The 57,671-nt window shown below is 48.2% G+C and carries 35 protein-coding genes and 2 pseudogenes (1 of these 37 running past the window's edge); 17 read left to right on the forward strand and 20 right to left on the reverse strand.

Going from position 1 to position 57,671, the window contains the following annotated elements; all coding sequences use genetic code 11:
• The 3 genes and pseudogenes from M1B78_RS18830 to M1B78_RS00010 form a co-directional block, all read right to left on the reverse strand.
• Positions 1-105 (reverse strand): annotated as a pseudogene (locus tag M1B78_RS18830) (IS982 family transposase); the annotation flags it as partial.
• A gap of 124 nt (positions 106-229) precedes the next feature.
• Positions 230-898: a zinc ribbon domain-containing protein gene (locus tag M1B78_RS00005; protein ID WP_257939540.1), complete on the reverse strand. Its 669-nt coding sequence runs from the start codon at positions 896-898 to the stop codon at positions 230-232.
• Positions 899-909: 11 nt separating this feature from the next.
• Positions 910-2,163, reverse strand: a complete 1,254-nt coding sequence (locus M1B78_RS00010) for an SH3 domain-containing protein (protein ID WP_257939541.1) — start codon at positions 2,161-2,163, stop codon at positions 910-912.
• A gap of 971 nt (positions 2,164-3,134) precedes the next feature.
• Here M1B78_RS00010 and mutS point away from each other — a divergent pair.
• Positions 3,135-5,750, forward strand: coding sequence for a DNA mismatch repair protein MutS (gene mutS, locus M1B78_RS00015; protein WP_257939542.1), 2,616 nt, complete (start codon positions 3,135-3,137; stop codon positions 5,748-5,750).
• A gap of 207 nt (positions 5,751-5,957) precedes the next feature.
• Here the strand turns inward: mutS and M1B78_RS00020 are convergent, their stop codons facing one another.
• Together M1B78_RS00020 and M1B78_RS00025 are read right to left on the reverse strand one after the other, a co-directional pair.
• Entirely contained in the window at positions 5,958-10,025 is a 4,068-nt protein-coding gene (locus M1B78_RS00020) for a hybrid sensor histidine kinase/response regulator transcription factor (RefSeq protein WP_257939543.1), read from the reverse strand.
• A gap of 161 nt (positions 10,026-10,186) precedes the next feature.
• Entirely contained in the window at positions 10,187-12,136 is a 1,950-nt protein-coding gene (locus M1B78_RS00025) for a glycoside hydrolase family 97 protein (RefSeq protein ID WP_257939544.1), read from the reverse strand.
• A gap of 413 nt (positions 12,137-12,549) precedes the next feature.
• Between M1B78_RS00025 and M1B78_RS00030 the strand changes: the two genes are divergently transcribed.
• The 9 genes from M1B78_RS00030 (at position 12,550) to M1B78_RS00070 (ending at position 31,416) form a co-directional block, all read left to right on the forward strand.
• Complete coding sequence (locus M1B78_RS00030) at positions 12,550-16,182, forward strand: glycoside hydrolase family 38 C-terminal domain-containing protein (protein WP_257939545.1); 3,633 nt, start codon at positions 12,550-12,552, stop codon at positions 16,180-16,182.
• Between the two features lie 264 nt (positions 16,183-16,446).
• Positions 16,447-17,676, forward strand: a complete 1,230-nt coding sequence (locus M1B78_RS00035) for a glycoside hydrolase family 76 protein (protein WP_136008786.1) — start codon at positions 16,447-16,449, stop codon at positions 17,674-17,676.
• 22 nt (positions 17,677-17,698) lie between these two features.
• Positions 17,699-19,162 carry a glycoside hydrolase family 125 protein gene (locus M1B78_RS00040; protein WP_136008785.1) on the forward strand — a complete coding sequence of 488 codons (1,464 nt, stop codon included), beginning with the start codon at positions 17,699-17,701 and terminating at the stop codon, positions 19,160-19,162.
• A gap of 134 nt (positions 19,163-19,296) precedes the next feature.
• On the forward strand, positions 19,297-22,473 hold the full coding sequence (locus tag M1B78_RS00045; RefSeq protein WP_176468841.1) for a SusC/RagA family TonB-linked outer membrane protein: 3,177 nt from the start codon (positions 19,297-19,299) through the stop codon (positions 22,471-22,473).
• A gap of 15 nt (positions 22,474-22,488) precedes the next feature.
• Complete coding sequence (locus M1B78_RS00050) at positions 22,489-24,099, forward strand: RagB/SusD family nutrient uptake outer membrane protein (RefSeq protein WP_257939547.1); 1,611 nt, start codon at positions 22,489-22,491, stop codon at positions 24,097-24,099.
• A gap of 33 nt (positions 24,100-24,132) precedes the next feature.
• Positions 24,133-25,281 carry a SusE domain-containing protein gene (locus tag M1B78_RS00055; protein ID WP_257930466.1) on the forward strand — a complete coding sequence of 383 codons (1,149 nt, stop codon included), beginning with the start codon at positions 24,133-24,135 and terminating at the stop codon, positions 25,279-25,281.
• 14 nt (positions 25,282-25,295) lie between these two features.
• Complete coding sequence (locus M1B78_RS00060) at positions 25,296-26,429, forward strand: glycoside hydrolase family 76 protein (RefSeq protein ID WP_257939548.1); 1,134 nt, start codon at positions 25,296-25,298, stop codon at positions 26,427-26,429.
• Between the two features lie 193 nt (positions 26,430-26,622).
• Entirely contained in the window at positions 26,623-28,773 is a 2,151-nt protein-coding gene (locus M1B78_RS00065) for a GH92 family glycosyl hydrolase (RefSeq protein WP_257939550.1), read from the forward strand.
• 15 nt (positions 28,774-28,788) lie between these two features.
• Complete coding sequence (locus tag M1B78_RS00070) at positions 28,789-31,416, forward strand: glycoside hydrolase family 78 protein (RefSeq protein ID WP_257939551.1); 2,628 nt, start codon at positions 28,789-28,791, stop codon at positions 31,414-31,416.
• A gap of 205 nt (positions 31,417-31,621) precedes the next feature.
• On the opposite strand, the gene lgt is transcribed toward M1B78_RS00070, so the two are convergent.
• The 5 genes from lgt to M1B78_RS00095 all read right to left on the reverse strand — a co-directional run bounded on the left by lgt (position 31,622) and on the right by M1B78_RS00095 (position 37,191).
• Positions 31,622-32,524 carry a prolipoprotein diacylglyceryl transferase gene (gene lgt / locus M1B78_RS00075; protein ID WP_257939552.1) on the reverse strand — a complete coding sequence of 301 codons (903 nt, stop codon included), beginning with the start codon at positions 32,522-32,524 and terminating at the stop codon, positions 31,622-31,624.
• 87 nt (positions 32,525-32,611) lie between these two features.
• Positions 32,612-33,532, reverse strand: coding sequence for a ketopantoate reductase family protein (locus M1B78_RS00080; RefSeq protein WP_136008778.1), 921 nt, complete (start codon positions 33,530-33,532; stop codon positions 32,612-32,614).
• Positions 33,533-33,547: 15 nt separating this feature from the next.
• Positions 33,548-34,651 carry a redox-regulated ATPase YchF gene (ychF, locus tag M1B78_RS00085; protein WP_257930472.1) on the reverse strand — a complete coding sequence of 368 codons (1,104 nt, stop codon included), beginning with the start codon at positions 34,649-34,651 and terminating at the stop codon, positions 33,548-33,550.
• 131 nt (positions 34,652-34,782) lie between these two features.
• A complete protein-coding gene (locus M1B78_RS00090) occupies positions 34,783-35,850 on the reverse strand; it encodes a sensor histidine kinase (protein ID WP_257939553.1) in 1,068 nt (355 codons plus the stop codon).
• Positions 35,851-35,856: 6 nt separating this feature from the next.
• Positions 35,857-37,191: a sigma-54-dependent transcriptional regulator gene (locus M1B78_RS00095; RefSeq protein WP_257930474.1), complete on the reverse strand. Its 1,335-nt coding sequence runs from the start codon at positions 37,189-37,191 to the stop codon at positions 35,857-35,859.
• 475 nt (positions 37,192-37,666) lie between these two features.
• On the opposite strand from M1B78_RS00095, the gene M1B78_RS00100 reads away from it, so the two are divergent.
• The 4 genes from M1B78_RS00100 (at position 37,667) to M1B78_RS00115 (ending at position 43,476) form a co-directional block, all read left to right on the forward strand.
• Positions 37,667-39,022: a TolC family protein gene (locus M1B78_RS00100; RefSeq protein WP_257939554.1), complete on the forward strand. Its 1,356-nt coding sequence runs from the start codon at positions 37,667-37,669 to the stop codon at positions 39,020-39,022.
• Positions 39,023-39,146: 124 nt separating this feature from the next.
• Positions 39,147-40,385 (forward strand): efflux RND transporter periplasmic adaptor subunit, encoded by a 1,239-nt coding sequence (locus M1B78_RS00105; protein WP_257939624.1) that lies wholly within the window; start codon positions 39,147-39,149, stop codon positions 40,383-40,385.
• A complete protein-coding gene (locus M1B78_RS00110; protein ID WP_257930476.1) occupies positions 40,385-42,790 on the forward strand; it encodes an ABC transporter permease in 2,406 nt (801 codons plus the stop codon). The genes M1B78_RS00105 and M1B78_RS00110 overlap by 1 nt, the downstream gene beginning before the upstream one ends.
• 17 nt (positions 42,791-42,807) lie before the next feature.
• The gene (locus M1B78_RS00115) at positions 42,808-43,476 is read left to right on the forward strand and encodes an ABC transporter ATP-binding protein (protein ID WP_257939555.1); all 669 of its coding nucleotides are present in this window, start codon (positions 42,808-42,810) and stop codon (positions 43,474-43,476) included.
• A gap of 11 nt (positions 43,477-43,487) precedes the next feature.
• On the opposite strand, the pseudogene M1B78_RS18725 reads toward M1B78_RS00115, so the two are convergent.
• Positions 43,488-43,688 (reverse strand): annotated as a pseudogene (locus tag M1B78_RS18725) (phosphohydrolase); the annotation flags it as partial.
• A gap of 177 nt (positions 43,689-43,865) precedes the next feature.
• On the opposite strand from M1B78_RS18725, the gene M1B78_RS00120 reads away from it, so the two are divergent.
• On the forward strand, positions 43,866-45,446 hold the full coding sequence (locus M1B78_RS00120; RefSeq protein WP_257939556.1) for a sulfatase family protein: 1,581 nt from the start codon (positions 43,866-43,868) through the stop codon (positions 45,444-45,446).
• 131 nt (positions 45,447-45,577) lie between these two features.
• Here M1B78_RS00120 and M1B78_RS00125 read toward each other — a convergent pair whose 3' ends face one another.
• Together M1B78_RS00125 and polA are read right to left on the reverse strand one after the other, a co-directional pair.
• Positions 45,578-45,970, reverse strand: a complete 393-nt coding sequence (locus M1B78_RS00125) for a DUF3836 domain-containing protein (protein ID WP_136008769.1) — start codon at positions 45,968-45,970, stop codon at positions 45,578-45,580.
• A 278-nt stretch (positions 45,971-46,248) separates the two neighbouring features.
• Positions 46,249-49,104 carry a DNA polymerase I gene (polA, locus tag M1B78_RS00130; protein WP_257939557.1) on the reverse strand — a complete coding sequence of 952 codons (2,856 nt, stop codon included), beginning with the start codon at positions 49,102-49,104 and terminating at the stop codon, positions 46,249-46,251.
• An 87-nt stretch (positions 49,105-49,191) separates the two neighbouring features.
• Between polA and M1B78_RS00135 the strand changes: the two genes are divergently transcribed.
• A complete protein-coding gene (locus M1B78_RS00135; protein ID WP_176468635.1) occupies positions 49,192-50,166 on the forward strand; it encodes a polyprenyl synthetase family protein in 975 nt (324 codons plus the stop codon).
• 86 nt (positions 50,167-50,252) lie between these two features.
• Here the strand turns inward: M1B78_RS00135 and deoC are convergent, their stop codons facing one another.
• The 7 genes from deoC to M1B78_RS00170 all read right to left on the reverse strand — a co-directional run bounded on the left by deoC (position 50,253) and on the right by M1B78_RS00170 (position 57,192).
• A complete protein-coding gene (deoC, locus tag M1B78_RS00140; RefSeq protein WP_136008766.1) occupies positions 50,253-51,155 on the reverse strand; it encodes a deoxyribose-phosphate aldolase in 903 nt (300 codons plus the stop codon).
• Entirely contained in the window at positions 51,142-51,480 is a 339-nt protein-coding gene (locus M1B78_RS00145) for a nucleotide pyrophosphohydrolase (RefSeq protein ID WP_257939558.1), read from the reverse strand. Before M1B78_RS00145 ends, deoC begins: the two co-directional genes overlap by 14 nt.
• A complete protein-coding gene (gene dtd, locus M1B78_RS00150) occupies positions 51,480-51,932 on the reverse strand; it encodes a D-aminoacyl-tRNA deacylase (protein ID WP_136008764.1) in 453 nt (150 codons plus the stop codon). The genes M1B78_RS00145 and dtd overlap by 1 nt, the downstream gene beginning before the upstream one ends.
• 403 nt (positions 51,933-52,335) lie before the next feature.
• Entirely contained in the window at positions 52,336-54,165 is a 1,830-nt protein-coding gene (uvrC, locus tag M1B78_RS00155; protein WP_136008763.1) for an excinuclease ABC subunit UvrC, read from the reverse strand.
• 123 nt (positions 54,166-54,288) lie between these two features.
• Positions 54,289-54,813, reverse strand: coding sequence for an adenine phosphoribosyltransferase (locus tag M1B78_RS00160; RefSeq protein WP_257939559.1), 525 nt, complete (start codon positions 54,811-54,813; stop codon positions 54,289-54,291).
• A 56-nt stretch (positions 54,814-54,869) separates the two neighbouring features.
• Positions 54,870-56,744: a tRNA uridine-5-carboxymethylaminomethyl(34) synthesis enzyme MnmG gene (gene mnmG / locus M1B78_RS00165; RefSeq protein ID WP_257939560.1), complete on the reverse strand. Its 1,875-nt coding sequence runs from the start codon at positions 56,742-56,744 to the stop codon at positions 54,870-54,872.
• A 262-nt stretch (positions 56,745-57,006) separates the two neighbouring features.
• Entirely contained in the window at positions 57,007-57,192 is a 186-nt protein-coding gene (locus M1B78_RS00170; protein WP_257939561.1) for a hypothetical protein, read from the reverse strand.
• Positions 57,193-57,582: 390 nt separating this feature from the next.
• Between M1B78_RS00170 and M1B78_RS00175 the strand changes: the two genes are divergently transcribed.
• Positions 57,583-57,671 carry the start of a glycoside hydrolase family 2 protein gene (locus tag M1B78_RS00175; protein ID WP_257939562.1) on the forward strand. Its footprint extends 1,729 nt past the window's final position, so 89 of the gene's 1,818 nt are visible here — the first part of the coding sequence; the start codon lies at positions 57,583-57,585; its stop codon lies beyond the right edge, outside the window.

A 57,671-nucleotide genomic window follows, 5' to 3' on the forward strand; every position in this document is an offset into this window, starting at 1 on the left:
GTCTGTTGTGGACGGAAGGGCGTTTTTTGCCATCTCAACCTCAAATTCCTTGCAGAAATCATCGGCAATACAAAAAAAATCTGTAACTTTACTTTCGGTAATCATGATATAGTATTTATTGTTTGGTACCTCTAAATTACTAAATATCAATGATGCTACCAAAAGAATCGGCAACTTTTTCAAGCTGCCGATTCAACTGTTTCATGGCGTTCCTTATCCCGAACTCACGTTAAAAGTCTCCTATGTCTCCTAGATAAGGAAACCGTTCACCTTTCTCCGGGTGGCGGTTAGTTCCGTCAGCCCACTTGTATGTTTCTGCATCCGGCGATGGTGCATACCGTAAACGTAGGTTGACACCATCAATCACTACTTGCTGCGAAGTACCTACGATAGATTCCAATGTGGTGGTCTTATCCTTAAAATAATCGGTCGTATAATAAAATATACCGAAACTTACTAACAGCACCAATACAATACCACCAATAAACCAATATAAAGCTCTGCTCCTTGGGGGAAGGGAAAGTTCCTGCTCTTCAACCTCTATAGGAGATGTTGTCTGTGTAATGGATACCGGAGGGATGGGTGAAACGGCAATCGGTGCAGCTGGTACAACGGGACATCCGCATTGCGGACAAACGTGTACGCAATCAGCCAGTTCAGCGCCACATTCATGGCAATGGCGATTTTTCGTGGCAGATATGGGGCACCCGCATGTGGGGCACGATGTTGCACCGTTAGGAATTTCAGTTCCACATTCACTACAGACAATAAACTGTTCTTCTTCTGCACAACGTTCACTGGTGTTGCCACACTTCGGACAGAAACATTCTTTTTGATAAGCATCATGTTCAAATATGTATTGGCATGAAGTACACTTGAATTTCATTTTCGTACTCATAATAGTTATTTTTAGTTGTTGAAATACTTAAGGGATTGTGTCTCGATACGTTCCGGCTCTGTTTTGATAGAGAATGACTCACCATTCTCCTTATACTCCTTCACCTGATTGGTGCGGATTACTTTCCGCTTTAACCAATTCCCGTGTTCGTCCGCTTCCAGATACTCATACCTGTCTGTGGTAAGATAATCTCCGGTTTCATCGTAATCGTGTACACTTTTACTATCAGGAAGAAGGTTCGCTCCGGTGTAAGTAAATTTTTCTGTGAGGTAAATCATTTTCACCTGACTTTTACGTTCTATGATTCTGTCCTGCTCGTCAAAAAGATATTCTACAGAACCTTCCATATCAGATTCATCTGAACTCATATCGCTCCGCTTATGGTCACTGTATGTAATGATATAAGAACCCCAGTTGCTTCTGTTATATTTTGTACGTTCGGCATTATAACTGTAAGTTGTAGAAGATTCATTCCCTTCACTGATTTCCAATATATTTCCTACTTTATCAAACCGAATAAATTTCCCTTCACTATCAGCCACACTTTCTACATTCCCATATATACAGAGACCTTTGCGTGCCGACAAAGGATGAGGAACTCCAGTATCTTCATTAACTGAAATCGTATTCAAGTCTTCATCCAAATCTACAGCCTTGAACAGTGCTCCTTCAAAAATGAATCCTCTTTCTACGGGTGAATAATACGCAGTGTAAGGCTCTATTTCCTCCAGCTCCGATGGAGCAAGGGAGTCCAAAGTCAAATCAAAGCGTGACAAGCTACGTGTGAAGACCAGTCGGTTTCCTTCTATCTTTCCATAATAGATTGTTGCTCCTTGGTAAACCGATTTCCAAAGGTCTCCATCTTCTGGCACGGAATTGTAGGCCCTCGCCATAAATACATTATTTCCATCTACCCTGAAGGACAGGTCGCCATACTGAACTCTAGGCTCTGCCAAAGGGCAATACGATTCAAAAGCCTCCTTCGGAATAGAATCGTGGGATAGCACTTTGGAGAATTCGCTGTTGACATAGCCCTTTTCACCTGTACGTAGCCGCACTTTATACCATCCGTTGACCGAATCTACCAGTTCGCATATTTCTCCACGTTCAATGAACCCTACCAGCTTGCCTTCCACCGGTTCTTTTTTGACACTAATGTCCGATTTTATTGCAATTACATACGAGTGGTTTGGATTCTTTGAGAAAGAGGGAGACTTTTGCTTGGGAGAGTCTTTGCAGGCCATGAATAACAAAAACGTCCGCATAAAATCAATAGGTAACGCACATTCATAATATTTCGAATAAATTTACCTCTCTCAGCCTCTCCGGGGGCCATTCAACATAAAAGCGTGAGACTGCATGCCACGTTCTGGTTGGAGGTCCTAGGAAAACCTTGTACACGGATATGGGTATAGCAGCCCACGCTATATGCGTGAGAACCACTATGCTATCCTTGTGTACAATTGTGAATTTCCTAGGTTCCCAACCACAAGATAAGCATAACGCTTCTTCAAATTCTAAAATGTCTTGGAGGGAGCTTCCTCTCTCCAAATGCAAAAATATGAAAAATGTAGGAAGTGCAATAACATTTCCTGCATTTTTTATGTTGGCACATAAGTATTTATAATCATTACAGTTTGAATTCCTTGTTTTTTCGTTGTGGTTGTTGTATTGTTGGAGCAGCCTCTCGAACTGCTTCCTAAACCAGTCGAGGATGTTCTTCCCGTTGATGCGCAGGACGAAGCATTTCCTTTTCCTGTTTTTTTGATGTAGTCGGTCTGCACCGTGGTCGCGGTAATGCTGGGCGGTGGAAAATGCCGGCTACCGTGCCATCAAGACAGCATAAATACTACGAATATGTTTGGTATATAGGGCAAAAGAAACAGTAATCCTGAACCGTTTATAGAAGCCATCATCAATGATGCTGAGTATAGGCATAAAAAAAGGAGTACCGCTGTACTCCAACCTTTGTTAACCTTAAATCTAATACTATGAAAAACACATTGCAAAGGTACGGACTTTTTGCTTATCTCCAAATAAAGCAAATAAAAAAGGCTGTTTTATAACATGTTTTAGGAAAATGCGTCTCTTTGTTAAGGCTTGCTAAGGTTTTGAAGCCTCTCCGTGAGTGTTTTCTAAAAAAGAATTATCTTTGTCACATTAAGTTTTGGGCTTTACTTGGCGGTCTTCTGTTCTCTTGGCTCAAAGCTTTGGAAATTAAAAACTAAAGACCCGTATGCACGAAGATATTGTCCTTACCCCGATGATGAAACAGTTCCTTGACTTGAAGGCAAAGCATCCCGATGCTGTCATGCTGTTTCGTTGTGGTGACTTCTATGAAACCTATTCCACCGATGCTGTCGTTGCGTCCGAAATTCTCGGTATTACCTTGACCAAACGTGCCAACGGCAAGGGGAAGACCATCGAGATGGCGGGTTTCCCACATCATGCGCTCGATACTTATCTGCCTAAACTGATACGTGCCGGTAAGCGTGTGGCTATTTGCGACCAACTGGAAGACCCGAAGCTGACGAAGAAGCTGGTGAAGCGCGGCATCACGGAACTGGTGACGCCGGGAGTATCCATCAACGACAATGTGCTGAACTACCGGGAAAACAACTTCCTGGCTGCCGTCCATTTCGGCAAAGGAGCTTGCGGAGTGGCTTTTCTGGATATATCTACGGGCGAATTTCTGACGGCTGAGGGACTGTTCGACTATGTGGACAAGCTGCTGAACAATTTTGCCCCGAAAGAAGTGCTTTTCGAGCGTGGCAAGCGCTTGATGTTCGAGGGAAACTTCGGCAGCAAGTTCTTCACTTTCGAGTTGGACGACTGGGTGTTTACCGAGACCTCGGCCCGGGAGAAGCTGCTGAAGCATTTCGAGGTGAAGAACCTGAAAGGCTTCGGTGTAGAGCATCTCAAGAACGGCATCATAGCTTCGGGAGCCATCCTGCAATACCTCATCATGACGCAGCATACGCAGATTGGGCATGTTACTTCGCTGGCACGCATCGAGGAGGATAAGTATGTCCGCCTGGATAAGTTCACAGTGCGCAGCCTGGAGCTGATGGGCAGCATGAACGATGGCGGCAGCAGTCTGCTGAACGTGATAGACAAGACCATCAGCCCGATGGGTGCCCGCTTGCTGAAACGTTGGCTGGTATTCCCGTTGAAAGACGTGCAGCCGATTAACGAGCGGCTGAATGTGGTGGAATACTTCTTCCGCCAGCCCGATCTCAAGGAACTGATAGAGGAACAGTTGCATTTGATAGGCGACTTGGAACGTATCATCTCCAAAGTGGCGGTAGGCCGTGTCTCTCCGCGTGAGGTGGTGGCGCTGAAGGTGGCTTTGCAGGCCATTGAACCCATCAAGGCGGCTTGTATGGAGGCCGACAATGCCAGTCTGAATCATATAGGCGAACAGTTGAACATCTGCCAGTCCATCCGCGACCGCATCGACAGGGAGATAGACAATGACCCGCCGTTGCTGATTAATAAAGGAGGTGTCATCAAGTCCGGTGTCAGTGCCGAACTGGACGAGTTGCGCCGGATTGCTTACTCCGGTAAGGATTATTTGTTGCAGATACAGCAGCGCGAGAGCGAGCTGACGGAAATTCCCAGCTTGAAGATAGGCTACAATAATGTCTTTGGCTACTACATCGAGGTGCGCAACACGCATAAAGACAAAGTGCCGGCAGAGTGGATACGCAAGCAGACCCTTGCCAATGCCGAACGCTACATTACCCAGGAATTGAAGGAGTACGAAGAGAAAATTCTCGGCGCGGAGGACAAGATACTGGTGCTGGAAACACAACTCTATGCAGAGCTGGTGCAATCTCTGAGCGAGTTCATTCCTGCCATTCAGATTAATGCGAACCAGATAGCGCGTCTGGACTGCCTACTCTCCTTTGCCACGGCAGCACGCGAGAACAACTATATACGTCCCGTCGTTGCCGACGACGATGTGCTGGAAATCCGCCAGGGACGGCATCCGGTGATTGAGAAACAGCTTCCCATCGGCGAGAAGTATATTGCCAACGATGTGATGCTGGATAGCCAGACCCAGCAGATTATTATCATAACAGGTCCCAATATGGCGGGTAAGTCCGCTTTGCTGAGGCAGACGGCATTGATTACGTTGCTGGCTCAAATCGGCAGTTTCGTACCTGCGGAGAATGCCCATATCGGGTTGGTGGATAAGATATTCACCCGTGTGGGGGCCAGCGATAATATTTCCGTGGGCGAGTCTACCTTTATGGTAGAGATGAACGAGGCGGCAGACATCCTGAACAACCTTTCTCCGCGTAGCCTGGTACTGTTCGACGAGCTGGGACGCGGCACTTCCACGTATGACGGTATTTCCATCGCCTGGGCAATCGTGGAGCACATCCATGAGCATCCGAAAGCGAAAGCGCGCACGCTCTTTGCCACGCACTACCATGAACTGAACGAGATGGAGAAAAGTTTCCGGCGCATCAAGAATTACAATGTGTCGGTCAAGGAGATAGATAACAAGGTCATTTTCCTGCGTAAGCTGGAGCGGGGTGGCAGTGAGCACTCCTTCGGTATTCATGTGGCAAAGATGGCAGGTATGCCGAAAAGCATTGTAAAGCGTGCCAACGACATTCTGAAACAACTTGAAACGGACAACCGCCAGCAGGGAATTTCCGGCAAGCCGATGCCGGAAGTGGGAGAGACGCGCGGCGGCATGCAACTCAGCTTCTTCCAGCTCGACGATCCGGTGCTGTGCCAGATACGCGACGAGATACTGAATCTGGATGTGAATAACCTTACGCCGCTGGAGGCGCTGAACAAGCTGAATGATATAAAGAGGATAGTGAAGGGGAAATGATTCCACCCTCTTTCAAGTAAGGGGCCAGGTTGAATTGGGCATTGAGATAGCTGTTTGGCATGCCTTGTTCACGCCCGAAATATTCTGGTCATTTCATTTGGGTTGTTCGTGAGTTCGTGTTGTTGCGGCTGCGGTAGCAAGCCGCCCGGTGACTGCGATACTCAAAAAAATAGCTTCTTCTTAATAAATGCAGATGGTATAAGATGATTAGGCATTAGTAATTTCCTGCCCTTCTTTCACGTTCTTTCTTTGCTGTTCGCTGTATTGACGGGGCGGCATTCCGTAACGTTGTGAAAAAGCTTTATAAAAAGTGCTTCGGTTGGTGAATCCCGTGCGGTCCATCAGCTCTTCGATGGTGAAGTTGCTGGAGACTAACAAGCGTTCTGCCGTGGAGAGGCGGTATTCTTTGATGATGTCGGCAGGCGATTTGTCGGTAAGTGGTTTCAGCTTACGGTAGAACTGTCGGCTACTGTAGCCCATTTCTTTACTCAAGAGTTCTACTTGCAGGTCGGGATTGGCCAAGTTCTTTTCAATGACTTCTGTCATTTTTTCTAAGAATTCCTGTTCTTCTTTGTGCAGGCAGCTTCCTTCTTTCCAGGTAAAGGTGCTGAGTGCCGAACTATAATATTCCTTCAGGTTTTCTTCGCGGCGGATGAGATGATAGACCATCTTTTCCAAGTATTTCACGTTGAAAGGCTTGGTGACATAGGCATCCGCTCCAGATTCCAGTCCTTTTACTTGGTCGTCTTCGTGATGCAGTGCCGAGAGCAGGATGAGGGGGATATGGCTCCACAGCTTATGTTGCTTGATAGCGGAGGTGAAGGATAGCCCGTCTATATCGGGCATCATCACGTCTGAGATGATGAGGTCTGGCTGTCGCTGCTCCAAGCTGTTTAATGCCTTTTGGGCATTATTGAAGGAGAGTACGTTGTATTTCTCCGTGAATATTTCGGATACGAACCATAGCATGGAAGGGTCATCATCTATCACCATGACCGTCTGCTTGTTTGTGTCGAATTCTCGGGTGTATTTTTCGGGCAGTTCTTGCGCTTCTTTGGTGAGAATGCTTGGAGAAGCCGTTTCGTATGCGGTTTGTGGTACCTCTTGTCCGTTGGGAGATAGCGAGGGCAGGCTTACAGTGAAGGTGGTCAGTTCGCCCGGTATGCTTTCGATGTTTATCTCCCCTTCCAGCAGCGTCACCATGCTTTTGCAGATGGCCAGTCCCAGTCCGTTTCTTGAGTTTTTGCCGTTCATCTCCACGGAATCGAGAATCTTATAGCGGTCGAATATCTTTCCGAGATTTTCGGGTGTGATGCCTTTGCCGGTATTGGCTATCTTCAAAATGAGACGTTCGTTTTTTGCATACAATGTTATGCAGATGTTCCCCTTGTCGGGTGTGTACTTGAAAGCATTGGATATGAGGTTTCCGGCTATTTTGTTGAAGCAGCTCAGGTCGGTGTTCCATATCAGTTCGGGGGCGATGTCGAGGCGGTAGTTCATTTCTCTGTTTTCTGCCATGTCGCCAAAGGATTCGGCGATGTCCCTTAACTTTTCGGAAACAGGCTGTGGCTGTATGGAGAGCATTTTGTTTTCGGTTTCCAGTCTTCTGAATTCCAGCAGCTCCACAATGAGTCCGTTCAGCTTTTCCACATTTTGCTGAATCATCTTGGCGTAGCGGTGCGTGTAGATGTCTGTCTCCTTGTGGGTGAGTATCTTTTCGCACGGTCCCTGAATCAGGGTGAGGGGGGTGCAAAACTCGTGGGTAATGTTGGTGAAGAAGCGTAGTTTTGATTCATAGATTTCCTCTTTTTTCTGTCGTTCCATTTTCTTCATCATGTGCTGCCGCTTCAGGCGGTAGGTATGGAATGCATAGGCAACTATGCCTGCACATAGTAGTAATCCTAACAAAAAGTAGCCCACATAGGCCCAGGAACTGAGATACCAAGGCGGAGCGATGTAAATAGTGAAGGCTTGCGGATGGCTTTCTTTACCGTTGATGTTATTGCGGTATTTCACAAACAGAGTATATTCTCCGGGGGAAAGGTTGGAGAAGATGGCATTGGGTGAAACTCCGTTTTCTATCCATTGGTCGCTTGCTTCCTTTAGTTTATAGGAGTAGAAATAGTCGTTTCCGTTAATGTAGTCTGTTATCCGGAAGTTCAGCTGGAAGAAGTTGTGTTTATAGTCCAGTTGTAGCACGGGTTTTCCGTTTTTGTTATGTAGAAAGTCATGTAGGTTATATTCTTTACCAAAGATGGAAAGTCCTTTCAGGCTGATGTCGGGCATATAGTCTGTGGTAATGTAAGAATCGGGCCTCACGGTGACGAAGCCGTTTACACCTCCAAAGAAAAGAATTCCCGTGGCATTGTCTTTGTAGAAGGCTCCATCACTAAATTCGGTCACGGCCAGTCCGTTTCCGTTGTTGTAGGTTTGCTTGGTCTGTTCTTGGGGGTTGAGTCTCATTAATCCTTGATTGGTGCTTACCCAGAGATTGCTCCGGTTGTCCTCCAAGATACCATGTACGGTGCTGTTGGTGTAGAGCTTTGCACTGATGCTGTCTGGGTTTCCGCCTTCGTTCGGGTGGAAGCGGAGAAGCCCCGATCCGGTGCCCAGCCAGTAGCCTTGCTCGTTTTTGTGTATGGCGAACACATCGTTGGCGGTTTGGCTGTTTACCAAGTTGTTGAAGCGGAACTGTGCCATCTCTCCGGTATGCACGTCAATACGGTAGGCCCCGAGCCCTCTGTTCCCGAACCACAGCGCAGAGCTGCTTTCGCGGTAGGAGGTGAAAAAGTAGTTTGATGCCATGTGTCCGTTGCTCACCAAAGTCCGTGTGGCATGCTTCACAGTAGGATCCTTTCTCTGATTTTCTAGTGTCACCTTTACGATTCCTTCGCCCACGGTGGAAATCCACAGTGTACTGTCATTGGTTTGGTCGATGGAGTGCACATATTTCACTTTAGTCCCATTGGCTTGTACCGCCAGTTCTTTCAGTTGATGGGTAGAATAAGAGTAATAATTGATACCGTTTTCCGTGCCTATCCAAAGTCGGTCTTTTCCACCGGGTGCAAAGCAGTAGACGGAGTTGTCGGTCAATGTACTGTTACCAGTGATGAGACGATCATGTTTTTCGGGGGTACTGTCGACAAGATAGTTCGGTATGCGCAATATGCCGCTTCCCTTGGTTCCTATCCATAGGGTTTGCTGTGGGTCGAGGTAGAGGCTGCGTACCGGGTTGTTCACTTGATATGCGGGAGTATTGAGCAGAGTGTTGGTCATGGTGAACGTGTCATTGTAAAGCATGTATAGTCCTTCTCCGTCGGTAGCTACCCATACGATGTCTTGGAATTTGTCTTTCATCAGGCAGAAGATACCCGACTGTATTTCGGTGTACTCTATACGGTATTTAATCTTTTGGTTCGCTTCATATTTCAGTACTATCAAGCCGCTGCTTTTGAAACCGATGCAGAAGTCATTTTCTCGTTTGATGATGGAAGATACTTCACCCCGTTTTTCTATTTCGTCCTTCAGGTCGGCAATGTAGTAACACTGTCGGTTACTGAAACTATATTCGTAGAGGGCATAGGTTTCATCAATGAAGTAGGCTGAATCTTTTCCGATAAAGGCATGCTTCAGGCCGTGATGTCCAAATGGTTTTTCCGGAATCAGAGTCACGCTTTTTCCCGTGTGATTCAGCCGATAGCAACGAGTGTTGTTTCCGGTTGCGAATATCCAAAGCAAGTTGTTGGAATCGATAGTCATGGACAGTACTTTATTGAAATCCATGGAAGAGGTGTTCAGCTGTAAAAATCTCTGGTTCTCTTGTTGGTAGTGATACAGATTCCCGTCATCTTTCAGCACTAACATGCACTTGTTGTTGCTTCGTGCCAAGAAGATGTTGTCCTTGAATTCGGTAAAGGTTCGGCAGGTTTGTCGGTATGTATCCAATCTGTCCAACCCGTAGTTGGTTTGTAACCACAGTATGCCTGGCTCTGATTCTACGATTTGGCTGATGATATTGCCTGACAATAGGTTACGTGACACATCAACTGGTGTATATAGGTGAATATTGTTGCCGTCAAACACGTTCAGTCCGTCGCATGTTCCTATCCAGAGTACACCTTGGCTGTCTTGGTAAAGGGATTGGATGGCACTATTGGAAAGACCGTTCTTGTTGGAGAATTGCCGTAGACTGTAGGCGTGTACAAAATCCGGAACACAGCATAAGAGACTGACGAGCAATAAAATTGTATGGCCTTTCCAGTATATGTCTTTCATGTGGCTTGTTGTATTGATTTTAGTGTGCAAAGATATATTTTAAGGTGGAAACAGTCAATATTCGCAATATATTTCTTCAGTTGCAGGATTACTGTTTGCTTTGTATCTGCTCCGTATTTTTTAGAAATGTATTTGTACGGAGCAGATAGGTATGGATATGATCAGCGGATGACCGCAGCGAATCCGCCGTTGCGTGCCAAACGGACTGTGATACGGTCGCCTTTCTTCAAGGTTCGTTCTTGTTTGCGGTAGTCCATGGCCTGGTGGTCAGCGTTGATGCCGTCTTCAAAAGAGGTCATGAGATAGTTTTTTCCTTCTTGCAGAAAATCGAGGGAGATGTTGAAGACCCGTTCACGTTCGCGGTTGTTGGTCATGCCTCCTATATACCATTGTTCTCCTTTGCGTTTGGCCACGACGGCATACTCTCCTGCTTCGGCTTCGAGGGCGATGGTTTCGTCCCATGTTTGAGGTACTTGGGTGATGAAGCGGGTGCACTCGTCGTTGCGGTAGTAGAGGGTAGGGTTGTCTGCCATCATCTGCAGGCCGGTTTCAAAGAGAACAAAGAGTGCCATCTGATAGGCACGTGTGCCGATGCTGGCAGAATTGGGACGTTCGGAACGGTAGACCTCGGGCTGCATGCTGAGCATGGCGCCGGGAGTATAGTCCATGGCTCCTACTGCGTTGCGTATGAAGGGGAAATAGACACTGTTGTCGGGACGGCATCCACCCATCTGCTCCATGCCTCTCACGCCTTCGTAGGAGAGTACGTTGGGGTATTTGTATTCTAATCCGGCAGGTTTGAAGGCACCGTGGAAGTCCACGAAGAGATGGTGTTTGGCGGCTTCGCGTGCCACGCGTTCATAGAAGTTCACCATCCATTGGTCGCTACGATCCATGAAATCTATCTTTACGCCTTTCACGTCCCATTTTTCGAAGGTTTCGAATAGGTCGAAGTGATTTTCTACCGTAAGCCAAGTGAGCCATAGCACAATGCCTACGTTTTTCTCTTTGCCGTAGCGGATGAGTTCGTGTATGTCTACCGTGGGATTGGGTGTATAGGGGTCTCGGGTGTTCATGGCCCAACCTTCGTCCATTACTATATATTCTACGCCATAGTGGGATGCGAAGTCGATAAAGTACTTGTAGGTGTCAAGGTTGCAGCCGGCCTTGAAGTCTACGTCGGGGCCGTAGGGTATGGCTCCGTTCCACCATTCCCAGCTGGCCAGTCCGGGTTTAATCCAAGAGGTGTTTTCTATGACATTCTTTTCAGCGAGGCGATAGGATAGGGTGTTTTCTATAAGTTTGCGGTCATCATCGGTAATGACGAAGTAACGCCACGGATAACTGCGCTTTCCTGCAGTACGGGCTATGCAGTTGGCTTCTTTCAGAATCTTGAGACTGCGGTCGCCGTCTTCTCCGAACTCAAGAGGCAGACGGGGGAAGACGGAGGCAATACCGCCTTGTCCGTCGTTTTTCAGGAACATGGCGGGATAGTCTGTCAGATTGGTTTCACTCATGAGGATTTTGTCACCTTCGGGTGTGCTGGCTAAAAGGGGAAGCAGAGCCATACGATTGGAGTTTTTCCATTCACTGCTTGTTTGGTGGCGATATTCTTCTTCATAGGAAGTCTTAAAGCCGTCAGGTTGCTGAAGATGTAGCAGGCAGCCATCCACAAGGTTCAGTCGCAGGATTTCATTTATTATTTCTTGCTCGCCTTTCAAGTCAGTGAGGAAACGGTAGGCAAATCCGTCGTCAAAGGCGCGGAACTCCACCGAATAGTCTCCTTTGAATTTCAGCAGCAACCGATTGTAGCGGTTGGTTACGGTAGAGAATTTCAGGGGCACCACGGGAGTCAGCTCCTCGTTTACGCTTTGGCGTACGGCCTTGTCCAGTTTGGGATGGATGCCCAGCTGACGGTTGGCGGTTTCCAAGCCGATGACACAGCTGTCCATCAATGTTTGGTTTCCTTGGGCTACGTCATATCGGATTTGGTCGGTCAGCTCCAGCGAGATGCGGATGTTCCCGCTAGGTGAGGTCAGTTGATGTACTTTCTGTCCGAAAATGGTCAGTGAAAGGCAGAGGGCTGCCGGGAGTAGGAGTTGTTTTTTCATGCTATTGGCTTTTCGATTTTTACTGTATGCAAAAGTAGTCCGTGGTCTGCAAGAAGTGTGTTCTATTTATGACATAAATGTATGAAATCATGCCATGAACGGTTTTTTACATATCTATGTCGCGAATCTGTACAGTACGGGAGTGGAGCCCGGGCTACCTTTGTGCTGAGGCCGGGCATCGGATTCTTGTACTTTGTCTCAAGATTGCGGATGTCTGTCCCAAGGTTGCGGATGTCCGTTTCAAGCTTTGGGATTTCTATCCCAAGGCTTGGGATAGAACCGAATCTATGTTTTCTCAAACTTTTGCATATGTTCTTCCGAACTTTGCAACAAGTATTCCGGAACTTTTTCACTTGTGTCCGGTATGTCAGGGAATTATCTTTTATTCAATGAAAACCAATAATAGCAGAACCATGAAAAGGAGACCAATGCTGGCGGGGAAGGCCCGCCTGATAGCGGGAGCCGTAATGTTGGCCGTTGCAGGCGGACACTTATCGGCCCAGACCGCTGCACCGCAGAAAGCGAAAGCGTATATGGTGGCGGATGCCCACCTGGACACACAGTGGAACTGGGACATCCAGACCACCATCAAGGAGTATGTCTGGAATACCCTGAACCAGAATCTTTTCCTCTTGAACCAGTATCCCGACTACATCTTCAATTTCGAGGGTGGTGTGAAGTATGCCTGGATGAAGGAGTATTATCCTCGTGAATACGAACTGATGAAGGCCTTTGTAAAGGCAGGCCGCTGGCACGTGAGCGGGGCCAGTTGGGATGCTACCGATACTTTGGTGCCCTCCATCGAGTCGTTCATCCGCAATATCATGCTGGGGCAGGAGTTTTACCGCAAGGAGCTGGGTGTGGAGAGCACCGACATCTTCCTGCCCGACTGTTTCGGGTTCGGATGGACATTGCCCACCGTTGCCGCCCATTGCGGGCTGATAGGATTCTCTTCACAGAAGCTGGACTGGCGTAACAATCCTTTCTACGGCAAGAGCAAGCATCCTTTTACCGTCGGACTGTGGAAAGGGGTGGATGGAGCGTCCGTCATGCTGGCTCACGGATATGATTATGGCCGTCGTTGGGACAATGAAGACCTTTCAGAAAGCAAATATCTGATGGAACTCTCCAGATGTACTCCCTTGAATACCGTCTACCGCTACTATGGAACAGGTGATGTGGGTGGTTCACCTACCATCGCTTCCGTGGCTTCCGTGGAGAAAGGCATCAAGGGAGACGGCCCGTTGAAGATTATCAGTGCTACCAGCGACCAGCTGTTTAAGGATTACCAACCATATGACGCTCATTCCGAGCTCCCCGTATTTGACGGCGAACTGCTGATGGACGTTCATGGCACCGGCTGCTACACTTCACAGGCCGCCATGAAGCTTTACAATCGCCAGAATGAACTTTTGGGTGATGCCGCCGAACGTGCTTCTGTAGCTGCCGCCCTTTTAGGCACTGCCGAATATCCCGGGAAGAGTTTGACGGAATCTTGGCAACGCTTCATTTTCCATCAGTTTCACGATGACCTGACGGGTACCAGCATTCCTCGTGCCTACGAATTCTCATGGAACGATGAGTTGCTTTCTCTGAAGCAATTCTCCGGCATCCTGACTCATGCCGTGGGAAGTGTGGCAGGCAAGCTTGATACTCGTGTCAAGGGGATTCCCGTAGTGCTCTATAACGCTTCGGGATTCAAGGCTGCCGATGTGGTGACTATGGAGGTGAAAGCACCCCGTTTTCCCAAAGGCGTGGCAGTGTACAATGAACAAGGCAAGCAGGTGGCTTCGCAGTTGGTTTCATACACCGATGGAAAGGTTCGTTTGTTAGTAGAAGCCACTGTACCCGCCAACGGATATGCGGTTTACGATGTCCGTCTCTCCGGCGAGGGCAGAAAGGTGTCTGCTGTTGAAGCCACAAGTATCGAAAATTCGCTCTACAAGCTGACACTGAACGAGAACGGTGACATCACTTCACTGCTCGACAAGAAAAACAACAAGGAACTGGTGAAAGCCGGCAAGGCCATTCGCCTGGCTCTCTTCACTGAAAACGAATCGTTCGAGTGGCCCGCATGGGAGATATTGAAGAAGACTGTGGACGCTACTCCTATCTCCATCACCGAGGATGTGAAAATGACCCTCTGCGAAAACGGGGCACTGCGTAAGACTCTCTGCGTGGAGAAACGCCACGGTGATTCTTTCTTCCGCCAGTACATCCATCTGTATGAAGGCATATTGGCCCACCGCATCGACTTCACCAACGAAGTGGACTGGCAGTCTGCCAATGCCCTGCTGAAGGCCGAGTTCCCCCTCAACCTGAACAACGAGAAAGCTACTTACGATTTGGGTGTAGGCAGCGTGCAGAGAGGAAACAACATCTTGACCGCTTACGAAGTATATGCCCAATACTGGGCCGACCTGACAGACGCTAACGGTTCTTACGGTGTTTCCATTATGAACGACAGCAAATATGGCTGGGACAAGCCCGACAACAATACCCTGCGTCTCACTTTGCTACACACTCCGAAGACAAAAAGTAACTATGCTTACCAAGACCGTCAAGACTTCGGCCGTCATACCTTTACTTACAGCTTGGTAGGTCATACAGGCGCTTTGGACGTAGTTCGGACCCGCGAGAATGCCGAACTGCTGAACCAGCGCATCAAGGCATTTGCTGTTGGAAAGCACCGCGGCGAATTGGGCAAGAGTTATTCATTGGCTTTTTCCGACAACCGGAATGTCCTTATTAAAGCCTTAAAGAAAGCCGAAAGCTCAGATGAATATGTGGTACGCGTGTATGAAGCCGGAGGCAAGCAGGCGCAGAAAGCCTCGATTGTCTTTGCCGACAACCTTGTGGCTGCTGTAGAAGCAGATGGTACGGAAAAGACCATCGGTAAGGCTGCATTCAGTGAAAATCGCTTGGAAGTGTCAGTCAATCCAAACGGCATTAAGACCTACAAGGTACGTTTCGCTTCCAATAAGAAGGTGCAGACGGTGGCCCGGCCATTGCCGCTTGCTTATGATAAGAAGTGTTTCAGTTGGAACGAGTTCAAGGCTGCTGCCGACTTTGAGGCCGGCTATTCTTACGCTGCCGAGTTGATACCTACCGAGATGAATGTGAATGGAGTGCCTTTCAAATTGGAGACGCGTGAAGAACTGAATGGCATGGCTTGCAAGGGCAATGTGCTGAAACTGCCTGCCGACTGTGCTTATAACAGACTCTATATCCTTGCTGCCGCCGCTTCTGATAAAGATGTGAAGGGGATATTCCGCACGGGCAAGTCCGTGCAGGAGATTATTGTACCTTCTTATACTGGCTTCATCGGCCAGTGGGGGCACACCGGACATACGGAAGGTTATCTGAAAGATGCTGAAGTTGCCTATGTAGGTACGCACCGTCATTCTGGTGAAGGCGATCAGCCGTATGAATTCACTTACATGTTTAAGTTCGCCATCGACCTGCCTGAGAAGGCTACTGAAGTGGTATTGCCCGATAATAAGGATATTGTTATCTTTGCCGCCACTTTGACTAATGTTGCAGCTGCTTCCGTTTGCCCCGTTTCCGAACTGTTCCGCACGGCAAACAAGTGCGATGGCTATCAGGCGGAAAGCTCTGCAGAGAGAGTGAACATTCTGAAGCAGGACATGGTAATGGGCTATTCAAGCTATGTGAACGAGAAAGAGAAGCCGACTTTCATGGTAGACGGCGACGAAAACACCAAGTGGTGTGCCATTGCTGAAATGCCCCACTACGTAGACTTTGATTTAGGCAGTGAAAGGAGCATTAACGGCTGGAAGTTACTGAACGCTGCCGGCGAAAACCATTCCTACGTCACTTCCTCCTGCTTCCTGCAAGGTAAGACCGACAAGAACAGTGAATGGCGCACACTGGACTATGTTTCGGGCAATGGCAAGAATGTACTGAACCGCACGCTAAATAAGCCTGAAAGTGTCCGCTACCTGCGTCTTTTAGTGACACAACCCATGCAATCGGCTTCCGGTAAGGATGTGCGCATTTATGAAATGGAAGTGTATGCAAAATAAATAGGAGTCGCTTCTTTATCTCTAAAGCGGGTACGTTTTAGTACGTATCCGCTGATTTTTTAGATGCGGGTTTACTGTATTCATTTTGTGACAAACTTGTTTCAAAATTCTGCCATGTCCGGAATGTGGACGGTAATGTCATGGATTTATAGTTGGCTTTTAGTCTTACTGCCTATTTTTGCAATCGTTTTTAATAGGGTTTATATAGAAGGCTCCCGTGATGGAGTGAAAAACAAGTCAAACAATTTAATGCCGTTGAAAAAGATGAAAAATTCCAAGAAAGCACTTTTCTGCCTGTTGGCATGCGCCCTGGCAGTAACCGGATGCAAGACACAGAAAGAACCGGCTGTAGCGGACAACGTAATGCTGGTCAGATCAACACAAACACTTGATTCCTTATATGCTCACTATTCTGCACCGGGCACTTGTCTGTTGCGTGAGAATTACCCTTCGGACGTGGAAGGCTATACCGCCACTTATCTGGCTTCCGAGGAACAGAAGAACCGTCCCAATCTCTACTCTTATTTGTGGCCTTATTCCGGTACCTTCTCCGCAGTGAATGCGCTGATGGAGGCTACTAAAGATAACAAGAAAGATTTCGGGAACTATCAGAAGTTACTTGATGAGAAAGTGCTTCCGGGACTTGCTGAATATTTCGATACCTGTCGCATGCCCGAAGCATATGCTTCTTACATCAAGGACGCTCCGTTGTCCGACCGCTTTTATGATGACAACGTGTGGCTCGGCATCGACTTCGCGGACGTCTATCAGATGACCCGCCAAGAGAACTATCTGCAGAGCGCCAAGCTTATCTGGAAGTTTATAGAAAGCGGTATGGATGATTGTTTGGGAGGGGGTATATACTGGTGCGAACAGAAGAAAGAATCAAAGAACACTTGTTCCAACGCCCCAGGTTCCGTCTTTGCCCTGAAACTTTTCAAGGCTACGCGAGACAGCTCTTATTTTGAGAAAGGGAAGAGCCTGTACGAATGGACTAAAGCAACATTGCAGGACACAACAGATTGTCTTTACTTCGACAACATGCGTTTGGACGGTGAGATAGGACGTGCCAAATTTGCCTATAACAGCGGTCAGATGATGCAGTCGGCTGCCTTGCTCTATCAGCTTACCGGCAATGAGCAGTATCTGAAGGATGCGCAAGCGATTGCCGCCGCTTGTCATAATTATTTTTTCATGGAATTCACCCCCGAACAGGGAGCCCCGTTTCATATGCTGAAGAAGGGCGATGTGTGGTTCACCGCTGTTATGTTGCGCGGTTTCATGGAGCTCTATCAGACAGACGGAAACAAGGCTTATCTTGATTCCTTTGCCCGCAGCCTGGACTATGCCTGGATACATGCTCGTGAAGATAACGGCCTTTTCAATACTGATTTCACCGGCAAAAGCCGCGACAATCGTAAATGGTTGCTTACCCAAGCCGCCATGGTAGAGATGTACGCGCGTTTGGCCGTGTCCGCTAATCAGCCTTTATAATTAAAAAAACGAATCATACCTAATGAAAAAGAGAAACATTACCTTGTGCGCTGTTGCCATGCTCTGTATGCAGGGCTATGCCAAGGCAGACACTTTTACCTTGAAAGGTGACAACACTTGTGTGGAGAACTATGCTCAGATGACCGCTGCTTATAAAAGCAATCGTCCAAAAATGAAGAAACGCCTTTTCACCTCAAAAGCCGTGGAAGCTGAGATTCTTCGCGTGAAGAAGCTGCTTACCAATCCTAAGTTGGCGTGGATGTTTGAGAACTGCTTCCCTAATACGCTTGACACTACTGTGCACTTTCGTATGCTGGACGGTAAACCCGATACTTTTGTTTATACCGGTGACATCCATGCTATGTGGCTACGCGACTCCGGTGCGCAGGTGTGGCCATATGTGCAGCTGGCCAACAATGATGCGCAATTGAAAGAGATGCTCGAAGGTGTCATCCGCCGTCAGTTCCTTTGCATCAACATTGATCCGTATGCCAATGCTTTCAACGACGGACCTACGGGTGGCAACTGGATGACTGACTTGACAGACATGAAGCCTGAACTGCACGAGCGCAAATGGGAGATAGATTCTCTTTGTTACCCGCTTCGTCTGGCCTACCAGTATTGGAAAGTAACCGGTGACAGCAGTATCTTCGACGGTGAATGGATGAGGGCAATTACTGCTATCCTGAAGACTTTCAAGGAACAGCAGCGTAAGGACGGTGTCGGTCCTTACCGTTTCCAACGCAAGACGGAACGTGCCCTCGATACGTTGAATAACGACGGCTTGGGTGCTCCGGTCAAGCCGGTGGGACTGATCGTTTCCGCTTTCCGCCCATCGGACGATGCCACTACGCTTCAATACCTGGTTCCTTCCAACTTTTTCGCTGTCTCTTCTTTGAAAAAGGCTGCTGAAATTCTGACGGAAGTAAACAAGGAAACATCTTTGGCCAAGGAATGTACCGATTTGGCTGCTGAAGTGGAGGCAGCCTTGAAGAAATATGCCACTTACAATCATCCCGAGTTTGGAACAATCTATGCATTTGAAGTAGATGGATTCGGCAATCATCTGTTGATGGACGATGCCAATGTCCCCAGCCTTCTTGCCATGCCTTATTTGGGTGATGTGGACGTAAACGACCCTATCTATCAGAATACACGTCGTTTTGTGTGGAGCGACAGTAACCCTTACTTCTTCAAAGGCAAAGCCGGCGAAGGTATCGGGGGGCCGCACATCGGTTATGATATGGTATGGCCCATGAGTATCATGATGAAGGCATTCACCAGCCAGAATGATGAGGAGATAAAGACTTGCATCAAGATGCTGATGGATACGGATGCCGGTACGGGATTCATGCACGAGTCTTTCCACAAGGATGACTCCGCTAACTTTACCCGAGCATGGTTTGCTTGGCAGAACACGCTGTTTGGAGAGCTGATTCTGAAATTGGTGAACGAGGGTAAAGTGAATTTGCTCAACAGTCTGTAAAACAGAAATCATTTAAAATCAATAAAGTGCGTTAGAATAAAGATTGGAACACAGATTACATGAATCGGTTACTCATTGATGTTGTTTGTGTTCTTCTCTTATCGCAATTTATTATAATGTTTAATCTTAAAAATATGAAAAAGAATCGAGTGTACACAGTAAGTTCATTGCTGGCTCGGATAAGCGGGAACTGTAAGTTCTGGCTTATTGCCTTGCCCGCTGTGACTATGCTGACGCAGGCTCCCGCTGCTTATGCCCATGTGGAGAGTGTTGCCGTGGCGCAGCAAAGTAATGCCACGGTGAAAGGTTCCGTTAAGGATGCCACCGGCGAAAGCCTGATTGGAGTAAGTGTTACTGTCAAGGGTAAAGAAGGTGTGGGTACCATTACAGATGTGGATGGAAACTATTCCATTGTTTGTAGTGTCCAAGATGTTCTCGTCTTTTCCTATGTGGGGTATGCCACTCAGGAAATTGCTGTGAAAAACCAAAAGCAACTGAATGTTGTCTTAAAAGAAGATACCAAGGTGCTGGATGAAGTTATTGTCATCGGTTATGGTACTACTACTCGCAAGAGTGCCGTGGGTGCCGTAGACCAGGTGAAAGCTTCCATGATTGAGGATCGTCCCGTGGCAAATATGACCGAAGCCCTGCAAGGAGCTGCACCCAATGTGGTTATCCAGCAGCGCAGCAGCAATCCGAACGACCGCAAAACCAATTTCAATATCCGTGGTATCAGTACGGTGAACGACAACAGCCCGCTTTTCGTTATCGACGGATTGATAGCTGATGGCGGTAGCTTCGATAAATTGAATCCCAATGATATTGAGAATATTTCTATCTTGAAGGATGCCGGTACAGCCGCTATTTATGGTTCGCGTTCTTCCAATGGTGTGGTGTTGGTTACTACTAAGAAAGGTAAGAAGAACCAGCGTGCGACAGTCCGGTTAAGTGGCATGATGGGATGGCAGAATCCGGATATCTTGTTTTCGCCGGTGAAAGGTTATCAGAATGCTACTTTGCGCAATTTGGCTGCCACTAATGCCGGAGAGGCTCCTTTGTATACACCCGATCAAATCCGTGACTTGGCTGCCCATCAAAATGAAGAAAGCTGGTTTTTTGATCAGATAGTCCGCACAGCCTTACAGCAGAATTATAATCTAAGTGTATCCGGAGGTAGTGATAAAACCACTTATATGGTATCCATGGGCTATTATGACCAGGAAAGTAATTATGTGGGCAACAGTGACTTTGGCGTGCAGCGTTATAATTTTCGTACCAATGTTAGCACAGAAGTGGGACGTTTGAAACTGAATGCTATTTTGGCTTATACACGTAATAATAGTGTAAGTACCACCGGTGGAAGTTTGGAAGTGGATGCTGCCCGTGTACCTACTTATTATTATTACAAAATGAAATCGGACGATGGAAGATATTTGTTAAATGATGTATTGAGTGAATTCAACCCATTGGGAGCATTGGAAGCCGGTGGCCGTAACAAGTTCCGTAACAATTATCTGAACGCTAATGTCAATGCTGAATTCCGGCTTATTGACGGATTGAAATTGCGTGGAGTGTTGGGTGCGGATGTGATAAACGACATGCGCTCTACCCGCAATTTGGGTGTAGCCTATTACTTGAATGAAGAGGCCACCGAACCGCGTCCGGTGAAGGATACCGACTACAAAACTAGCAACTGGAACCACACTGCCTACCTCATCAATACCCAATTATTGCTGGATTACAACAAGACATTCGGCAAGCACAATGTCACCGGACTTTTCGGGGTGACCAACGAATCCTTCACTTCATCCAGCAATGATATTGAAAAGAAAGGTGTAGACCCTGACTTGGGTATTGGTACAGACATTACCAACAGTACTGTAGGAAATATTACCGGAAGTACTTTCGTAGACGGATCCAATCGTACCAGTCTGACTTCTTTGTTGGGACGTGTGGGCTACTCTTACGCAGACAGATATTATGCTGAATTCAGCTTCCGTTATGATGCCTCTTCCAAGTTCCATAAAGACTACCGTTGGGGTTTCTTCCCTTCTGTTTCGTTGGGCTGGCGCCTGAGCGAGGAGAACTTCATGCAGACCTACAAAGAACGTGTGGGCGATTTGAAGTTGCGTACCTCTTTCGGTATACTGGGCAATCAGTCTATCGGTACTTATGATCGCTTTACCGTCTACGAACTATACAACAACTCTTACGCATACAACAACCAGACAGTGTCGGGTGCAGGTTTTAAGTTAGGTAAAGATAATTTGACTTGGGAAAAGACCAAGACCTTCAATATCGGTGTGGATGCTTCGTTCTTCAATAACGCTTTGAATGTGACGTTCGACTATTTCTACAAGCGTACGAGCGACATCTTGATGAAGCCTCTCGTACCTTCGGTATTCGGTACGGATATGGCGATGGACAACATTGGTGAGATGCAGAACCAAGGTTGGGACCTCTCTATCAACTATCGTTTGAAGACGGGAGCCGCAAACCATAACTTCAGTTTCAACCTTGGTGACTCTTGGAATGAAGTACTGAAATTCCCCGGTCACGAAAGAATTTCGCAGATAGAAGAGTTGAGCCGCATCACCCGTGAAGGTTGTCCGCTGGAGTCTTACTACGGCTACAAGATGGACGGTTTCTTCCAGAGCTATGAAGAGATTGAATCATCGGCTATCCCTGTAGGTGGAAAGGTACAGCCGGGTGACGTGAAGTTTGTAGACCGTAACGAAGACGGTATCATCGATTCGAAGGATAAGTTCATCTTGGGTAACGCCTTCCCTCGCCTGACTTTCGGTTTCAACTACAATGTGGAATGGAAAGGATTCGATTTCGGTATGTTCTGGCAGGGTGTGGGCAAGCGAGACATGATGCTTCGTGGTGAATTGATTGAACCGTTCCACGCCAACTACTCTTATAACATCTATAAGCATCAACTGGATTTCTGGACTCCTACCAACATCGATGCACGCTGGCCGAGACTTACTGCTCCGGGTTCTACTTCCAACAGAAACAACTACGGAAACGGACAAGGTTCCGACCTGTTCTTGATGGATGGAAAATACCTGCGTCTGAAGAACTTGCAGATTGGTTACACATTCCCTAGAACATGGAGCCGCAAGGTAGGCATGGAAAAGGCACGTATCTATGTAAACGGGCAAAACTTGCTGACCTTCAGTAACAATTCGTTTATTGACCCCGAGTCTTCTGAGTTTGACTCTAAGATGGGTAACAGTGGCGCCAATTCCGGTAGAAACTACCCGACGCTCCGTTACTACGGTTTCGGTATAGACATTGAATTCTAAAAACAACAGATAACTATGAAACTAAGAAAATACATAGCTTTTGCCGGAATGGCTGTTCTGATGCTTTGCAGTTGCAACGAGATGGAGAACGCACCGACAAACAAATTTACGGATAACTCCTATTGGACTTCCACCACCAAGGCTCAGTATGTGGTGAACATGGCTTATAGCCAGATGTACAATGCAGGCCGTATGTGGAGCGATGAAAGTTTGAGTGACAACGCTTACGACGGTCGCAGTGTGGACGATCAACGTGCCATTCGCAAGGGTATGGCCACTCCCTCGCTCGACATCTTCAAGAACGAATGGAAAGACCTTTACGGAGGTATAAAGACCTGCCACGTGTTTCTTGAAAAGGTGGATCTGGTACCCAACATGGACGCATCTGTTAAAGCGCGTATGATTGCTGAGATACGTTATATCCGCGCAAGCCTTTACTTCCGCCTGACTAACCTTTATGGTGCAGTACCTTTCTTTACGGAAGACATCACGCTGGAAGAATCGCGGAGTGTAAGTCGTACGGACCGTGAAACTATTATCAGCTTCATTCATCAGGAATTGGAAGACATCAAGGATGCGCTTCCCGCTCGTGACCAATTACCCGAAGAAGACAAGGGCAAGATTACCAAAGGTGCCGTTTGTGCTTTGCAGGCCCGGGTCTACCTGATGGATAGCGACTGGAGCAATGTGATGCTTTATTGCAACAACCTGATGAATAAGCAAGGCGAATATGGTACTTACGCTCTGTTTTCTGATTATGCCGGGCTTTTCGATGAAGCCAATGAGTACAATGAAGAGATTATCATGGACCGTTCTTATGTACCCAATTTGATTACTTGGGATGAGATGGTAGACATGATTCCTTTGTCAAGAGGCGGACGTGCCGTGAGCCGTGTACCGCAGCAATCGTTGGTAGACACCTACCTGATGCTTAGCGGAAAGACCATCAGCGAAGCCGGGACAGATTATAACGCTGCTTATCCTTACGACAATCGTGACCCACGTCTCACAGCCACTATCATTTATGATGGCTATGACTGGAGCGGCAATGTGGACGATGGTAGCAAGGACGTAGTCATCAACATCCGTCCGGGTTCGGGAACCGATGCCTATGATGGTGGTGGAAACGGCACTTCTACCGGTTATTTCACCCGTAAGTACTATAATCCGCAGGCTCCCGGTGACCAGAATTCCGGTATGAATATCATTGTCATGCGCTATGCTGACATCTTGCTGATGTATGCTGAGGCTGTTCACGAAACAAGCGGTATGACTGAAGAGGTATGGAACAAGACCATCCGTCCCATCCGCGAGCGTGCCGGATTCACTGCCGATGCAGCCTTGAACTTTCCTGCCGGAAAGAGCAAGGAAGAGATGAGGCAGATTATTCGCGACGAACGTCGTGTAGAAATGGCGATGGAAGGTTTGCGCTGGTATGATATTAAGCGTTGGAAGGCTGGTAACGAATACTTGTCGGGCAAGGTGCGTGGTGCAAGCTTCGTGGACGAGAACAAGCTTGACACCCGCAAGTTTGAGGAGGCAAGAGATTACCTTTGGGCAGTTCCTATCAGTGAAATAAATTTGAATCCTAATCTGGCACCTAACAATCCGGGATATGGAAATTAACGTGTGTCTAAACTCATTAAAAACAAAAGAACAATGAAAACTATATTCTCAACAATAGCTCTTTTTTCGGCAGTCCTCTTTGCTACGTCTTGTACGGAAGACATGGAATACAAGGACTCCAAAGTTTCTTCAGTAAATCAGTTGTATGAACCCACTGACGGCAAGGAGGTGGTCTTGCAATCGTCGGCCAGCGCCAGCCTGTTCTTTGAATGGGAATCGGCCAAGGCCGAAGATAGCGGCGCCCCTCTTTATGAAGTGGTATTTGATAAGGAAGGAGGAGATTTTTCTAAGCCTATTTATAAGGTGCTTTCCGACAATGGCGGTTCTTTGAGCTATGCTACCGTCAGCCACAAGATATTGAACAAGGTTGGTGCGGCTGCCGGATTGAACAGTGGCGAGACGGGTACTCTTGTTTGGACGGTAATGGCGTCCAGAGGTTTGAATTCTGTAATGGCGAAAGAAAGCAAGAAGCTCACCATCACTCGCTTGGTGGGATTTGAAGAGATTCCGGCACAGCTTTACCTGACCGGAAGTGCTACTGAAGGTGGTATGGATGCTTCCAAGGCTGTGGCGTGTGCTTCACCCGAAAAGGACAAGTTCGAAGTCTTTACGAAGTTAGAAGGTGGAAAGACTTACAAACTGGTAGATAGAGCAGCCGAAGGTGCCAAGACATTCTACATCAACGGCAACCGGATTATGGAAGGCGAAGGCGAAACAACAGTGGAAAAGACGGGTGTTTACCGCATCGAAATGGATTTCTCCATTGCATCTGTAACCGTCAAGGAGGTGAGCAAGCTGGAATTCTACTTCTGCCCGAGCGGTTCTGCTACCTTTGAGTTGCCTTATGTAGGAAACGGTGTGTTCTGCGGTCAGGATAAAATAGAGTTCAAGCAAGAAGGATGGGGGCGCGACCAACGTTACAAGTTTCTGATGACCTATGCCGACGGCAGCATACAGTTCTGGGGAACCAAGAATACCACAGACTCCAATCCGGGCGCAGCCACTCCCGAAGATCCTTATTTCTATATCATGGAGACTCCCGACAACCAGTGGGATCAGAAGTGGAAGTTGAATAACGAGTTCGACGGTGCGGCCGATGGTCACAATCCGGGTGCCATCACCAAAATCAGCGTGATATTCAATGTGGAGAACTATACTCATAAAGTGGAATTGGCCAACTAATTTAAGAAGAGATTATGAAAAGAATATTATTTTGTCTGCCCCTGCTTCTTTTGGCACTTCAGTCGTGCGAGATAGAAGATGAGTACATGTATGACAAGGGGGGGTACACCATAGACTGGGAAGCGGCTGCCGACAGTAGTTCCGTGACCCTGATAGACCGTTTCTGGAATGCGAGCGAGCACTACTTCAACTACGGAAATGATGGTTCTATCAAGGATTTCCATTACTGGCCTCAGGCGCATGCCATGGATGTGATGATAGATGCCTATAATCGTACTGCCGACAGCAAGTACAGTGATTTGTTCGATAAATGGTACACCGGCATCAAGGCAAAGAACGGTGGCAGTTATTGGAACAATTTCTACGACGACATGGAGTGGATTGCCCTCACCATGATTCGTCTGTACGAAGCTACCGACGACAGCAAGTATCTGCAAACCGCTCAAGAAATGTGGAATGAGATAAAGACCGGCTGGAACGACTACGCAGGGGGTGGCATCGCCTGGACCCACGACCAGTCTTGGAGCAAGAATGCCTGCTCCAACGGTCCTGCCAGCCTGATTGCCGCACGGCTCTACAATATCAACAAGAACGAGGAAGACCTGCAGTGGGCCCTTGAGATTTATAATTGGGAGCGTGAGCACCTGTTCAACCCTGCCACCGGTGCTATCTACGACAACATCAACGGTGAGAGTGGTGAGGTCGGCTCCTTCTCTCTCTCTTACAATCAGGGAACATTCCTGGGTACCGCCTACGAGCTGTATAAGATTACCAAGGAGGCCTCTTACTTGAAAGATGCCCGCAAGGCCGCTAATTTCGGAATCAGTAACAGTAACATGATAGATACCGGAAACAACTTGTTGCGCGATGAAGGCGACGGTGACGGCGGACTGTTTAAGGGTATTTTCATGCGCTACTATGTGCAACTGATTATGGAGCCGGGCTTGGAACCTGCATACAAGAAAAAATTCATCACCTTCTTCAACAACAATGCCGAGACGTTGTGGCGCAAGGGCATCAACAAGCTCGACCTGTTGTATAGCACCAGCTGGGCGATGAACAACAGCGGCAACAACCACCTGACCACACAGACCAGCGGTTGTACATTGATTGAAGCCAAAGCCCTTTTTGAGAAGAGTCTGAAATAATTTGTGTAATTTGGAAACTGTTCAGGTTTTCTTTCGGCTTCCTTCTGAAAGCAAGTTCGGAAGGTGCCGGTAAGATTGAGAAAAGAAAATAGAAACGGTTTCTTAAAGAAGAGGATGCGTCAATACTCTCTTATTCAGGTGAGCGTTTGATAAAGTGGAAACAGTAAAACAATACTTATAAAAAATGCAAACGATGAGACAGAACCGATACCTATTCCTGCTGTTTGTCCTGATGACTTTGACGGGTTGTGGCGGCACGCAGAAGAAACTGACAAGCTATGTCAATCCTTTTTTGGGAACGGCTACCTTGTGGGAACCCGAAGACCTGGGATATGTACGCAAGATGAAAGCGCGTACCTGGGGCGCTGAAACCTATCCGGGCGCTACGTTGCCCAACGCAATGGTGCAACTCACTCCTGTGACCCAATTCCGCAGCGGTGCGGGATACCAGTACGAAGATACCGTGATTTATGGTTTCTCGCACACCGCCAAGGGACACTGGAACCTGCTGCATGTTCCCATGTTGCCCGTGGTGGGGAATATCGCTCCGGGCGATTACTGCTCCGGGTTTAGTCACGAGAACGAGTCCGCACATCCGGGGTATTACCAGGTTTATCTGGAACGCTATAAAGTGAACGCCGAGTTGACCAGTACCTTGCGTTGTGCCTACCACAAATATACCTTTGCCAAGGAAGATGACAAGTCACTGTTAGTAGATATCCGCCGTTCCAACAATCACGTTCGCGATTGGAAGATTGAGAAGGTTGACGACAATACCTTCACGGGTTATCAGGATGGCGATGGTAAAATCTACTTTTACGCTAAGACCAACTATAAAATAGGCCAGGTGGAAATGGTAAAAGACGACAAACATGAAGTGGCTGTGCTGCGTTTTGTCGGCAGTAAAGGTGTTGAACCTTTGGAAGTGAAGGCTGGTTTCTCGTTTGTGAGTGCAGAGAACGCCCAAATGAATCTGAAGGCCGAGATGTTGAACAAAAGTTTTGCACAAGTGGCAGAAGAAGCCGATGCCGCGTGGGACGCACTCCTTTCCAAGATTCAAGTCGCAGGTGGCACGGAACGTGAAAAGAGATTATTTTATTCTACTTTCTTTCATGCTTTTAAGTGGCCGGCTTTGCGTAGCGATGTGAATCATGAATATACTGATGTCCGTGGCGAGGTAGTGAATAACGGCTTCCACTATTACACTGACCCTTCTTTTTGGGATGATTACCGCAACAAACTGGTGCTTCTTGGCATGATTTCTCCCGAAGTAACTTGTGACGTCATCAAGTCCATCACCGACAAGGGCGAGAAACGCGACGGCTACATGCCCACCTTCTTCCACGGCGACCACGCTTCCACTTTCATCTCTGGTTCCTGGTTGCGAGGCTTGCGCAACTTCGATCTGGAGCGTGCTTATAAGCTGATACTGAAAAATGCTACGGTGCCCGGTAAAGGAGGACGCCGTTATTTGGACGAGTATATGGAGAGAGGTTGGATTGCTGAGAAAGACACAGTGAACGTGCCCACGTGGGATGAGTACAAGGGAGCAGTGACAAAGACCCAGGAGTATGCCTACGATGACTATGCCGTGGCATTGGTGGCCAAGGAGCTGGGAGATGAGGCCAACTACAAACTGATGATGGAACGTTCCAACAACTACAAGACGCTATTCGACCCCTCTACCGGCTTTTGGAGAGGTAAGATTGACGATGGAAGCTGGATTCAGGATTTCGATCCGTATTATCCCTATTACCAGTACATGTACCGTGAGGCTAACGCATGGAATGCCCTCTTCTTCGCACCCCATGATCCCGAAGGCATGATTAAGCTCTATCCCGGTAAAGAGGCAGTGAACGATAAGCTGGACTCCTTATTCAGTGAACCGTGGAGAGGCTACGAAGCTCATAATCTGACCGGGTTCATCGGAAACTATTGCCACGGAAACCAGCCGGGACACAGCATTCCTTACACCTATTATTTCATAGACAAACAAGAGAAAGCCCAGTGCATTCTCGACAGCCTGATGAACCACTACTATGATATGGGTGCCGATAGGCTGGCCTATGCAGGGATGGACGATGCCGGCGAGATGTCTTCGTGGTATGTGTTCAATGCTATTGGACTTTACACTTATTCGCCTGCCGATCCGGAATACATTGTTACTGTTCCCTTGTTCGATAAAGTGACGTTCAATCTGGATGGTCGTCCCTTTACCATTGTGAAGAAAGGAAGCGGCAAGAAGATTATTGACATTACTTATGACGGTAAAAAGATTGACGGTTACTTTATCACCCATGACCAACTGAGGGAGGGCAAGGAACTGGTGATTACTACGGAATAGATAAACAATGGAGTTATGAAAAGAAATATACTGCTTCTATTTACATTCTTTGCTTGCATTACTGTACAAGGGCAGAATCCGGTTCGTCTGGTTGATCTGAGGAGCGAGCATCTTGACAGACCTATAGGTGTGGACAATCCCGCCCCACGCCTTTCTTGGCGGATGGAAGATGGTAGGCAAGGAGCTGTGCAGACTTCCTGGCGGGTTGTGGTAGACGAAGACTCGTTGAATGTAGCCAACGGCTGCGGCAGGATGTGGGATAGTGGGAAGAACAATTCCCGTAATCAGCTTGTGGTCTATGCGGGCAAGAAACTGCAGCCTTTCACTAAATATTATTGGAAAGTAATCTGCAGTAACATGAAACATAAGGAGACTGCCTCTCCTGTCTCTTACTTTGAAACGGGCATGATGGGGATGCAACATTGGCAAGGTGCTTGGATTGGCGATGGAAAGGATATTCATTATGGGCCTGCCCCTTACTTCCGAAAAGAGTTCAAGACCGGCAAAAAGGTAAAGTCGGCGCGTGCCTATATTGCCGCTGCCGGGCTATATGAGCTTTACATCAATGGAAAGAAGATAGGAGACCACTGCCTTGCCCCTCTCTATACCCGCTTTGACCGCCGCAACCTGTATGTGGCTTATGATGTGACCTCGCAATTACAGAACGGTGACAACGCCATTGGCGTACTTTTGGGCAACGGCTGGTATAACCATCAGTCCAAAGCTGTGTGGGACTTCGACCGTGCTCCTTGGCGCAACCGTCCCGCTTTCTGTCTGGACTTGCGCATTGCCTATACCGACGGAAGCGTGGAAACTATTCCCACCGATCTCAGTTGGCGGACAGCCTCGGGTGCAATCACCTTCAACAGTATCTATACTGGCGAGCATTACGATGCACGTCTGGAGCAGAAAGGCTGGAGCACTCCGGAATTTGATGACTCCAAGTGGCGCGGAGTAGGTTATCGGAGTGCACCCTCTTCCAATGTCACTGCCCAGCAAGTACGCCCCATCCGTAATGTAAAGACTTTCCCCGTCGTCTCTTTCCGCAAAGTGGACGAGAAAACATACATCTATGATTTCGGGCAGAATATGTCCGGTGTGACTTGTATTCGTCTTTCGGGCGAAAGGGGAACGGAAGTCAGAATCAAACACGGCGAACGCTTGCATCCGAATGGTCGCCTCGACCTCTCGAACATTGATGTCTACTTCCGGGGCGATAAAGAGAAAGAGCCTTTCCAGACGGATATTCTCGTTCTGAGTGGAGAAGAGGATGAGTTCATGCCCCGATTTAATTACAAGGGATTTCGTTATGTGGAGGTAGTGGCAGACAAGCCTGTTGAGCTTCACCAAAACAGTTTGACTGCCTGCTTCGTGCACAGTGATGTGCCGGCAGTGGGTAGCTTGGAATCTTCAACCCCACTGATAGGCAAGCTGCTCCATGCCGCCAATCACTCTTACCTTTCCAACCTCATGGGCTATCCCACCGATTGCCCTCAGCGCGAGAAGAACGGTTGGACTGGTGACGGTCATTTCGCCATTGAGGCAGCATTTTATAACTTTGATGGAATTACCGTTTACGAAAAATGGCTGGCCGACCATCGTGACGAGCAGCAGCCCAACGGAGTGTTGCCCGATATCATTCCCACCGGCGGATGGGGGTATGGCACGGACAACGGGCTGGACTGGACTAGTACTATTGCCATCATCCCTTGGAATATCTACCTCTTCTACGGTGATAGCAAGCCCTTGAGCGATTGTTACGAGAACATCAAACGCTATGTAGATTATGTGGAACGTATCTCTGACAATCATCTCACTACCTGGGGGCGCGGAGACTGGGTGCCGGTAAAGTCAAAATCCAATAAGGAGCTGACTTCTTCGGTCTACTTTTATGTAGACACCAGGATTTTGGCCGCTGCTGCCAGACTCTTCGGCAAACAAGCCGATTACGAATATTATAATGCCTTGTCGGAGGAAATAAAGCAAGCTGTCAATGATAAGTTCCTGAATCGGGAAACAGGCATCTATGCCGAAGGTTCACAAACCGAATTGAGCGTTCCTTTGCAATGGAAGATTGTGCCCGAAGAGTTGATAGGAAAAGTGGCAGCTAACCTGGCACATAAGGTGGAGGAGAACGATTTTCACTTGGATGTGGGTGTATTGGGAGCTAAAGCCATTTTGAATGCACTCAGCGAAAACGGCTATGCTGAAACAGCCTATAAGGTGGCTGTACAAGACACTTATCCTTCATGGGGTTGGTGGGTGGTGAACGGTGCCACCACGCTGCTCGAAAACTGGGACCTGCAGGCTACTCATGACATCTCGGACAATCATATGATGTTCGGTGAAATAGGTGCCTGGTTCTACAAGGGGCTGGGAGGTATTTTCCCTGATTCCGCGCAACCCGGTTTTCAAAATATTCTGCTTCGTCCCCACTTCATAAAGGAATTGAAGCGGTTTGAGGCCCGTCATCGCTCGCCTTACGGTGAAATCGTTTCTCGCTGGGAATGGAAAGGGAAATGTGTGCATTACGAAGTTACAGTACCCGCTAACAGTACGGCTACACTCACTCTACCTGACAAGGCCAAGAATGTACGGGTGGTGAAACTGACGGCAGGAAGATATGAGTTTATTGTAAAGTGACCTTGTACTTCATTAATGTTTGCAGATACGTAGATGAGGTGTGTCAAAACCCTCTTTCTAACAAAATCACCCACCTTTCCGGTCTGGTAGTCTATTAAAGCTATTGGAGAATCCTCGCCGGAAGGGAATTATTGCAACGCTGCTTTCACTGTTGACTGGGGAGATGATACTACGGATGTTATCGGTTTTGACACACCCTCATGTTTTATTTTGCTTTCTTCTTTCCGTAGAAACACATGAAATATACTCCGACAATCACAAACGGGATACTGAGCCATTGGCCCATGTTCAGCGTCATGCCGTCTTCAAAGTTCACTTGGTTTTCTTTCAGGAACTCGATGAAGAAGCGGAAAGTGAAAATCTCCGTCAGGCAGAGTCCGAAGAAGAAACCGCGGTGATAGGGCAGGGAAGCTTCGGCCTGCACGGCAGTTGATTTTCTGTGGGTGGTGCTGAAGTCTGTTTCAAGCTTGATTTCTTGTTTTTTCTGTCCGCGTTTGTATAGCCAGACCATCCCTAAGAAGAAGATGAAGTAGGCGATGGCTTCGTAGAGCTGTGCCGGGTGGCGAGGCAACATGTCTTCCCGCTCGAAGATGAATGCCCAAGGCGCGTCGGTCGGTTTGCCGATGATTTCGGAGTTCATCAGGTTGGCAAGGCGGATACAACAGGCTGTGATGGGGGTGGCAACGGCTATCGTGTCGAGCACGTCTATGTAGTGCATCTTCGTCTTGCGGCAGTACACCCAGAGGGCGATAATCAGTCCCAGCGTGCCGCCGTGACTGGCAAGGCCGGTATAGCCTGTCATTTTCCATCCCGCGGCGGTCTGCTTGATGGGGAGAATCATCTCAACGAAGTGGTTCTGGTAGTAGGCCCAGTCATAAAATATGCAGTGACCCAGTCGAGCGCCTATCAGTATGCCGAAGAAACAATAGAAGAAAAGAGGTTCGAATTTCTTTTCGTCTATTCGGCGGTCGCGGTACTGGCGTTGCACGATAAGGTAGGCAAAAGCAAGTCCGATAATCCATAACAAACCGTAGTAGCGGATGGATATGCCGAAGAAGTTGAATAGTTCGGGATCGGGATTCCAGTTGATGGTGAGTAGTGATAACATATTTATTGAAGAATTAAATTACTGAATTACGGGGTTGTTCGGGACAAAGGTATGAAATAATCTCGTTAGGCAATTCATCGTGTCGGTTTATTTGAACTTCTCCGCCACCATCCTATACGTCGGCACCTCAATCCCTTGTTCCTCTGCAGCCGTAATCATGTCAAACAACAAGCCTTGTACCTCGCTCTGATGTCCTTTGGCCATGTCTTTCTGCATGGAGGCGGTGCTTTCGGGAGCGAGTTTGTCTATTACTTTGAGGTTATACTCTACCATGTCTTCCTTGAATTCTATACCCGATTTCTTGCCCAAGGCTGCGCTCTCTTGTGACAGTCCGATAAAGGTATCGCGCACCTTGCCCGGTTTCTGGACTTCGCCCATAGGAACGTCGTAATAGGCTCCGGTGACAGCCATTGCCGAGATGAACGACCACTTGACGAATGTATCCCGGTTGATGTCGTCGGAGATTTCGGCTTTGATGCCGCTTTCCTGCAAATCGCGTTGTACGGCTTCCAATGTTTCACGGGAAACAATCGTGTTGCGGTGTGCTCCGTAGACGAGCCGGAAAATCTTTCCCATCTGCGTGATTTCTCCCCGTCCGGATACGAAGCCTACGATGTAGATGCAGCCGTCGAGCACCGTGACGCCGGGTACCAGCCGCTGGATACGCGGACCGGTTCCGTAAACATTCAGAATGGGGATTACCACTGTACGGTCGTGTGAGGCACGTTTGATGAGTTCCGTGATGGAGTCTACGGAATAGCCTTTGACGCAGACGAAGATGATGTCTGCTTTGCCTTGGAACTCTTCTGCGGTAAATGCCGCCACTTTCAGAGAATGTTCGCCTTTCAAATCGGAGTGCAGTTGCAATCCGTTTTCGCGTATGGCGGCAAGGTGTTCGCCACGTGCAATGCAAGTGACGTCTTTGCCGGATAATGAAAGAAAGGCGGCGATGCTTCCGCCTACGCCGCCGGTACCTGCTATGAGGTATTTCAGATTACTGTTTGCCATCTGGAATGAATATCATTACACATTGAACCTGAAGTGCATGATGTCTCCGTCCTGCACCACATACTCCTTGCCTTCCACACCCAGCTTTCCTGCTTCGCGCACGGCGGCTTCGCTGCCATACTTGATATAGTCCTCATACTTGATGACCTCTGCCCGGATGAATCCTTTCTCGAAATCCGTATGGATAACGCCGGCGCATTGCGGCGCTTTCCATCCCTTGCGATAGGTCCATGCCTTTACTTCCATCTCTCCGGCAGTGATGAAGGTTTCGAGGTTCAGCAGGCTGTAGATAGCTTTAATCAGGCGGTTGCAGCCGCTCTCTTTCAGTCCCAGGTCTTCGAGGAACATCTGTTTTTCCTCGTATGTCTCCAGTTCGGCAATGTCGGCTTCGGTCTGTGCGGAGATGATGATAAGTTCGGCATCCTCGTCCTTGATGGCTTCGCGCACCTGTTCCACGTACCGGTTGCCGCTGGCGGCGCTTACATCATCCACGTTGCAGACGTAGAGCACGGGCTTCGTTGTGAGCAGGAACATCTGTTTGGCGCATTGTTCCTCGTCGTCGTTCTGCGGAATGACGGTGCGGGCGCTTTGTCCTTGTTCCAGAGCATCTTTATAGCGGAGCAGGAGTTCGTATTCTATCTTTGCTGCCTTGTCGCCACCCACCTTGGCTATTTTCTCCACGCGCTTGATGCGGTTTTCCACGGTGTCGAGGTCTTTCAGTTGCAGCTCTGTGTCGATGATTTCCTTGTCGCGCACGGGGTTCACCGAGCCGTCCACGTGGACGATGTTGCCGTTGTCGAAACAGCGCAGCACGTGGATGATGGCATCGCACTCGCGGATGTTGCCCAGGAACTGGTTGCCGAGTCCTTCACCTTTGCTGGCGCCTTTCACCAGCCCGGCAATGTCGACAATGTCGCACACGGCGGGTACGATACGCCCCGGGTGAACCAGCTCGGCGAGCTTCGTCAGCCGTTCGTCGGGTACGGACACTTGCCCCATTTGGGCGTCGATTGTGCAGAACGGGAAGTTTGCCGCTTGTGCCTTTGCGCTGCTCAAGCAGTTGAAAAGAGTGGATTTTCCTACGTTGGGAAGGCCCACGATACCAGCTTTTAATGCCATAGTGTTATCTTGTTTTTTAGTTATTGTTCAGTTAATTGGATGCAAAGATAATGCAAACCGCGGGCAGAATAAAATGAACTTGTTCATTTTTTGTGCCGAGGGGTGGCTTAGCTTCGCTTTTCGGGTGTTTTTCATCTGCCCGGGTGGCGGGTATCTATGGGTAAGGAAATCAGGAATGAAGTCTCGCAATAAGGCTGTGAGGTAACGGACAGTTCTCCGCCGTGCATGCGTATGATTTGGCGTGAGAGGCTCAGGCCGATTCCCGTTCCGGTGGTTTTGGTCGTAAAGAAAGGGATGAAAATGTCTTCTGCCAGGTTGGAGGGGATGCCGGGTCCATTGTCCGTTACGGTTATATACAGTTGCTTTTCTTGGGTCTCCACTCTTATCCGGATTCTTCCGTCGGTTTGCTCGTCAAGGGCCTGCATCGCATTCTTTATCAGATTAATCAATACCTGCGACAGCATTTTCTCATCTGCATGAATCTGTATCTCGGGTGGAAGGCAGCATACCGAGAATCCGATATGCCGAAGTTGCATCTCTTCCTGATACAGTGTCCGAATGTCCAGTATCAAGTCTGTCAGGGAAAAGAATCTGGCTTCGGGCTGTTTCAGGCAAGCAAACTGCCTGTAAGATTCGGTGAGATACATCAGGTTTTGTCCTTGGCTTTTTATTGTCTCCAGCCCGCGTATCGTCTTTCCGATGGTGGCATCAGTCATATCCTTTGCGCATTTGCGGACATTGTCTGCCTGAAAATAAGAAAGAAGCGTGTCTGAAAGTGATACGACGGGAGTGATGGAGTTCATGATTTCATGCGTCAATACGCGCATCAATTTCTTCCATGATTCATATTCTTTTTGATAGAGTTCGCGTTCGAACTCTTTTTTCTTGCAGGCTGTCATCAATGTGTATATCCTGTTGAACGAGGCATGCAGATGGAACTGTTCGCGGTTGGCTGCATGCTCTGGAAAATAGAGCGTGGATTCGTTGTCGGCTATGGAATCCAGAAACAGTCTTATTTTTCTGTTGTAGGCGTTCAGATAATGCACAAGAGCTCCGATGAGCCAGGCGGCTGTGCAAAGGGCCACTGTTCCCAGGATGACGGCCCGTCCGGAAATGATGCCGGCAAATCCCGATGTGGCTGTCAGGACAATGAGTATTACGTATGATAGAATACGTACGTATAGACGAGTGCTGAACATATACGGTCAGAGATTGAAACGTTTTATCTTGTTGTATAGCGTTTGCCTGCTTACTCCCAATTGTTCCGCTGTCGCTGTCAGGTTTCCTTCGTTCTGGGAGATGGCTGCCAGAATGGCCTGCCTTTCCACTTCTTCCAGATTGGTCACTTTGTCGAAAGAATGGGTCCTGCCGACGTATAGGGAAAGTTCGGAGGCTCTGATTACACTCTTTTCCGTCAGAATCACCGCTTTCTCAATGGCATATTGCAATTCCCTGATGTTCCCCGGCCAAGGGTGGCTTTCCAGTTTCTGAAGGGCTTGGGGATGCAGGGTGAGTCCTGGCCGCTTATACAAGTCGGCATATTTTTTCAGGAAATGATTGGCGAAGAGAGCGATGTCCTCTTTCCGGTGCCGCAGGGGGGGGATTTCTATTTGTATCGTGTTGATGCGGTAGAACAGGTCTTCACGAAACTGCGACTGCCTGACCATTTCTTGCAGATTGCGGTTGGTGGCTGCAATCAGCCGTATGTTAATCGGGATTTTCTTGTTGCTTCCGAGGCGCATGATTTCTCTGTTCTGCAAAGCGACCAACAGCTTTGCCTGCAGTCCCAGCGACAGATTTCCTATCTCGTCCAGAAAAAGCGTGCTTCCGTTGGCTGCTTCGAATTTGCCCACCCTTTTTTCATGTGCATCTGTAAAAGCTCCTTTCTCATGCCCGAACAGTTCGCTTTCGAACAATGACTCGCTGATGGCCCCCATGTCTACCTGATACATCTCATGCGGACTACGGAGCGAGAGGCGATGAATTTCACGCGCCAGCATTTCTTTTCCTGTTCCGTTTTCGCCATAGACTAGTATGTTGGCGTCGGTCTTTGCCACTTTGGTTACTATTTTAATCAGTTTCATCATCGCAGGCGAACGGCCGATAATCATCGTAGGTCCGTGGGCGCTTCGTACGGACTTGGTGGGCGATTTGAGCCTGCTTTCCTGTAAAGTGGTATGTATCTTATTGATCAATTGTTCGTTGTCCCAAGGCTTCAGCACAAAATCCGAGGCTCCGTTCTTCAGTGACTTCACGGCTAGGTCAATATCTCCATAAGCCGTCAACATGATGACCGGCAATTCCGGTACGGTTTCGTGGATGCGCTGGAGCCAGAATAGTCCTTCATTGCCGGTATTGACTCCCACGGAGAAATTCATATCCAGAATGACCAAATCGATGGAATGTTTGTCCAGGACAGTGATTATCTTGTTGGGGTCGGATATCGTTTCCACTCTTTCAAACTCACCTTCCAAAAGCAGTTCAAGGGAGGTCAATACGCTTTTATTGTCGTCTGCGATTAGGATTCTTCCGGGGTGCATAGGTTCTTTTTGGGAATAAAGGTATGGGTTTTGCAAGTGCCCGGCAAAAAAACGTCTAATTATTTGACACTTTTGCAATTTAAACTGGTTATGTTCTTCGTAAAGACAGAAAAGCATTCTCAATATCGGGTATTTTGTTGCTGTTTGTATAGCGGTGATAATCAATTACTTCTAACTTTACACTTCTTTATTAAGAATAAAGTGTTACTGTAATGCTGATAAAGTGGTGCTGTAACACCGGTAAAGTAGTGCTGTAACCCCAATAAAGTGTTACTGTAATACCGATAAAGTAGTTTCTGATACTCGGAATGAAGTGTCGGTTAAAGAATGTGTCAAAAGATTGGACGGTGCGGCGTCAAAATGATAGACAGTTTTTTGTATAATTGATTTGCAATTGTTTATTTATTAGTATGTTGTATGTTTGGCATGTGGTTTGTATTATGGAAATAAGTCTATAAGTAGCGAGTTGTTGGATATGAATGCGAGAATAACAATCAAACGTGGTTTATGGGTTCTGTTGTCAATCGGTATTTGGATGCCGGAGGTAGGCAGGGCACAGTCCGGTTGGACCGTAGAGGAGTGTATGCGTTATGCCGTCGAACATAATTTCCGGATACGGAACCGTCGGTTGGATTCGAAGATGGCCCGCACGGATGTAGCGGCGGGCTACGGAGATTTCCTGCCGTCGATACAGATTACCGGTGCGTCGGGCAAGCGGGAGGGACGTTCGGTGGATCCCCGCACGAACCAATATACTTCCGAGTCTTTTTTTGAGAACTCCTTTGGCCTGAACCTTTCTCTCTCTTTGTTTGAAGGGTTTGCGCGCATCAATAGATTGCAGTTTTATAAGCTGAATGGAAAAATGAGTGCTTTTACGGAAAAAATGGAAGAAAATGGGGTAGCCTTCAGGGTGCTTGAAGCGTTTTATTGCTATTGTTTCGACGAGAAACTGTATGAACTCGCCATAAAACAGCGGAAACAGAGTGAACGTTATTACGAGCAAATGCTTGCCTACATTGACTTGGGGTTGCGTTCCCGCTCCGACTTGCAAGAAGTGAAGGCACGTTTGCAAGCCGACATTTATCAGGAAACGGTGAAATCAAACAATTGTCGTCTCTCTCTATTAACCCTGAAGGATTTGATGGGGCTGAAAGATACGGATACCTTGTCAGTCTGTGTGGCAGACGGGCAGGGCACACCGGATGCTTCCCTTTCTCTAAGCTTGGATGATCTCTGTGCAAGCGCCGAGTCCTCCCTTCCGGAGTTTAATGTAATGAAGATGAGAGAGGAGGCCTCTCATGAACTGGTGGCCGTGGCATGCGGTTCTTTGTGGCCTTCCGTCCGGATGGAGTTTAATCTTGGTTCCGGATATTATGATACGGAGAAGGAAGAATCCGGAAAAACGGTGCCGTTCTGCGAACAATGGAACAATAACAAGAGCCGATATATCGGAGTATGCGTATCTTTACCCTTGTTTGACGGATTGTCCCGGTTCAAGAATATAAGGAAGGAGAAACTCCGCTTGCAGCAAGTGCGCAATGAGAATGAACAGCAACGCCTGTCCCTTTATAAAGAGATGCATGATGCTTATTTTTCCTTCCGGGCTACGTCCGACGAGCGCCTTCGGGCCGACGAGCAACTCCGCGCAGCTGCTATCACGTGGGAAGAAAGCGAGGAGAAATGGAAGGAAGGCATGGTGTCGGTGTTCGAGTTGCTGGAAAAGCGGAACAGGTACATGCAGGCCAAAGCAGAAGTGGTGCGAACGGGCTTGCAGCATGACTTGAAAAGCAGGATGGTACGATTCTACCAGGCAGGGACATTTTTAGAATGAGTAACAAATTTCGGAAGTTGCTTGGATTTTGTTTAAACTTGGAAAATGCTTACAAGAAAATCCAAACAGCTTCTCATATTCAATCAAAAAGAAACGAATGATGAATTCTAGTGATTTCAACGGAATGGATACGAAAATAGAGCGGAAGAAGCGTTTCCCGTTTCAAGTCGTCCTAGGTTCGGTTCTGGGTTGCATAGGCTTGTTGTGGATGGTTTTCCGTGACACTTCTTCTTCCATGAACGTGGATAAGGATAGTGTGACGATTGCTGCGGTGCGAGAAGACGAATTCAACGATTACATCCGTGTGGTAGGGCAAGTCATCCCCGACCATATCATCTATCTGGATGCCATAGAAGGTGGACGCGTGGAAGAGCGACCGGTCGAGGAGGGAGCACAAGTGAAGGCCGGAGACGTGATTCTTCGGCTGAGCAATCCGTTGCTGAACATCGGCATCTTGCAAAGCGAGGCAGATTTGGCTTATCAGGAGAATGAACTCCGCAACACCCGTCTCAACATGGAGCAGGAACATCTCCGCCTTCGCCAGGAGCGTATTACTTTGAATAAGGAACTGGTGCGCAAGGAACGCCGTTCCGGGCAGTACGAACGATTGTACCGGAAAGAACTGGTGTCGCGCGAGGATTATCTGCAGGCCCGGGAAGACTACCGCGCGGCTTTGGAGCAGTTGGGAGTCGTGGATGAAAGAATCAGGCAGGATTCCTTGTTACGCGACAATCAGCTGCAAAGCCTGAATGAGAATATCCGGAACATGAAGAAGAGCCTTGTGCTGGTGCGCGAACGTCTGGAGAACTTGAATGTCAAGGCTCCCGTTGACGGGCAGTTGGGAAATGTGCAAGCTCAGGTGGGGCAGTCTATTTCGCAGGGCGAGCGTATCGGACAAATCATTACTCCGGAACTGAAAGTGGAAGCGCGGATTGACGAGCATTACGTGGAGCGCATCGTGCCCGGACTTCGTGCCCGCTTCGAACGTGAAGGGAAAAGCTATGACATGGTAATGGCAAAAGTATATCCGGAAGTGCAGAACGGCCAGTTTCGTACAGACCTGCACTTTGTTGCCGACCGGCCCGGCAATATCCTTGCCGGGCAGACCTGCCATATCGACTTGCAGCTAGGCGACCCGACGCAAGCTGTTATCATTCCGCGTGGAAGCTTCTACCAGACCGGTGGAGGCGGGTACGTCTACGTGGTGGACAAAGACGGAACGGTAGCCCACCGTCGTCCGATACGCATAGGTCGCCAGAACCCTTTGTACTACGAAATACTGGACGGGCTGCATTCGGGCGAGAAAGTCATAATCTCGGGATATGACTTATTTGGCAAGAACGAACGATTAAATTTACGATAATGGACTATTTCTCTCAGATTATGAAGAGCCAGCGGGTCAGAAAATCGCTTTCTGCCCTGAATGTATTGGGCCTTTCCGTGTGCATCGGTGCGGCTTTGCTGATTTTGTTTTATGTACGGTTTGAGTTGAGCTTCGATTCGTTTCACGACGGTGAACGAATCTACCGCGTGGAAAGCCGCCTTTATGAAGGAGAGGTGTTGACGGACAATTGGGCCACAACGGCATTTGGCCATGCACCCGTGATGCACCGCGAGATTCCCGGTATCGAGCAGTATGTAAGGGTTACCGCACAAGACCGTGAGCAGGAAGTGACGTACGGTGACCGTCAGTTCATCGAAGAACGTTATTGCTATACGGAACCCTCTTTTTTTGACCTGTTCAATTTTTCTGTCATTAAAGGAAAAGAAGAGGGACAGCTGGTTCGTCCGCATACGGCCGTGATTACGGAGAGTGCTGCACGTCGCTACTTCCGCGACAGTGACCCTATAGGCAAAATTCTCTCTTTCAAGACCCCTTCGTCGGAACAGCATTTCGAAGTTACGGGAGTCATGGCAGACATGCCCTGCAACTCTCATTTGCGTTATGATTTCTTGCTTTCCTATTCGTCCATTCCCGAAGCCCGGCGCGACATCTGGTATATTCACGGGGTATATACGTACGTGCGTTTGGAGCCGGACAAGAATCCGCGGGAGGTGGAAGAAGCCTTTCGTGCCATCTCCGGGAAATATAAGACGGCGGCCTTGAAGCACAAGGATTGGCGGGTGGAGCTGATTCCTCTGGAGGACATTCACCTGACCCCTCGCAAATCGTATGAAAAAGAGGAAAAAGGAAGTCGGACAGCCGTTCGTATCCTTTCGGTGATGGCCGTGGCCTTGCTGCTGATAGGGTGGGTGAACGCGCTGAACCTGACTATTGCCCGCTATCTGGAGCGTGGCAGGGAGTTCGGGCTCCGCAAGGTCTTCGGGGCTTCGCGCCGCCAGATTGTGGTTCAGGGCTTGTTGGAGTCAGGGTTGTTGAACCTGTCGGCTTTGTTTTTGGCACTTGGCTGGTTGGAAGTCTTGCTGCCGGTTGCTTGTCGCTGGGCCGGGCGGGATTTTGCTTCCGGTGTGTCGGCATCGCCGGAGTGCTGGGCCATGACAATCCTGATATTTGCCGTCGGGGTTCTGTTCATCGGGTTCTATCCCTCCTTTTTGCTCACGCATATCAAGCCTTCGGATATTATGCGGGGAAAGCTGCTGCATAGCCGCAAAGGCAACAGGATGCGTAAGTTGCTGATTGTCGTTCAGTTCATGGCTTCTTTCATGCTGGTATCGGGTACTTTTGTCGTGGTCCGTCAGATAGACTATATGCAACAGGCGACCGCTTCTGCTTCGTTGAGCCGGATATTGGTCTTGAAACATCCTGCTTTGGCAGATGAGATGACCGTCAGGATGCAAAACTTCAAGAAAAGGCTGGAGCAGGAATCCTACATCAGCGGAGTGTCCGTGTCAGGTGCCGTGCCGGGCGTGGAGGTGGCGAATTATTTTACCAACCGTCCTTACGGAAGCGACATTTCGGAAGTGAAGCTCATACAGATGTTTGCCGTCGATTACGACTACTTGACGCTTTATGCGCCGGAATTGCTTTGTGGACGTGGATTTTCCGAGGAGTATGGTAATGAACTCAACAAGGTGGTGCTGAATGAAGAGGCTGTTCGGTTGCTGGGATATACTTCTCCCGAGGAGGCTTTGGGCAAGCAGTTGGCCATGGAAGTGCTGAAGGAGCCGCTCGAAGTGATTGGTGTGGCAAGGAATTACCATCAGCAGTCATTTGCCGAACCCTATAAGCCCATCATGTTTTTCATGAAGGAGCGTGTTCCGATTATAGCCACTCCTTATATATCGGTCAAAATGGAGGCTGGGATAACTCCAGAAAGGTTGGCCGGGATAGAACGGATTTACCGGACCTACTTTCCGTCGGCGGTCTTCTCTTATTTCAAATTAGACGATTATAACTACGAGTTGTATAAGTCGGACCGCAATTTCAGTTGGATATTCACGTGTGCGGCTTTGTTGGCGATATTCGTGGCTTGTTTGGGCCTGTGGATTATGGCTCTTTTTTCTACCCTGGCCCGTGTCCGTGAGGTGGGAATACGGAAAGTGCTGGGGGCCGACAAGAAGAGCCTTTTCAAACTCTTGACCCGTGAGTTGCTGCAACTTACCGTATGGGCCGCAGCGTTGGGGACTCCTGTTTCTGTCATACTGATGAATGAATGGCTCAAGAGCTATGCCTTCCGTGTGTCGTTGCCTTGGTGGGGCTATGCCGTTGCCTTTGCAGGGATGCTGGGCATTGCCTTGTTGACGGTCAGCTATCAAGTCTGGCGTGTAATCCGGTTGAAGCCGATGCATATTTTGCGGAATGAATAAACTAAATACATAAAAAAATGATTAAGACAGAGAATCTATCTATGGTCTTCACAACCGAAGACGTACAGACCAGAGCACTGAGCGGTGTGAACCTGGTCATCAAGCCTGGTGAGTTCGTGGCCATCATGGGGCCGTCGGGATGTGGGAAGTCCACGTTGCTGAATATTTTGGGAACCCTTGAACTCCCGACCTCCGGCCGTTATCTTTTTGACGGCAAGGAGATGACCGGAATGAGTGAAGGCCGACTGACCGATTTCCGCAAGAAGCATATCGGTTTTGTTTTCCAAAGTTTTAACTTGATAGATGAGTTGACGGTATTCGAGAATGTAGAGCTACCTTTGATTTATCTGGGGATGCGGAAAGCAGACCGGAGGCGGAAAGTGACGGACGTGCTGCAACAAATGAACATCGCTCATCGTGCCGGACACTTCCCGCAACAGCTTTCCGGAGGGCAACAGCAACGGGTGGCCATTGCCCGTGCCGTCGTGACGGGCTGTCCGCTGATTCTGGCAGACGAACCGACCGGCAATCTGGACTCCGCCAATGGACTCGAGGTGATGTCCTTGCTGCAAAAGCTGAACGAAGAAGGAACGACTATCATTATGGTCACACACTCGGAAAGGGATGCGGGCTATGCCCATCGAATCATTTATCTGCTGGATGGCAGAATTGTGGAAAGGCAGTGATTGGTTTGCATTTATTGCTTCTCTTCTTCGAACATCCGGTTGAAGATCTGCCTTAACACATCTTTGTCCGCAAGGATAGCCCGGAGTTTCTTCAGCTGTTCCGCATTCTTGCCCTCGGGAAACCGGAGCTTCAGGTAACCGCCGGGGGCGTACTTCTCCGTAAGATGCCGGCAGAACCGCCGGTAGTGCCACTCTCTGTCTGCAGTGGGATTCGGGTATCATGCTTTTTCTGATTTATATGATGTCACGACGTCTTTTATTTAAAGGAATCAGAAGAGTTACAGGAAAAAATTGTAATATACTTTGCAAAAGTATGTATTTTCAGCTGTTTTCTGTTAATTTTGCGTGGGATATTTTGTATTTCGTGTTACATAAAATCTATAGATAGTATGAATAAACTGACATCAATTCTCATGTATGGCCTTACGGGAACGGTGGCAACCGCCTCATTTTCTTCCTGCAAGAACATGAAAAAAGAAGAGGTTAAGAAACCTATGAACATTGTCTACATCATGTGCGACGATCATTCGTTCCAGACAATCAGTGCCTACGACCGGCGTTATATGCAAACACCTAACATTGACCGGATAGCTAACGAGGGAGTGCGCTTCACCAACAGTTTTGTAGCCAATTCGTTGAGCGGACCTAGCCGTGCCTGCATGCTTACAGGCAAGCACAGCCATGCCAACGGTTATACCGACAATGCCGACGGAAACATGTTTGACGGTAGCCAGCAGACCTTTCCCAAGCTTCTGCAACAGGCCGGCTACCAGACAGCCATGATTGGGAAGTGGCACTTGGGCTCCGAGCCTACGGGGTTCAACCATTGGGACATCTTGGTAGGGCAGGGAGATTACTACAATCCCACCTTCATACGCAATGGCGAGAAGCTGAAGCGCGAAGGCTATGCAACAAATATTGTTACCGATGTTGCCCTCAACTGGATGGACAGTATTCGCGATGAGAACAAGCCTTTCTGCCTCTTCATTCACCATAAGGCACCGCACCGCACCTGGATGCCCGACCTCTGCGACCTCGACCTTTATGAAGATGTGACGTATCCTATGCCCAAGAACTTCTATGACAAATATGAGGGGCGTATTCCGGCTTCTAAGCAAGAGATGAGCATTATCGAAGACATGGATTTGGTCTATGACCTGAAAATGGCCGACAAGGAGAATGAAATACATACCAATACCGGGCTGGAAGGCTACGGTCGCTATCTGTATAACGCCTTGAACCCCGAACAGAAAGCTGTGTGGGACAAACATTACGACCCCATTATCGCCAAGTTCAAGAAAGACAAACTATCAGGAAAAGCGCTGGCAGAGTGGAAGTACCAGCAATACATGCACGACTACATGCGCGTCATACATTCCGTAGACCGTAACGTGGGCCGCGTACTCGATTATCTGGAAGCACACGGTTTGCTGGAGAATACCATGATTGTCTACACTTCCGACCAAGGCTTCTATATGGGCGAACATGGATGGTTCGATAAGCGATTCATGTATGAAGAGTCATTCCGTACTCCGCTTCTGGTGCGTCTGCCCGGTGGCAAGAAGGGGGATGTTGACGAGATGGTGCAGAACATAGACTACGGTCCCACTATTCTTGACCTGGCGGGCGTACAGGTGCCCGAAGATATGCACGGAGTTTCCTTCTTGCCGTTACTAAGGGGAGAAGAAGTGCCCGAATGGCGTAGTTCCTTGTATTATCATTTCTATGAATACCCTGCCGAGCATTCCGTTTGCCGTCATTATGGCGTGCGCACCGACCGTTATAAACTGATTCACTTCTATAATGATGTGGATTGCTGGGAACTGTATGACTTGCAGACCGACCCGAGCGAGATGAACAATATCTTCGGAAAGCCCGGTACGGAAGAGATTACGAAGCAGTTGAAACAGGAGATGCTGAAGTTGCAGGAGCGGTATGACGACCCGATAAGGAACCAATATAAAGACTGATATCACCAGCCTTCGGGGTGAACGGAAAAGGTAGAGAGCCGGAATACTTCGCGTACTCCGGCTCTCTATGTATAAAAAGGTTTTGGTTGGTTTAGGACTCGAATATTTTACTTTAAAAGAGAATTTGTCTGTTACATGTTGGGGTTGTCCATGATTACCGTCATCTCGGGAACCAGTACATATTCACCCTTCTTGCTGTTCCATTTATAGTACGTGGTAGTCATCGTCTTGCCTTGGTAGGCATAACGGATGCATATGTCGTTACCCCATGCATTCTTGGTGCTGTTCCATTTCAAGGCTTCGCTTTCTGTCATGCGGTTCTGGTCGTCGTACTTATAATTATACTTCATATAGTTGGCGAGCGTGTTTCCGTCCATCTTGTATACGGTCTCTGCCACTTTCATGCCATTTACTTCTTCCGAATTGTAAATGAAGTTGCTCTTATTGTCGGCTGATGCATTTAATCCGCAAACTAAGAGGAGTGCTGAAATAATCACTGTTTTTAAAGATACTTTTGCTTTCATGGCCTTATGTCTTTTTCTGTTTAACTTTCTATTTTCTATCAATATGTCATTTATTTCGCTGCAAAGGTACGTATTAAATTGACATAAATATAAATATTGGATTAAATTTTATCAATTTGTTACTATCGAGGAGCCCGCTATGCTTCCCTTTTGGCAAGATAGGTGAACAAAAAATATCCGGTAGCGAGGTTACCGGATATTCTGATGAGCAAACTGTATTTGAAAAGGATTGCTTCTGTTGCTTTCTGATTGTAAGTTAAATAAAGTTATTGGGCTGTTTAGTGTGCCTGCAACCAGTTGTTTCCCCACCCGCAATCGGCTTTCAGGGGTACGTGCATGCGATATGCCTGCTCCATCTCTTCGATTACGATTTTCTGTACAAGCTCCTTTTCTGCCTCTGGAACGCTGAAATTTAATTCGTCATGGACTTGTAAAATCATCTTTGCTTTCAGATTGTAAGCTTGGAAACGTTGATAGATGTGTGCCATGGCTACTTTTATGATGTCGGCGGCACTTCCCTGGATGGGAGCATTGATGGCATTCCGTTCGGCATAGCCTCGGACTACTCCGTTTCTTGAGTTGATGTCCGGCAGAAAGCGCTTGCGGTGGAAGATGGTTTCCACATAGCCGTTTTCGCGTGCCACCTGGATACTTTTGTCCATATACTCCTTGACTTGCGGATAGGTTTCAAAGTATCCGTCTATCAGCTCTTTGGCTTCCTGGCGGGAAACATCCATGCGCTCAGCCAGTCCGAAGACGGAGATGCCATAGATGATGCCGAAGTTTGCCGTTTTTGCCTTGCGGCGCATGTCGGCGGTTACGTTGCCGATATCTACCTTATATATCTTGGCAGCGGTGGCGGCATGGATGTCGTGCCCGCTGAGGAAGGCGTCTATCATGTTCTTGTCCTCGCTCAGATGGGCCATGATGCGCAGCTCTATCTGCGAGTAGTCGGCAGAGAAGAATTCACAGCCCTTGTCGGGGATGAACGCCTTGCGGATTTCCTTTCCGTCTTCGTCGCGGATGGGGATGTTCTGCAGGTTGGGGTTGCTGGAGCTGAGGCGTCCGGTGGCTGTCACTGCCTGGTTGAACGAGGTGTGGATGCGTCCCGTGCGCGGATTGATGAGTTGGGGCAGGGCATCTATGTAGGTGCTCAGCAGTTTTTTCAGTCCGCGGTACTCGAGTATCTTTCCGATGATTTCGTGCTTGCTGCGGTAGCTCTGCAGCACTTCTTCGGAAGTGACGTACTGCCCGGTTTTGGTCTTTTTGGCTTTCTCCACGATTTTCAGCTTGTCGAAGAGCACCTCGCCTACCTGCTTGGCAGAGCTGATGTTGAACGTTTCTCCCGCCATCCCGTAGATTTCCTTTTCAATCTCCTGCAGGCGGACGGTGAAGTGCTGGGACGACTGCTTCAATGCTTTCGTATCGAGCAGCACGCCATTGCTCTCTATATTGACAAGTACGGGCACGAGCGGCATCTCTATTTCGTAGAACAGATGTTCGGCACTTTGCTTTTTCAGCTCCTTTTCCAGTACGTTCTTCAGTTTGAGGGTGACGTCCGCATCCTCGCAGGCATAACGGTAGACGTCTTCGGGCGGAAGGTCGCGCATGTTCTTCTGGTTTTTGCCCCGCGCTCCAATCAGCTCGTCGATGTGGATGGTCTGGTAGTGCAGATAGATTTCCGCCAGATAGTCCATGTTGTGCCGGAGTTCGGGTTGAAGCACGTAATGGGCAAGCATGGTGTCGAAAAGCTTGCCCTTCACCCGGACTCCGTAATTCTGGAGGATAATCATATCGTACTTGATATTTTGTCCTACTTTCATGGATTTTTCGTTTTCGAGGAGTGGGCGGAACTCATTTACAATTTTTAAGGCTTCCTCTCGTTCAGCAGGCACGGGTACGTAGTACGCCCGATTTTCAGCGTCGCTGAAGCTCATTCCCACGAGTTCGGCATCCATCGGTTCGGTTCCGGTGGTTTCGGTATCTATTGAGAGAATTTTGCTTGTAAGTAACTTTTGAATAGTTTTCCTTCTTTTTTCTTCTGTATCAATGAGTTGATAATCCACATCGAGCATTTCTAACCGCTTCAGATTTGAATTTTCGGAAGCGCCCGTCCACTCGCCCGCCAAATTTGCAAACAAATCGCCTTGAACAGGGACACTGTTTTCGGGAGTGGAGATTTGCGGCTGGGCAAACAGAGTTCCGGCAAAGGGGTCGGGGGCCGGAGAGGTTGGGGTGGGGGAGGAAGAGTCGCCGTTTCCTTTTTTGAGTACTCGGTCGATAAGCGTACGGAATTCCAGTTCCTCGAAAATCCTGCGGAGTTCTTCTTCGTTCGGCTCTTCCCGGACAAGCGAATTCATGTCGAGTCGGATGGGGACATCCGTTTTGATGGTGGCAAGGAATTTGGAGAAGGTAATCATCTCCCGGTTTGTTTCCACTTTCGTTTTCAGTGCGCCTTTCAGTTGCCCGGTGTGTTCCAGCAGATTCTCGATACTGCCGAATTCGGCAATCAGTTTCTGTGCGGTTTTCTCGCCCACACCCGGACAGCCGGGGATGTTGTCGGAAGCATCTCCCATCAGCCCGAGCATATCGATGACCTGCTCTGTGGACTGTATATTGAACTTCGCCTTTACCTCTTCCGTGCCCATAATCTCGAATCCGCCGGTGTGCTTGGGACGGTACATGAAGACATTGGCTGATACTAGTTGTCCGTAGTCCTTGTCGGGAGTCATCATATAGGTGGTGATGCCCTGCCGTCCGGCTTCGGTGGCAAGCGTGCCTATTACGTCGTCCGCTTCATAGCCGCCCACCTCGAGGATGGGGATGCGGTAGGCGCGGATGATATCCTTTATAATAGGTACGGAAAGGCGGATGGCCTCGGGCGTCTCTTCGCGCTGTGCCTTGTATTGCTTGTAGGCTTCGTGACGGAAGGTAGGTCCCGACGGGTCGAAGGCCACCCCTATGTGTGTGGGATTCTCTTTTTTGAGTACTTCTTCCAGGGTATTCACAAAGCCTAGAATGGCCGAAGTGTTGAATCCTTTTGAGTTGATTCTCGGGTTCTTGATGAACGCATAATAAGCCCGATATATCAGTGCGTATGCATCGAGCAAAAACAGTTTATCGATTGAATTCATACATTTAATCCTTTTTTTCATGGTAAAAGTACAAAAAAATACCGTATTAACCGTTTTATTACTATTTTTGTGGGCAAATAGAGATGCATGGACTACTCATCACTTATACAATCTCCGATTTCTGAGGAATTGGAGGACTTCAAGAAACTTTTTGAAAGTGCCCTCACCAGTTCCAACCTTTTGCTGAACAGCGTGATTGCGCATATCCGGCAGAAGAATGGAAAGATGATGCGCCCCATTCTGGTGCTTCTGGCTGCGAAGCTTTTTGGTAGGGTATGTCCTGCAACCCTGCATGCTGCGGTTGCGCTGGAACTTCTTCATAATGCAAGCCTTGTGCACGATGATGTAGTGGACGAAAGTACTGAACGCCGTGGACAACTCTCCGTTAATGCCGTTTTCAATAATAAGGTAGCCGTGCTGGCAGGCGATTATCTGCTTGCAACAGCGTTGGTGCAAGTGGGCATGACCCGTAATCATGACATCATTGACATTGTCTCTTGTCTGGGGCAGGACTTGGCGGATGGTGAGCTTCTGCAGCTCTCCAATGTCAGCAATCTCCATTTCTCCGAGGATGTCTATTTCGACGTTATCCGCAAGAAGACGGCCGTGCTTTTTGCGGCTTGTACGAAGGCGGGAGCTCTTTCGGTGGGAGCCGGCGATGAAATGGCGGAATCTGTACGTCTGTTCGGTGAATATATCGGGCTTTGCTTTCAGATAAAGGATGATATTTTCGATTACTCCGAGAGCAAGGAGATAGGCAAGCCTACCGGAAATGATATGGTGGAAGGGAAGTTGACTCTGCCCACGCTCCATGTACTCAATACCGTGAAGGATAAAACAGCGGAAGAGATAGCCGTGAAGATAAAGAACGGGGAGGCAACGACGGATGAAATAGCCCATTTAATCGAATTTACCAAACAGCATGGTGGTATAGAGTATGCCTCGCAAGTGATGTATGAATATAAGGAAAAGGCTCTTTCTTTGCTGGCTTCTTTGCCCGATACGGAGGTGAAGGCGGCGCTTGCCGGGTATCTGGACTATGTGGTGGAGCGGGAGAAATGACGGAGCTGTTTCCGGCCGATGATAATGATAAAGCCTGATGGAATCCAATCCGTCAGGCTTTATTCATAGGTAGATGCAGCTTCTTCTTAGAAGAATTTCATCTCTTCACCCTTGATTTCCGAAAGCAGCAGGTTGGCAAGACGGCTGGTTCCCAAGCGGAACAGTTCGTTGTTCAGCCATTCTTCGCCTAGCACTTCCTTGACGATGGTGTAATAAATCAGCGCGTCGTTCACGCAGTTGATTCCTCCTGCAGGCTTAAAGCCTACCTTGATACCCGTCAGCTCGTGATATTCCTTGATGGCCTGGCACATGACCAGAGCGGCCTCCGGTGTAGCTGCAGGCTGCTGCTTGCCGGTGGAGGTTTTGATGAAATCGGCACCCGAATACATGGAAAGGATAGAGGCTTTCTTGATGTTCGAAGCCGTTTTCAAGGCTCCGGTTTCGAGGATTACCTTCATGTGGTGTTCTTTGCAGGTTGCTTTGAGTTCTTGTATCTCTTCGCACATGCTTTCATAGTCTCCCGCCAGGAACTTGCCCACCGAAATGACGATGTCTATCTCGTCGGCGCCTTCCATCAGGGCCATGGCGGTTTCTGCCACTTTCACTTCGACGAAAGTCTGGGAGGAGGGGAAACCGGCCGATACGCAGGCGATTTTTACATCTTCCACTTCCAATGTGTCTTTTACGACTTCTGCGAAATTGGGGTATACGCAGATGGCTGCCACGTTCTTCAGGTCAGGAAACTCTTCGTCGAATTTATTCACTTTCTGGGTGAACTTCATGACGCTTTCGTCGCTGTCCGTACTGTTCAGCGTGGTGAGGTCGATGCAGCTGAAAAGGAATTTCTTTACTTCCGGTGTATTGTTTGCCGGCACTTTCTCTGCAATGATTCTGGCAGCTTGTGCAGCTATTTCCGCATCATCCAGTTGGGTGTTGTACTTTGCCAGGGCGGCGTCGTACTTGCTTTGGGTAGGCTCATTCTTCTCCATAATCTTTCAATTTCGGGTTATTGATATGTCTTGTCCGGTCACGTCCGGTTTTCTTTTCGAGGTTGCGGTGAAAGGCTTCGGTAAGGTTCACTCCGGTCTGGTTCGCAATGCAGAGAAGTACCCAGAGAACGTCTGCCATTTCATCGTCGAGGTTGTCTTTTTCTCCCTCCTTGAAGGACTGGTCTCCATACTTGCGGGCCATGACACGGGCCAGTTCGCCCACTTCTTCGGTCAGGATGGCCATGTTGGTGAGTTCGCTGAAATAGCGTACTCCGTATTCCTTTATCCAGGAATCCACTTGTTTCTGTGCTTCTTCTAGCGTCATTATTCCTTGTTTTTTGTATCCATACAGATGGTCACGGGGCCATCGTTCATCAGTTCTACCTTCATGTCGGCGCCAAATTCGCCGGTACCTATTTCTTTACCTAAAGCCAGACTTAGTTCTCTGCAGAATTGTTCGTACAGCGGCACGGATATTTCCGGCCGTGCCGCCCGTATGTAGGAGGGACGGTTGCCTTTCCTGGTGGAGGCGTGGAGGGTGAACTGGCTGATGACCAGTATGTCGCCGCCTGTATCAAGAATGGACTTGTTCATTACGCCGTTTTCGTCGTCGAAAACGCGCAGGTTGACTATCTTCTTGCAGAGCCAGTCGATATCTTCCTTTCCATCGGATTCTTCGATGCCTACGAGTATCATGAGGCCCTTTCCGATGGAGGCTTTGCAGGTTCCGTTGATGGTGACGGAAGCGTGTCCGGCACGTTGTATCACTACTCTCATGTTTTTCTTGTCTTTTTGAGGCAACAAAGTTACGAATTAATTCGTTGCGTACATGGCTTTACGGGCCGATTTATCAGGTATTATCCGCGGCTTTTTCATTTGCAGCAGTTAGAGGAGCTATCACTTCGCTCCGTCAGGAGCTAAAGAAGTTAGAGCCGGTACTCTTGCGTATGTACTTGCAGAAGTATCGGCTTAACTCCTGAGCCCGAAGGGCGATAACTCCCTTTACCTCCTTTAAATGAAACAGCCTTTGAATGAAATAACCGTGAGCATTATCAGGCGTTTTGACAGATACTGGACTTTGTCGTCTCAGACGCCAGTGTCTGTCCGCTTGAACACCAGTGTTTGTCCGCTTGAACACCAGTGTCTGATAATGGCTGCTCAATACGCTGTAAATCAGTGCTTATTTTTCCGAAAAATAGGTCTGTATGATTCTTGCCTTTGCTTCTCCCACTACGGTTGCCAGCTCTTGGGCAGATGCTTCGCGGATACGCTTCACGCTTTTGAACTCCTTGAGCAACGCACTTTTTGTCTTTTCTCCGATGCCTTTTATCTCGTCCAGTGCAGAGGCTATCTGCCGTTTGCTGCGTTTGTCGCGGTGGAAGGTGATGGCAAAGCGGTGTACTTCATCCTGAATCTGCGTCAGCAACCGGAAGAGGGGGGTGTTCTGTTTCAATCCGATGGTTTGGGGAGGGAAGCCGTACAGCAGCTCGGAAGTGCGGTGTTTGCCATCCTTGGCAAGTCCGGCGATGGGGATGTTCAGACCAAGTTCGTCCATCACCTCTTTTACGGCGCTCATTTGCCCTTTCCCGCCGTCGGTGATAAGGAGGTCGGGCAGGGGAGCTTTTTCTTCTATGGCGCGCTGATAGCGCCGTTTTACGACTTCTTTCATGGAAGCATAGTCGTCCGGCCCCTCTACGGTCTTGATATTGTACTTGCGGTAATCTTTCTTGGAAGGTTTCCCCTTGACGAAGACCACGCACCCGGCCACGGGGTCGGAACCTTGGATATTGGAGTTGTCGAAGCATTCTATCTGCATGGGCAGGCGGTCCAGGTGCAGCTCTTGCTGTATCTCTTTCAGCAGACGTACGGTCCGTTGTTCCGGATTCAATTTTTCGGCTTGTTTCAGGCGGTCGGCTTTGTACTGCTTCACGTTGAGGATGGAGAGTTCCAGCAGTTTCTTTTTGTCTCCCCGTTGCGGGATGGTGAAAACTACGTCTTTCAGTTCCATATCCAGCTCAAAAGGCACGATGATTTCGCGCGAAAGGCTTTTGTACCTCTCCCGCATTTCGATGATGCCGAGTGAGAGCAGTTCTTCTTTGGTCTCGTTCAGCCGCTTCTTGTATTCGAAGGTGAAAGCCTGGTTGATGGCACCGTTCGTGATGTGCAGGTAATTGATAAAAGCAGACTTCCCGTCACTGTCTTCTTCGATGGAGAATACGTCGATATTGTGCAGCACGTTACTTACCACTTCCGATTTCGCCCGGTAGTTTTCAAGCAGCAGGTATTTCTCCTTTATCTTCTGTGCTTCTTCAAACTTCATTTCGGCTGCCAGTTCCTGCATTTGTTGGAAAAGCATCCGTTCTATCTCCTGGGTATTCCCTTTGAGTATTTCCTTGATTTCAGCGATGTTTTTCAGATACTCCTCCTGACTTTGTCTGCCGATGCAGGGTCCTGCACAGTTCTTGATGTGATATTCCAGGCAGACATTGAACTTTCCGGCACGTATGTTCTCCGGAGAGAGGTTCAGGTGGCATGTACGCAAAGGGTACAGGTGCTTGATGAGGTCGAGTAATGCGTACATGGAAGGTATATGGCTGTAAGGGCCATAATAGGAGGAGCCGTTACGGATTATCTTCCGGGTTCTGAATACGCGTGGAAAGTATTCGTTCTGCACGCAGATGCTGGGATACGTTTTGTCGTCTTTCAACAGCACGTTGTAGCGTGGCTTGTATTTCTTGATAAGATTGTTTTCCAGCAACAGCGCGTCTTCTTCCGTATTCACCACGATATACCGGATATCTGCAATCTTGCTTACCAATACCCGTGTCTTTCCCGGTTCGTGCTCGCGGTTGAAGTAGGAGGATACTCTTCGCTTCAGGTTTTTGGCCTTTCCTACGTATATGATGGTTCCTTCAGTATTCAGATATTGGTAAATACCGGGGCTTTCGGGAAGGTTGGATACAATCCCTTTGAGGTAGTCGTTGGTTCGTAATTCAGAACTGCTTTCCATAAATTATCTTGTATCTATAACCTGATTTTGATTTCTTGTTCTCCATGATTGTTCTATCCCCTCCTTTGGTTTCCCTCCTTCCGGAAGGAGGGAAATTGGAGATGGCTTAAGGAGACGATTTGCTTATAATGAAAGCACCGTCTCTACCTCTACATCCTTGCCGAACACTTCTCTCCCGTGGAGGTCTTTCAGCTCGATGATGAAGTTTGCATAAGTTTTCTTGGGATTTGTCTGTTTCACCAGCTTGCAGGCTGCTTCCATTGTTCCGCCGGTTGCCAGCAAGTCGTCGTGCAGCAATACTACATCGTCTTCGGTGATGGCATCCTTGTGCATCTGTATGGTGTCTTTGCCGTATTCTTTGTCATAGCTTTCCTCAATGGTTTCTGCTGGCAGCTTTCCCGGTTTGCGGATGGGAACGAAACCTGCCCCCAGTCTGGTGGCGAGAATTGGTCCCATAATGAAACCTCTTGATTCGATACCTGCTACTTTGGTTATCCCTTTGTCCTTGTACATCTCATACAATATGTCCGAAAGTTCCTGTAAGGCGGCAGGTTCCTTGAACAGGGTTGTAACATCGTAGAATAGAATTCCCGGGATGGGGAAGTCGGGTATTTCCCGAATGCTTTTGGTGATTGTTTCCTTGCTCATAATCAGTTTATTTAATACGTTTGTTGAATTCTTTGTTTCACGTGGAACTTTGCCTCCTATCGTCCGCAAAGCACCAGCAGTACGTTGATGTCGCTTGGAGATACTCCCGGAATGCGGCTTGCCTGGGCTATTGTTTCCGGGTCGATCTTCATCAATTTCTGTCTGGCTTCGGTAGAAAGGGATTGGATGGAGCTATAGTCAAATTTTCCCTTTATCTTGATGCTTTCTAGTCTTGCCAGCTTATCCGCAATAATCCGTTCGCGTCCGATGTATCCCTCGTACTTGATGAGTATTTCTGCTGCTTCTACAATTTCTTCCTTTCTGTCGGATATTTTATCCAGTTCCCGCTTAAAGGCGTTGACGTGTTCGGCAATATTATCAATCGTTACTTGCGGCCGGTTTATCAAATCAATCAGTTTGCATCCTTGGCGGAGCGGGGTAGTGCCGAGCTGTTCCAATGCCGGATTGATTAATGCCGGTTTCATCGAATAGTTCCGTGTGAAGTCTATGATTCGGTTCACGGCTTCACGCTTTTCTGTCAGCAGTCTGTAGCGGTCTTCCTTGGCGAGTCCCAACTTCCATGCTTTTTCCGTGAGGCGCATGTCGGCATCGTCCATACGGAGGAGGATGCGATATTCGGCACGGGAAGTAAACATGCGGTAGGGCTCGTCCACGCCTTTTGTTACCAGGTCATCGATTAAAACACCGATATATGCTTCATCCCTTGCAAGGACAAACGGTTCTCCGCCGTGGCAATTGATGTGGGCGTTGATACCTGCCATGATTCCTTGTCCGGCAGCTTCCTCGTAACCGGTAGTTCCGTTTACTTGTCCGGCAAAGAACAGATTCTTTATTTTCTTCGTCTCCAGCGTATGCTTCAGTTGCGTAGGGTCAAAGAAGTCGTATTCGATGGCATAGCCGGGGCGGTAGATGACCAAATCTCTGAATGCCGGTATCTTTTTCAACGCCGCAATCTGGATGCTCATGGGCAATGAAGAAGAGAATCCGTTCAGGTAGAGTTCTTGGGTTGTTTCTCCTTCGGGCTCCAGAAAAAGCTGGTGCTGCGGTTTGTCGGGAAAGGTCACAATCTTGGTTTCTATGCTGGGGCAGTAACGCGGACCGATACTTTGAATCTGTCCGTTGAAAAGGGGAGAATCGGGGAGCCCTTCGCGAAGGATGCGGTGCGATTCTTCGTTGGTGAAGCAAGTCCAGCATGGAAGCTGTTTGAGGTGGCGTATGCCGGTGTTCATGAACGAGAATTTGTGGAAGTCGCATTCTCCGTCTTGGATTTCCATATCCTCATAATGCACGCTGCGTCCGTCTATGCGTACGGGGGTTCCCGTCTTCATGCGTCCGAATGTGATGCCATGTTTGGCGATGGACTCGGTTAATTGGTAGGATGCAGGTTCTGCCATGCGTCCGCCCGGAAGCATAGTGCGCCCCACGTGCATCAGTCCGTTGAGGAAAGTGCCTGCGGTGAGTACTACACATTTGGCACGGAACGTTACTCCCCAGAGGGTCACTACTCCGGTAATCTCGCCGTTTTCAACGAGGATTTCCTGCACGGTATCTTGCCAGATATGCAGATTGGGGGTATTCTCCAGAATCTCTCTCCATGCCCAGATGAATTTGTTGCGGTCGCACTGTGCACGCGGGCTCCACATGGCAGGGCCTTTGGAGCGGTTCAGTATACGGAACTGTATGGCTGTCTGGTCTGTCACCAGGCCCGTATATCCTCCCAGGGCGTCTATTTCGCGTACTATTTGTCCTTTGGCGATGCCTCCCACTGCCGGATTGCAACTCATCTGACCGATTTTGTTCATATCCATTGTGATGAGACAGGTCTTTGAACCGAGGTTTGCGGCAGCAGCTGCTGCCTCGCATCCGGCATGTCCGGCACCGATTACAATAATGTCATACTTAAACTCCATTCGTTCCGTGTAATTTAAAACTGTGCAAAGTTACTAAAAAGTTGCGGTTTCGTCATGTGTTATCTTACAGAATACTTGTCTGTTTTCAATGTGTGTGAGGGGAGACTCCGGATGAAATATCCTGTAATGGTTAAAGAATTTAAATGACGGTGGGAAAATTAAGAAAGCATTTGTCTGGTAACTTTATTATCAATTTCTTTACGACAACAAAAAGAATTTATTCCTCGTTGTCACGTCCGCAAGCGTGTTACTCCGTAGCAATTCATTCCTTTGTTTGCCTTTTAATCAGTGATACATAAATTTTGAGTGGATGAAGAACAAACAGCTTTCCGTTGTCCCTGCCTGTAGTGATTACACCAGCCAAATTGTTCTCCGAAACAACATCCATCAAAATATACGCGCTTTCGGGAGAAGTAGTGTCGGGTATCGCCTTGGCAGTCTTCTTCACTCTCTTTCTCTATAATTTGAATACCATTAGTTCACTCGCTTTTTATCTATGCATAACGACCTTGGTATTGGCTTTAATATTGTCTCTCTGTTACTTTTGGCCGAAATATATTAAGTTGTTCCGTGACTTGAATGCTATTAAAGAATAGCTGCCAATTCTTTATTGACAATTCCGATTTAAATGTTGTTCTGACGTCGACGTCGGATTCGCGGGAATGGCGGAAAAGATAGATAGGCTGTTCGGTGCAGGAACCTGCAAATTTAGGATAATCCGGAAGTTTTAAGCGTCAGAAGGGATAAATGTGGCATTTATTGGCTCGAAATTTCTATTCTTTTTTTCAGAATCGGCTTATCTTTGCTTTCGTAGAAACCAATAAAAAGTTATAATACAATGAGAAGACTTTTCCTCATATCGTCATTCTTGACGTTGTTTGCAATCGGAAGCTCGGCACAATGGAAGCCGGCAGGTGATAAAATCAA

The organism is Bacteroides muris (ex Fokt et al. 2023), from assembly GCF_024704895.1.
GTDB classification, from domain to species: domain Bacteria; phylum Bacteroidota; class Bacteroidia; order Bacteroidales; family Bacteroidaceae; genus Bacteroides; species Bacteroides muris.

Bases quoted from the DNA above. Each gene is read 5' to 3' on its own strand.
- M1B78_RS00005 (WP_257939540.1), bottom strand. From the start codon at position 898: ATGAGTACGAAAATGAAATTCAAGTGTACTTCATGCCAATACATATTT.
- M1B78_RS00010 (WP_257939541.1), bottom strand. From the start codon at position 2,163: ATGCGGACGTTTTTGTTATTCATGGCCTGCAAAGACTCTCCCAAGCAA.
- mutS (WP_257939542.1), top strand. From the start codon at position 3,135: ATGCACGAAGATATTGTCCTTACCCCGATGATGAAACAGTTCCTTGAC.
- M1B78_RS00020 (WP_257939543.1), bottom strand. From the start codon at position 10,025: ATGAAAGACATATACTGGAAAGGCCATACAATTTTATTGCTCGTCAGT.
- M1B78_RS00025 (WP_257939544.1), bottom strand. From the start codon at position 12,136: ATGAAAAAACAACTCCTACTCCCGGCAGCCCTCTGCCTTTCACTGACC.
- M1B78_RS00030 (WP_257939545.1), top strand. From the start codon at position 12,550: ATGAAAAGGAGACCAATGCTGGCGGGGAAGGCCCGCCTGATAGCGGGA.
- M1B78_RS00035 (WP_136008786.1), top strand. From the start codon at position 16,447: ATGAAAAATTCCAAGAAAGCACTTTTCTGCCTGTTGGCATGCGCCCTG.
- M1B78_RS00040 (WP_136008785.1), top strand. From the start codon at position 17,699: ATGAAAAAGAGAAACATTACCTTGTGCGCTGTTGCCATGCTCTGTATG.
- M1B78_RS00045 (WP_176468841.1), top strand. From the start codon at position 19,297: ATGAAAAAGAATCGAGTGTACACAGTAAGTTCATTGCTGGCTCGGATA.
- M1B78_RS00050 (WP_257939547.1), top strand. From the start codon at position 22,489: ATGAAACTAAGAAAATACATAGCTTTTGCCGGAATGGCTGTTCTGATG.
- M1B78_RS00055 (WP_257930466.1), top strand. From the start codon at position 24,133: ATGAAAACTATATTCTCAACAATAGCTCTTTTTTCGGCAGTCCTCTTT.
- M1B78_RS00060 (WP_257939548.1), top strand. From the start codon at position 25,296: ATGAAAAGAATATTATTTTGTCTGCCCCTGCTTCTTTTGGCACTTCAG.
- M1B78_RS00065 (WP_257939550.1), top strand. From the start codon at position 26,623: ATGAGACAGAACCGATACCTATTCCTGCTGTTTGTCCTGATGACTTTG.
- M1B78_RS00070 (WP_257939551.1), top strand. From the start codon at position 28,789: ATGAAAAGAAATATACTGCTTCTATTTACATTCTTTGCTTGCATTACT.
- lgt (WP_257939552.1), bottom strand. From the start codon at position 32,524: ATGTTATCACTACTCACCATCAACTGGAATCCCGATCCCGAACTATTC.
- M1B78_RS00080 (WP_136008778.1), bottom strand. From the start codon at position 33,532: ATGGCAAACAGTAATCTGAAATACCTCATAGCAGGTACCGGCGGCGTA.
- ychF (WP_257930472.1), bottom strand. From the start codon at position 34,651: ATGGCATTAAAAGCTGGTATCGTGGGCCTTCCCAACGTAGGAAAATCC.
- M1B78_RS00090 (WP_257939553.1), bottom strand. From the start codon at position 35,850: ATGTTCAGCACTCGTCTATACGTACGTATTCTATCATACGTAATACTC.
- M1B78_RS00095 (WP_257930474.1), bottom strand. From the start codon at position 37,191: ATGCACCCCGGAAGAATCCTAATCGCAGACGACAATAAAAGCGTATTG.
- M1B78_RS00100 (WP_257939554.1), top strand. From the start codon at position 37,667: ATGAATGCGAGAATAACAATCAAACGTGGTTTATGGGTTCTGTTGTCA.
- M1B78_RS00105 (WP_257939624.1), top strand. From the start codon at position 39,147: ATGGATACGAAAATAGAGCGGAAGAAGCGTTTCCCGTTTCAAGTCGTC.
- M1B78_RS00110 (WP_257930476.1), top strand. From the start codon at position 40,385: ATGGACTATTTCTCTCAGATTATGAAGAGCCAGCGGGTCAGAAAATCG.
- M1B78_RS00115 (WP_257939555.1), top strand. From the start codon at position 42,808: ATGATTAAGACAGAGAATCTATCTATGGTCTTCACAACCGAAGACGTA.
- M1B78_RS00120 (WP_257939556.1), top strand. From the start codon at position 43,866: ATGAATAAACTGACATCAATTCTCATGTATGGCCTTACGGGAACGGTG.
- M1B78_RS00125 (WP_136008769.1), bottom strand. From the start codon at position 45,970: ATGAAAGCAAAAGTATCTTTAAAAACAGTGATTATTTCAGCACTCCTC.
- polA (WP_257939557.1), bottom strand. From the start codon at position 49,104: ATGAATTCAATCGATAAACTGTTTTTGCTCGATGCATACGCACTGATA.
- M1B78_RS00135 (WP_176468635.1), top strand. From the start codon at position 49,192: ATGGACTACTCATCACTTATACAATCTCCGATTTCTGAGGAATTGGAG.
- deoC (WP_136008766.1), bottom strand. From the start codon at position 51,155: ATGGAGAAGAATGAGCCTACCCAAAGCAAGTACGACGCCGCCCTGGCA.
- M1B78_RS00145 (WP_257939558.1), bottom strand. From the start codon at position 51,480: ATGACGCTAGAAGAAGCACAGAAACAAGTGGATTCCTGGATAAAGGAA.
- dtd (WP_136008764.1), bottom strand. From the start codon at position 51,932: ATGAGAGTAGTGATACAACGTGCCGGACACGCTTCCGTCACCATCAAC.
- uvrC (WP_136008763.1), bottom strand. From the start codon at position 54,165: ATGGAAAGCAGTTCTGAATTACGAACCAACGACTACCTCAAAGGGATT.
- M1B78_RS00160 (WP_257939559.1), bottom strand. From the start codon at position 54,813: ATGAGCAAGGAAACAATCACCAAAAGCATTCGGGAAATACCCGACTTC.
- mnmG (WP_257939560.1), bottom strand. From the start codon at position 56,744: ATGGAGTTTAAGTATGACATTATTGTAATCGGTGCCGGACATGCCGGA.